Below are 42,122 nucleotides of genomic sequence, written 5' to 3' on the forward strand. Positions count from 1 at the left end.
GTGTCGGGGATGGGGGTCATGGGGGCGGTTCGGGTGTGGGGTGAGACGGATTTTAAGGCAGGTGGTGTGCAGGCGGCGCTACACTTCGGCACCCCCGCTGCGTGAGCCCACCATGCCCGCCACGTCCGACCTGCTGGCCTTCGCCCTTGTCTCGCTGGCCATGGTGCTGACGCCCGGGCCGAACATGATCTACGTGATCTCGCGCTCGATCTGCCAGGGCCGCGTGGCCGGGCTGATCTCGCTGGGCGGGGTGGCGCTGGGCTTCGTGTTCTACATGCTGTGCGCGGCGCTGGGCATCACCGCGCTGCTGATGACCGTGCCGTTCGCCTACGACGCGCTGCGCATCGGCGGCGCGCTGTACCTGCTGTACCTGGCGTGGCAGGCGCTGAAGCCCGGCGGCCGCTCGCCGTTCGCGGTGCGTGACCTGCCGGTGGACGGCCCACGCAAGCTGTTCGCGATGGGTTTCCTGACCAACGTGCTGAACCCCAAGGTCGCGGTGATGTACCTGTCCCTGCTGCCGCAGTTCCTGCACCCGGACAGCGAGGGCAGCGTGCTGATGCAATCGCTGGTGCTGGGCTCCACCCAGCTGCTGGTCAGCGTGAGCGTGAACGCGGTGATCGCGATAATGGCCGGAAGCATCGCCGGCTTCCTGTCTGCGCGCCCCACTTGGCAGGCGGTGCAACGGTGGTTCATGGGCACGGTGCTGGCCGGCCTGGCCGTGCGCATGGCGGTGGATGGGCGGCGCTAGCGCCGGGCCATGCCCTGCGGAATGCGCACGGCACCCTGAAGACCTTCCGCGCTGCGCGCTCGCCGGGCGTGGCCCGGCGCTACCGTAGAAACGAAAAACCCCGGCGTTGGCCGGGGTTTTCGCGACAGACCTGACCGGATCGATCAGAAGTTCATGTCGAAGGCGACTTCACCCTTCACGCCCACCTGGTAGGCCGAGGCGCGGCGTTCGAAGAAGTTGGTCAGTTCCTGCACGTCCTGTAGTTCCATGAAGCTCAGCGGGTTGCGCACGTTGTACTTGCGCTCCATGCCCAGGCGATGGAAATGGTTGTCGGCGCAGTGCTGCAGGTACTGGCGCATGTCACGGGTGGAAATGCCAGCCACGCCACCGGACAGCACGTCCTCGGCGAACTGCACTTCGCACTCGATGGCCTCGGCCAGCATGTCATAGACATCCTGCTTCATCTTGTCGTCGAACAGATCCGGCTCTTCCTCGCGGATCACGTCCACGCACTCGAAGGCGAACTCCATGTGCGCGCTTTCGTCGCGGAACACCCAGTTGGTGCCCGAAGCCAGGCCGTTGAGCAGGCCGCGCGAACGGAAGTAGTACACGTAGGCGAAGGCGGCGAAGAAGAACAGGCCTTCGATGCACGCCGCGAAGCAGATCTGGTTGAGCAGGAACTGACGACGCTCTTCGCGGGTCTCGATGCGCTTCAGGTCCTGGATCGAATCGATCCACTTGAAGCAGAAATCGGCCTTCTTCTTGATTGAGTCGATGTTCTCCACCGCGGCAAAGGCTTTGACGCGCTCGTCCGGATCCGGCAGGTAGTTGTCCAGCAGGGTCAGGTAGAACTGCACGTGCAGCGCTTCTTCATACAGCTGGCGCGACAGGTACATGCGCGCTTCGGGCGCGTTCAAGTGCTGGTACAGGTTCAGCACCAGGTTGTTGGACACGATCGAATCGCCGGTGGCGAAGAAGGCGACCAGGCGGTGGATCAGGTGGCGCTCGCCCGGCGACATCTTGCTGTGCAGGTCGCTGATGTCGATCTGGAAGTTGATCTCTTCCACCGTCCAGGTGTTCTTGATCGCGTTCCGGTACATGTCATAGAACTGCGGGTAGCGCATCGGGCGCAGGGTCAGTTCAAAACCGGGATCGAGCAGCATCTGCTTGGGATTGTCGGCCATGGGTGTTTCCTTGTCTTCTCGGGTCAAAACGCCGGGCATGGCCCGGCGCTACCTTGTTGTTTCCGTAGTCGAGCAGCAGTGACGACCAACGGTCGGCACCCGCCGCGCGTTAATCCACCGCGCGGTGTTACTGGCAGGCTTCGCAGGCTTCCGGGTTCTCCAGCGAGCAGGCGATGGCCTCTTCCGGGCTGAACACCTTTTCCGGCGCAGCGCTGGCCGTGTGGCTGACGGTGGTCTTGGCGATCTTGGTGGCCGGACGCGAACGCAGGTAGTAGGTGGTCTTGATGCCCTGCTTCCAGGCGTACATGTACATGGAGGACATCGCGCCGATGCTCGGGCTTTCCATGAACAGGTTGAGCGAGGCGGACTGGTCGATGAAGGCACCACGGTCGGCGGCCATGTCGATCAGCGAACGCATCGGCAGTTCCCATGCGGTGCGGTAGACGTGGCGCAGCGTTTCCGGAATCTGGGTGATGGCCTGGATCGAACCGTCGGCCAGCTTGATCGCATCGCGCATTTCCGGGGTCCAGTGGCCCAGCTTCTTCAGCTCGTTCACCAGGTAACGGTTCACCTGCAGGAAGTCACCGGACAGGGTCTCGCGCTTGAACAGGTTGGACACCTGCGGTTCCACGCACTCGTAGCAGCCGGCGATGGAGGCGATGGTGGCGGTCGGGGCGATCGCGATCATCAGCGAGTTGCGCAGGCCGTGTTCCTTGATGCGTTCACGCAGGGCATCCCAGCGCGCGGCATCTTCCGGCACCACGTTCCAGGCATCGAACTGCAGCTCGCCGCTGGCCGCACGGGTGTCGGCGAAGGACGGGTGCTTGCCGCGTTCCTGGGCCAGTTCCACCGAGGTTTCCAGCGCGTGGAAGTAGATGGTCTCGGCAATCTTCTTCGACAGCGCACGGGCTTCGGCGCTATCAAACGGCAGGCGCTTGCGGAAGAACACGTCCTGCAGGCCCATGCAGCCCAGGCCGACCGGACGCCAGCGCAGGTTGCCGCGGCGCGCCGATTCGATCGGGTAGAAGTTCAGGTCGATCACGCGGTCCAGCTGGCGCACGGCCAGGCGCACGGTGTCGGCCAGCTTGTCGAAATCGAATTCGCCGTTGCCGTCGAAGTGATTGCCCAGGTTGATCGAACCCAGGTTGCACACCGCGGTTTCTTCAGCCGAGGTGACTTCCAGGATCTCGGTGCACAGGTTGGACAGGTGGATCACGTTGCCGGCGCGCAGGGTCTGGTTGCTGGCGCGGTTGCACTTGTCCTTGAAGGTCATCCAGCCGTTGCCGGTCTCGGCCAGGGTGCGCATCATCCGCGAGTACAGCTTGCGTGCGGAGATGGTGCGGTTGGCCTTGCCCTGTGCTTCGGCCTGCAGGTAGGCGGCCTCGAAGGCTTCGCCGAACAGGTCGGTGAACTCGGGCACCACGCGCGGATCGAACAGCGACCATTCCTGGTCGGCCTCCACGCGCTTCATGAACAGGTCCGGGATCCAGTTGGCCAGGTTCAGGTTGTGCGCACGGCGCGATTCGTCGCCGGTATTGTCACGCAGCTCGAGGAAGTCCTCGATGTCGGCGTGCCAGGTTTCCAGGTACACACAGGCCGCGCCCTTGCGCTTGCCGCCTTGGTTCACCGCAGCCACCGACGAATCCATGGTCTTCAGCCACGGCACGATGCCGTTGGAATGGCCGTTGGTGGACTTGATGAGCGAGCCACGCGAACGCACGCGGGTGTAGCTGACGCCGATGCCGCCGGAGAACTTGGACAGCTGGGCGATGTCGCCGTACTTGGCGTAGATCGATTCCAGCGAATCCTGCGGCGAGTCCAGCAGGAAGCACGAGGACAGCTGCTCGTGGGTGGTGCCGGAGTTGAACAGGGTCGGGCTGGACGGCAGGTAGTCCAGGTTGCCCATGCGCTTGTACAGCGCCAGGGTTTCCGGCACGTCCTCGCTCAGCGCGCTGGCGATGCGCAGGAAGAACTGCTGCGGGGTCTCGATCACCTTGCGGGTGTGCGGGTGACGCAGCAGGTAGCGGTCGTACAGGGTACGCAGGCCGAAGTAATCGAAGTTCAGGTCCAGCGAGATGTCGATGGCATCGTTGAGCTTGCGTGCGTTGGTCTGCACGAAGTTCAGCAGGCGGTCGTTGATCAGGCCCACTTCGTGGCCACGACCCACCGACTGCGAGAACGCGTGGATTTCCTGGTTGGACACTTCCTTGGCGATGAAGTTGGCCAGCAGGCGCGCGGCCAGGCGGCCGTACTCGGGCTCTTCGCCGATCAGGAGCGCCGCGGTGCGGATGGACAGTTCGTCCAGCTCCTGGGTGGTGGCGCCGTTGTACAGGCCGGAAATGGTGCGGGTGGCCACACGCATCGGATCGACGGCGTGCAGGCCTTCGGAGGAACGCTGCACCGCGCGGACGATCTTGTTCAGATCCACCAGCTCGGTCGTGCCATTGCGCTTGGTCACACTCATCGCGTTGGACGTCGGCGGCGACGTCAACAGGAATTCGCTTTCCTTCTCGATGGTGGCGCTGGTCTCGGTGGTCACGGCGTGTGTCCTCTTGGCGTGATGGATGGTGGCTCGGAGCATCGGGTGACGCGGCCCGGGACATGACAGCCCAGGGTGGCAGACCGGTGTCGCAGGGATTGAGACCCTGCGCCTGTGGCTGCCGCTGGCAGTGCTGACCGGTGCCGCTGCGGGCATGGAGGGCGTATCACCGGAGGGTCCGGCGATCCATTCCATGGACCCGGCGGCTTGGGGTCCCCACAACCGACAGCCACAAGATAGTGGGGGTAGTGGGGCCCGTCAACGCCAAATGTAGTGAAATTCGGCAATCCCTTGCGCCGCAAGGATCGTGCCATCGACGCCCGGTTTGGACGCTTTGGACCTGCTGGAACGGGCTGCGCAGTCAAGCCCGAAACACGTCATCGCGGTGGCAATCAGCGCCCCACCAGCGGAACGATGACAGCTTCACATGACAGGACCACGCAGGCGAGGGACAAGTCTGTGGATAGGTGGTGGGCAGGCAGTGGGCAGCCGGTGGACGGGCGGCATCAGGCAGTGCCGGCCGCTGGCCGGCAGCCCAGACCTGCGCAAGCATCGGGTGGATGCCGGCCGGCATCCGCCCCGGTTGTCACGCCCGGTGCGGGGTACCCAGGTACTCGGCGCTCTGCATTTCGATCAGGCGCGAGGCCGTACGCTCGAACGCGCCCTGCAGCCGGGTACCGGTGTACAGCTCGACCGGCGAGGTGCTGGCGGTGCAGACCAGGTTGACGTGGCGGTCGTACAGCTCGTCGATCAGGTTGACGAAGCGGCGCGCGGCATCCTCGTTCAGGCGATCGAAGGCCGGAATGCCCCCCAGCAGCACGGTGTTGAACTCGTGCGCGATCTCGATGTAGTCCGACGGCCCGCGCGGGCCTTCGCACAGGGCGGCAAAGTCGAACCAGGCAATGCTCTTGCCGCGCGCGCGCACCGGAATCTTGCGGCTCTCGATTTCGATGTTGCCCGCCTTGGCCGGCTGGCCACCGCTCAACTCGCCCCAGCGCGTGGCCAGCCAGGTGTCACTGTCGGCGGCCAGCGGCGCGCGGTACACCGGCGAACGGGTCAGCGCGCGCATGCGGTAGTCCTCGGTGCCTTCGGCGTACAGCTCCACGCAGTAGCGCTGCAGCAGGCCGATGGCCGGCATGAAGCTCTCGCGCTGCAGGCCGTTGAGGTACAGGTTTTCCACCGCCGTGTTGGAAGTGGTGACCAGGGTCACGCCCTCGGCGAACATCCGCTCCAGCAGGCGCGCCAGCAGCATGGCATCGCCGATGTCGGTGACGAAGAATTCGTCCAGCACCAGCACGCGCAGGTTGCTGCGCCATTCCTGGGCGATCTTCGCCAGCGGGTCGCTCTGGCCCTGGTGCTCGCGCAGGCGCTCATGCACGCTGCGCATGAAGCGATGGAAGTGGGTGCGGTACTTCTGCTTGATCGGCAGGCCGTCGTAGAACAGGTCGACCAGGAAGGTCTTGCCGCGGCCGACGCCGCCCCAGAAGTACAGGCCCTTGACCGGCTCAGGTTTCTTCCAGAACGAGGACAGGCGGTCCAGCCAGCCGTCCTCGGCGCTGTCCACCAGGGCCAGATGGATCCGGTCCAGCTCGGCCAAGGCCGCATGCTGGGCCGGGTCGTTCTGCCAATCGCCGCGTTCCACCCCGGCCGCATAGCGCTGCGTCGGGGTCAGTTCCACCTCGCTCATGCCGCCGTGCCCAGCCAATGCTTGACGCCGTGGGTGAGCGCGCCGCGCAGGTCGATCAGCTTGCGGTGGAAGAAGTGGCTGGTTTCGGGCATGCGCACCAGTTCATGCGGGGCATCGAGGGTGTCCAGCCAGTGGTACACGGCCTGCGGGTCGACGATTTCATCCTGCTCGCCCTGGATCACCAGCCAGCGGGCCGGCGGCGCAATGCCGCCGAAGTCCCACCGGCCCGCCGGCGGCGCGATCGAGATCAGCGCTTCGGGCTGCAGCTCGGCGGCGGCCTTCAGTGAAACGAACGCACCGAAGCTGAAGCCGGCCAGCCACAGGCGGTCGTCCGGGCGCTGCTGGCGGACCCAGGCGGTGACGGCCTTGAGGTCCTCCTGCTCGCCCACGCCATGGTCGAATTCACCGGCAGAGCCGCCGACGCTGCGGAAGTTGAAGCGCACCGTGGCAATGCCCAGCTCGCGCAGGGTAGTGGCGGTCATGGTGACCACCTTGTTGTGCAGGGTGCCGCCTTCAGTGGACAGCGGATGGCAGATGATGGCCACGATCGGCTGCACCGGCACATCGGCCTTGGGCAGGTCGACGAGCACTTCCAGCGGGCCAACCGGGCCATCCAGCACCAGGCATGCGGTTTCGCCAGCGGCGACAGGGAACGAGGGCGTGTGCATGGCACCATGATAGCGTCCCCCGCCGCTGCCCTGTGCCCGCCCCATGCTCTACCTGTCCCTGGCCGTGATCTGCAGTGTGCTGGTTTCGGTGTTGTTGAAGCTGGCTGGCCGTCGCCAGCTGGACGTTGCGCAGATGGTGACCTGGAATTATCTGGTCGCCGCGACGATGACGGCGGTGGTGCTGCAGCCGCCGCTGGAAGCACTGCGCGGACCTCATGCGCCGTGGCTTTCATTGCTGGCGCTGGCGGTGGTGCTGCCCTCGATCTTCCTGGTGCTGGGCCGCGCGGTGGCGGTGGCCGGCATCGTCCGCAGTGATGTGGCGCAGCGGTTGTCGCTGCTGCTGTCGGTGGCGGCAGCGTTCCTGTTCTTTGGCCAGAGCGCCAGCACCTGGAAGCTGGTGGGGCTGGGCCTGGGCCTGCTGGCGATGGTGGCCATCAGCCTGCGTCCGCGCGGCCCGGCAGTGGTCGCTTCCGCCGGCGGCTGGGGCTGGCTGCTGGGTGTGTGGGCCGGCTTTGCGGTGGTGGATGTGCTGCTCAAGCAGGTGGCGCTGTCGGGCACGCCGTCGATGGCGGCGGTGCTGGCCAGTTTCAGCGTGGCCTTCGTACTGATGCTGGCGCTGCAGTTGTGGCGGCATTTCAGTGGGCGCAGCCGCCTGGCCTGGCGCAACCTGGGTGCGGGTGCACTGCTGGGCCTGCTCAACGGTGGCAACATTCTTTTCTATGTGCATGCGCACCAGTCGATGCCGGACAGCCCGGCCACCGTGTTCGCCGGCATGAACATCGGCGTGGTGGTGCTGGGTGCGCTGGTTGGCGTATTCGCCTTCGGCGAGCCTATGAGCCGGTGGAACCGCCTCGGACTGGCGCTGGCGGTAGTCGCGATCACCCTGATCGCACTGGGGTGATGCGCACAGTTCCGCCATTGCTGATAGCCGGTGCAGAAGATTCCGATCCTGCTGCGCATTTCGATTGATACGTTGACGCCGCTCACAGTGCAGTTCCGTCGTGATGGGCATCCCGCTGCCTAGACTCGAACGGACCTGCTTCTGGAGAGAATGTGATGAAACACGTGTGCGCTCTCATGCTGCTGGCCGCAAACCTGACCGGTTGCAGCAGCATCGGAGGCTATCCCGATTTCAGCGGTGGGATCGGCTATCCATCACATGAACCGGCCTATCCGGTCTATCCCGCCTATCCACCCCCCGTATCCAGCCACCGCGGCGACTCGAGCTCCGAAGTGGTGAGCTGCAGCAGCCGCGACCAGCGTCGCCAGTATTGCCAAGTACAGGTCTCGCAGAAGGACAGCGTGCACCTGATCAACCGCGAGTCACGTGCTTCCTGCCTGCAGGGGCGCGACTGGGGCGTGGACCGCGGCACGATCTGGGTCGACAACGGCTGCCGTGCAACCTTCCGCATCGAGCGCTACTACTGGCGATGAGCAGCACGCCGTCCGGCCGGGCCCCACAGGGGCCGGCCGGGCACCTGCTCAGCGATCGAAGCCCAGCAGCAGCGGGTCGTGATCGGAGCTGCGCCACGGGCCCTGCACGTTGCGGCCCTGGTAACCGCTGGCGTCCTGCTCGTCGGCATTGCTGTGCCACTCGGCGGCGCCGGCGAGGCGCTTGGCCATGGTCGGGCTGAGCAGCGCGTGATCGAGGCGGCCGGTGTAGCCGTTGTAGACGTAGCTGTAGGGCTGTTCGACCTTGGCCACCTTGAAGGCATCCTGCCAGCCGAGGTCGTGCAGGGTGCGGATCGGATCTTCCATGGCGTAGGCGTTGAAATCGCCCATCAGCACCACGTCCTTCACCTTCAGGCGCGCGGCTTCGGCCTGCACCCAGGTGTTGAGCTGCCTGGCCGATTCCACGCGGGTGGCGTTCCAGCAGCCCTGCCCGTCATTGCGGTCGGCGTCGGCGCCGCTGGCATCGCGGCAGCCCTTGGACTTGAAGTGGTTGGCAACCACCATGAACGGCCCGCCTTTGCCCTGGAAGGCCTGTGCCAGCGGCGCACGGCTGTGTTCGACGAAGGGGCCGTCGAGCTTGGTCAGCGGCCTGCCGAGCGGCTTGAATTCGCTCTTGCGGTAGATGATGCCGACGCGGATCGGATTGCTGCCCGGGCCTTGGCCGGCATCGACGAACGCCCACTGTTTGTCTGCGGCGAGGCCGGCATTGAGCGCATCCACCAGTTCGGCGATGGCCGACTGCGGGCCGTAACCGTCGTTCTCCAGTTCCATCAGCGCGGCGATGTCGGCGCCCAGCGCGTTGACGGTGGCGACCAGCTTGCCGACCTGCGCCTTGTGCTCGTCCAGCGTGCGCGCGCCGCGCAGGGTCGGGAACCCACCGCCCTTGCCGTCACCATTGAAGAAATTCTCCAGGTTGAACGCGGCGATGTGCAGGCGGCCGGGCACTGTCGGCACGGCCGGGCGCTGCAGCTCCGGCAGCTTCAGTACACCGTCCACCTGCAGGCTGGGCCGGCCCTGCGCGTCCACGCGCACGATGCCTTCCACGTTGCGCAGCTGCATGCCGGTACGCAGCACCGGGTTGCCCGGCAGGTAGGCGACGCTGGCCGGATCACGCACATCGCTGCCATCGTCCAGCAGCAGGCGGCGGCGCTGGTTGTCGGCCATCACCTGTTCGATCCCGGCACTGCCGGGCGCGGCCACTTCGGTCGGCTGCCACAGGCGGCCATCGAAGGCGACGGTGAGCTGGCCGAAGCGTTCCAGGCCATCGGTGCCGGCCAGGGTGAGCGGCGCGGCGATGCGCACGTGCTGCCCATCCAGTGCACGCCAGTCGGCCGGCGCGGCGGCCAGGGTGACGGTGGCTGGGCTGCGTGGCGCAGGCGCCGAGGTCGGCGCAACCTGTGGCTGGGCCTGGGCGAAAGCGGATGCCGGCATCAGCAGGGACAGGGCAAGGGCGAGGGAACGGCGACGCATCGACAGACGACTCCACGGAAGAGGCGCACAGACTAACCCTGAAATGCGAAACCCCGCCTGCGCAGCGGGGGCATAGGGGCGATCAGGCCTCGGTGGGCAAAGCCGGGGTATCGCTGGGCTTGCCGGCCAGCGGCCGGCACTACCAAAGATCATGAGGCTGCCGGCCAGCGGCCGGCACTACCAGCGGACGCGGCGGCGTCCGCTATTTCAGATTGCCCAGCATCCAGTCCACGGTGGCGTGGATCTGCTCCTCGGTGAGCGCCGGGTTGCCGCCCTTGGGCGGCATGATGCCGCCGTCGGGGCCGGTGTAGCCCTCGATGGCGTGCTTGTAGAGGGTGTCCTTGCCCTGCGCCAGGCGCTTGTCCCAGTGCGAGTGGTCCAGCGTCGGCGCCATGCCCACGCCGGTGGTATGGCAGGCGGTGCACAGGTTGTCGAAGATCACCTTGCCATCCTTGGTACCGCCGTAAGCCACCTGCGAGGCGGCCTTGGCCAGCGCTGCGGCCTTGGCCGCGGCCTGCGCGGCGGCGCCGGTGCTGCCGGCGTATACCGCGCCAGTGGGCGAGATGCGCTGTTCAGTACGTTTGGCGGCGGTGGGCGACACCTCGGGCGGAATCCGGGTGTGGATGAACGCGGCCAGCAGGATCAGACCGAGGGTGATGGCCATCAACAGCGCGATCACCATGGAGAAGCGTTTCAGGAACTCCAGATCGTAATTCCGCACTCTTCGTTACCCCTGGCTGATAGTCGTTGGACCACGGCTGAGCGACTGCGTGATGGGCCGAGTATAGAACGCACGCCACGCACGACAACAGGCATCACGGCTGGTGCGGCGCAGCATGCAGCCGTGGCCGCATGCGGGTAGCGCCGGACCGCGCCCGGCAAGCGCGAAGCGCGGCAGAAGCCGCCCGGCACCCGCAACGGCGGCATCACCCTGCGCCGACAGCCCGCAGGCAGAAACTGCAGATGGCCTCGACCAGCGCGTCCTCGTCGCGGTGCGCTTCGCGGCTGGGTGCGGTCGGGCCCACCATCGCTTCGGTGAAGGCACCCACCAAGCAGGCGGCGGCAGCGTGCGCGTCCTGTGCCGGCAGTTCACCGGCCGCCACGCCCTCTTCCACCAGGCGCAGGAACACGTCACCGAAGGCACGGCGGCCGCGCATGCGCTCGGCTTCCACGTCCGGGTCCACCGGTTCGACGATGAAGGCATGGGCCAGGCCCGGGCCGGCCAGGGCACGGCGGACGAAGGCGGTGATGGCCTGGCGCAGGCGCACGCTGGCCGGCTGCGGCGCACTGGCGATGCGTTCCATGATCGCCACCTCGTGGGCCACGGCAGCGTTGAGCACCTCCACGAACAGCTCGGCCTTGGACGGGAAGTGGCGGTAGATCAGCCCGGTGGAGACCCCGGCCTGGGTGGCCACGGCGGTTACCGGCGCGTTGCGCCAGCCGCCGGTGGCGACCAGTTCGCGGGTGGCCAGCAGGATCCGTTCACGGGCCCCGGCCAGGCGTTCTTCCATCAATGCTGAGCGTTTGTAGGCCATGTTCTGAGTCTGGTTTCAATTTTTGAATTTGTATTCACTTCTTACCCGAACCCCGCTACGCTGGGGTCCAATCGCCCGCGCGGGCTGCTGCTGTGAACAGCCGCCCGCTTCCCCTTCCGGGGTGCGTCCATTCCCCACCTTCCCTCGTGGAGCCATCGCAATGCACGTGCCATCCCTGAACTTCGACCTCGGCGAAGATATCGACCTGCTGCGCCAGAGCGTGGCCCATTTTGCCGCTGCCGAGATCGCGCCGCTCGCGGCCGAGGCCGATGCGACCAACCAGTTCCCGTTGGCACTATGGCCCAAGTTGGGCGAACAGGGCCTGCTGGGCCTGACCGTGGAAGAAGAATACGGCGGCACCGGCATGGGCTACCTGGCCCACGTGGTGGCGATGGAAGAAATCTCCCGCGCCTCCGGCGGCATCGCCCTGTCCTACGGCGCGCACTCGAACCTGTGCGTGAACCAGCTGCGCAAGAACGGCACCGAAGCGCAGAAGCAGCGCTTCCTGCCGGACCTGTGCAGCGGCGCCAAGGTCGGCGCGCTGGCGATGAGCGAACCGGGTGCGGGGTCGGACGTGGTGTCGATGAAGCTGCGCGCGGACAAGCGCGGCGACCGCTACGTGCTCAACGGCAACAAGATGTGGATCACCAACGGCCCCGACGCCGACGTGCTGGTGGTGTACGCCAAGACCGATGTCGAAGCCGGCGCCAAGGGCATCACCGCGTTCCTGGTCGAGAAGGGCATGAAGGGTTTCTCCACCGCGCAGAAGCTGGACAAGCTGGGCATGCGCTCCTCGCCCACCTGCGAACTGGTGTTCCAGGACTGCGAGATTCCCGAAGAGAACGTGCTGGGCGCGGTCGGCGGCGGCGTGCGCGTGCTGATGTCCGGCCTGGACTACGAGCGCGTGGTGCTGTCCGGCGGCCCCCTGGGCCTGATGGCTGCAGCCATGGACGTGGTGATGCCGTACGTGCACGAACGCCACCAGTTCGGTGAGCCGATCGGCAGCTTCCAGCTGATCCAGGCCAAGATCGCCGACATGTACGTGGGCCTGGGGGCCTGCCGCGCCTACGTGTATGCCGTGGCGCGCGCCTGCGACCAGGGCCGTACCACCCGCCAGGATGCAGCCGGCGCGATCCTGTACGCCGCCGAGAAGGCCACCTGGCTGACCGGCCAGGCGATCCAGATCCTCGGCGGCAACGGCTACATCAATGAATACCCGACCGGCCGCTTGTGGCGCGACGCCAAGCTGTATGAAATCGGCGCCGGCACCTCGGAGATCCGCCGCATGCTGATCGGCCGCGAACTGTTCCAGCGCACCCTGTAAGGCACCCCATGAGCATCCTAGGCAGCCAGCTGCAACCGGGCAGCGAAACGTTTGAAAGCAACCGCGCGGCGATGCAGGCCGTGGTCGACGACCTGCACGCCACCCTCGCCCGCACCGCCCTGGGTGGAAGCGAGGCGGCGCGGGCCAAGCACACCGCACGCGGCAAGCTGCTGGTGCGTGACCGCATCGATGCGCTGCTCGACCCGGGCAGCGCGTTCCTGGAGATCGCACCGCTGGCCGCGCACGGCATGTACGACGATGCCGTGCCCGCCGCCGGCGTGGTCGCCGGCATTGGCCGGGTGAGCGGCGTGGAGTGCGTGATCGTGGCCAACGATGCCACGGTCAAGGGCGGCACCTATTACCCGGTGACAGTGAAGAAACACCTGCGCGCGCAGGAGATCGCCGAGCAGAACCACCTGCCGTGCATCTACCTGGTCGATTCCGGTGGCGCCTTCCTGCCGCTGCAGGACGAGGTGTTCCCGGACCGCGACCATTTCGGCCGCATCTTCTACAACCAGGCCAATCTCTCCGCGCAGGGCATCCCGCAGATCGCCTGCGTGATGGGAAGCTGCACCGCCGGCGGTGCCTACGTGCCGGCGATGAGCGACGAGACGGTGATCGTGCGCGAGCAGGGCACCATCTTCCTCGGCGGCCCGCCGCTGGTGAAGGCGGCCACCGGTGAAGTGGTGACGGCCGAAGAACTGGGCGGTGCCGACGTGCACACGCGCATTTCCGGTGTGGCCGACCACATGGCCGACAACGACCTGCAGGCGTTGGCACGGGTGCGCGCGATCATCGCCCAGCTCAACTGGCGCAAGCCCGAAGCGGCGATGGCGCTGCAGCCGGTGGAAGAACCGCTGCTGCCGGCGCACGAACTGTACGGGGTGATCCCGGCCGATACGCGCAAGCCGTACGACGTGCGCGAAGTGATCGCACGACTGGTCGACGGCTCGCGCTTTGACGAGTTCAAGCCGCGCTATGGCGCAACGCTGGTCACCGGCTTCGCCCATCTGCACGGCTATCCGGTCGGCATCATCGCCAACAACGGCATCCTGTTCTCCGAGTCCGCGCTGAAGGGCGCGCACTTCATCGAGCTGTGCACCCAGCGCAACATCCCGCTGGTGTTCCTGCAGAACATCACCGGCTTCATGGTCGGCCGCAAATACGAACAGGGTGGCATCGCCAAGGACGGGGCCAAGCTGGTGATGGCGGTGGCCTGCGCCAAGGTACCCAAGTTCACCGTGGTGATCGGTGGTTCGTTCGGTGCCGGAAACTACGGCATGTGCGGCCGTGCGTACTCGCCCAATTTCCTGTGGATGTGGCCCAACGCACGCATCGGCGTGATGGGCGGCGAACAGGCCGCCAGCGTGCTGGCCACGGTCAAGCGTGATGGTATCGAAGCCAAGGGCGGGCAGTGGCCGGGCGAGGAAGAGGATGCGTTCAAGGCACCGATCCGCGACCAGTTCGAGCAGCAGGGCCACCCCTACTACGCCAGTGCCCGCCTGTGGGACGACGGCGTGATCGATCCGGTCGATACCCGCCGGGTACTGGCCCTGGCCCTGTCGGCCAGCCTCAACGCTCCCCCGCAGCAGACGCGCTTCGGCGTGTTCCGCATGTGACCTGTGCCATGACCGAGCAAGCTCCTATGAAGCACGTTGCCATGTTCAGCAAAGTCCTGATCGCCAACCGCGGCGAGATCGCCTGCCGCGTCATCGCCACCTGCCGCCGCCTCGGCATCGCCACCGTCGCGGTGTATTCCGATGCCGACCGCAATGCGCGCCACGTGCGGCTGGCCGACGAAGCCATCCACATCGGCCCGGCGGCCGCGCGCGAGAGCTACCTGCGCAGCGATGCCATCCTCGACGCCGCACGCCGCAGCGGCGCGCAGGCCATCCATCCCGGCTACGGCTTCCTGTCCGAGAACGCCGACTTCGCCGACGCCTGCGTGGCGGCCGGCATCGCCTTCATCGGTCCGCCGGCCAGTGCGATCCGCGCGATGGGCGACAAGAGTGCAGCCAAGGCCCTGATGGCCAAGGCCGGCGTGCCGTTGACGCCGGGCTACCACGGCGACCAGCAGGCGCCGGAGTTCCTGCGCGCCCAGGCCGACGGCATCGGCTATCCGGTGCTGATCAAGGCCAGCGCCGGCGGCGGCGGCAAGGGCATGCGCAAGGTCGAGCGCAGCGAGGACTTCGTCGATGCGCTGGCCAGCTGCCAGCGCGAGGCGGCCTCGGCGTTCGGCAACGACCACGTGCTGGTCGAGAAGTATGTCGAGCGTCCGCGCCATATCGAAATCCAGGTATTCGGCGGTGGCCATGGCGAGGCGGTGTATCTGTTCGAGCGCGACTGCTCGGTACAGCGACGCCACCAGAAGGTGCTGGAAGAAGCGCCGGCCCCGGGCATGAGCGCCGACCGCCGCGCCGCGATGGGCAAGGCCGCCGTTGATGCCGCGCGCGCAGTGGGCTACGTCGGTGCCGGCACGGTGGAGTTCATCGCCGGCCCGGACGGCGATTTCTACTTCATGGAAATGAACACCCGCCTGCAGGTCGAACACCCGGTCACCGAGTTCATCACCGGCACCGACCTGGTGGAGTGGCAGCTGCGCGTGGCTGCTGGCCAGCCGCTGCCCAAGCGCCAGGACGAACTGGCCATCCACGGCCATGCCCTCGAAGCGCGCTTGTACGCCGAAGATGCCGACCGCGGCTTCCTGCCCTCCACCGGCACCCTGCGCCGCCTGCGCCTGCCGACCCCGTCGGCCAACGTGCGGGTGGACACCGGTGTGGAAGAAGGCGACAGCATCACCCCGTACTACGACCCGATGATCGCCAAGCTGATCGTCTGGGACGTGGACCGCGACGCCGCGCTGCGGCGCATGCGCCAGGCCCTGGCCGACTGCCAGGTGGTGGGCGTGACCACCAATGCCGGTTTCCTGCGGCGCCTGGTGCAGACCGATTCGTTCGCCAACGCCAAGCTGGATACCGCGCTGATCGAGCGCGAGCAGGCCGCACTGGCGGTCACCGGTGACGGTGAGCAGGCGCTGTGGGAACTGGCAGCGATCGCCGCGGTGGCAAGCACACCTGCCGCTGCCGCCGATGCACGCGACCCGCATTCACCGTGGCAGGCACAGGATGGCTGGCGGCTGGGCGTGCCTGCCGCGCGCTCGGTGCCGCTGCAGCAGGGAGAGCGGGCACACACGCTGAAGGTGTGGACCACTGCCGATGGCTGGCGCGTGCAGTGCGGTGACGCAGCGCCGAAACAGGTCGTCGGCCATGCCGATGGCCAGACCCTGTCGGTGCAGATGGACGAGCGTCGCTGGCGGCTGCAGCTGCAGCGCGACGGCGATCAGCTGTACCTGTTCGCCAGCGATGGCCAGCACCGCTTCACCCTGCACGACCCGGTAGGCGAATCCGAGCAGGCCAGCGCCGATGCCGGCAGCCTGCTGGCACCGATGCCCGGCCGGATCGTCGCAACGCTGGTGGCGGCGGGCACGCAGGTCAAGCGCGGCACGCCGCTGGTGGTGCTGGAAGCGATGAAGATGGAGCACACCCTGCAGGCACCGGCCGATGGCACGGTGAAGGGCTATCGGGCCAAGGCCGGCGACCAGGTGGGCGACGGCGCGGTGCTGGTGGATTTCGAAGCAGCGTGATGGAGGGTGGGCCGGGCGTTGTCGATCAACGCGCGGCCGGCCACACCTGGCCAAGCGGATCAAGTTCGGCCGTCACCCGCTCGGCTGCACGCCAGCCAAAGCCACAGACCGCCAGTACGCCTTCGGCCATCGGCTGCAGGCCCAGTGCCCGCTCGGCCTCGGCCTCGTTGATCGCTGCGGTGACGAATGCGCCCAACCCCTGCGCGGTTGCCGCGCTGTAGATCGCTTGCGATACATGGCCGGCATCCAGGGTGATCGCGCGGTAGGCCTTGGCGTGGCCGCGATACTTCCAGAACATGCGCTCGAAGCGGCACGCCAGGATCAGCTGCACCGGTGCGTTGGCGAACCAATGCTGCCCGGCCAGCAGGCGCTGGCAGAAGCTGTCCAGGTCGCCGGGCTGCACTGGCATGGGGCCCAGTTCGTGTGCGGTGGCATGGTAGTGGTAGAGGCCCGACGGCAATCCCTCCACATTGCGCGCCACCACATACGCTTCCACTGGATGCAGACTGCCGGCCGACGGAATGTTCTTCTTCAGGAAGCGCACACCGGGTTCGGTTTCCACCTGCGCCTGTGCCATCAGCACCTGCTGCAGCAGCCGGGCCAGCATCGGCAACGGCACGGCGCGTGCAGCGTCGAAATTGCGGCAAGTTGCACGTGCCTGCAGCTGCGCCTGCATCGGGTCCTCGTCACAGCGTGGCAAGGACCGTGCGCCGGGCCGGCGGACCGGTGCTTCGGCGGGCGGCGGGCCGAAGCTGCGCACCAGGTCCTGCGCGGTCAACAACTGGCTGCGTTCCATGTCGCCGACACTGTCCACACCGTCCCAGCGCGAGTGCTGGTAGTGCAACGCCGACAGCGGCCACCACTGGCTGTCACGTACCTGCTGTTCGACTGCTGCTGCCTCGGCATGCACCGGATCGTCGCTTACCAGCAGCCCCTGCTCCAGCAGCGCCAGCACGCGTTGCCGTGCCTTCGGCTCTGCCGGTAGCGGCTGCCACTGCTCCGCGCTGCACTGGAGCAGCCACAGGCAGCTGACCGCATCAACCGTGCGCGGCGTCGGCAGATGCGCTGCCCGCACCTGCAGGGATCGTTCGAAGCCCACGCCACTGCCGCCGGCAAGCAGCGCATCCAGGTCGAAATGCGCCCGCTCCAGCGGTTCGACGATCATCGTCCTGCAGCGACGGAAGTTCATTCGATGCGCATCCGGGAGCATGGTAGGCCGGCGATCATAGCGTGGTGCCGGATACTCACCATCAATTCCCCCTGCGCGCAGCCGATACTGTTTTTTTCCCCTCCCTGCCGGTAGTGAACCATGTCCCGTTCTCCTCTCTCCCCCGAAGTGGTCCAGACCCTGCTCAAGCAGCTGTCCAGCGACGATGCCTTCCGCAGCGCCTTCGCTGCCGACCCGGCCAAGGCACTGATTGCGCTGGGCGCAGATGCTGACAGCGTGGGTGCGTGCAACACGCCGCTGGACTCGCTGGGCGGCAAGGAAGAGTTTGCCCGGGCGGCGACGCTGTTGAGCGAGCGCTTGGCCGTGACCGGACCGTTCAAGGTGCCCTTCATGTTCGAAAGCGGCCTGAAGGGGCTGCAGGACTGATCCGCCCTCAGGGTATTCCTGCCTGCTGCGCGCTGGCCGCATCGGCCAGCCGGCGCGCATCGGCCACATTCAATGGCAGCAGGACCAGAGCACCGGCGTCTTCGGCGAAGGCCAGGCCGGTGCGCTGGCGCAACCAGCGTTCCCGGCGCTGCACCGCCTGATCGCGGCCGAGGGCGCGATCGATATCCAGCTGCAGCACATGCGACTGGTACAGCGTGCCGTTGGCCAGTGGCTTCAGCAGTGCCGAAGCGGCCTCCGCATTCCCGGCATCCAGCTCGCCGCGCGCGCGAAGCAGCAACCACAATTCCTGCAGCCGCGGGTCGGTACTGCGTTCAACCAACGCCTGCAGTGCCGGTCGGCGCGAGCGCAGCTCGGCGTCCAGCCCGGCGCGCTGCAGGTGGTAGGCCACCGACAGCGCAATGAAAGCGCGATGACGCGGCGCAGCGCCGACACCCTCATCGACCGCCGCCAGGGTGCGGTCCAGCAACCGTGCGTACTGCAGCCGGGACCCGCTGCCGCCGGCCTGTGCAGTCCACGCCAGCGACTGCAGGGCCAGGATGTCGCACAGCTCCGGCACTTCGCCACACTGCGCTACGGCCTGGGTCATCTCAGCGGCCGCATCGTTGGCCCGACCCTGCAGGGCGAGCAGGCCGCTGTACTCCATCCGCGCGCCGAGCCCGCGCGAGGTGATGGCTTCACTGCGCTCGTGCGCCTTCCGTGCCTCACCATCCAGCAGCAGCGCGACCGCCTCCAGCATGTCGCCGTGCCAGTTCGGCAGCGCGCCTGCTTCCTTGAACGCAGCGACGGCGGCCTTGACCTCGCCACGCGCAAGCTGGGTGCGGCCAACAAAGGACAGCACCAGCGCACGGTGTGTCTGATGGCGTTCCAGCAGCGGCATCATGTCAGCAAGCGCGCCGTCATAGTCGCCATAGGCAAACAGGGCCATGGCGTGATTCATCCAGCCGGCCGGATCATCTGGATACAGCTGGGTCAGCATCCGCCACTTTTCCGCACTGCGCTGCGGGGGAGCGCCGCTGAAGTCTGCCCCCCAGGCGTCCAGATACAGCTGGTCGCGCGCACTCAACCGCGTGCGCCCCGACACCGCCTGGCGGTACAGTTCGCCGGCCGCCGACACGTTGCCCATGGCGTACTGCAGCCGCATCTGCCCGATGTAGGCAAAGGTGAACTGGGGATCCAGGCGGGTCGCCTGCTGGAAGAACAGCAGCGCTTCATCGAAACGCTCCTGCGCCAGCGCATCGCTGCCTTTGGCGTAGGCATGCAACGCATCGAGATTGGCAGTAGCCACCGTGGGCAGGGGTTTCTGCTCGCGGCTGACATCGTGCAGCGCCTCACCCAGGTCGCTGCGCAGCGCCTTCACCACGGTGTCGGTGGAGGCCAGGATCGAATCCAGGCCATTGCCATCGGCGAAATGCGTGTACACCGTCTGCCCAGTGCGTGGGTCCACGACCTCCACGCCCACCCGTACCTTGCCGTTGAGCTCAAGCACGGTGGGCATCAGCACCGCACGCGCGCCATCGCGCAGCGCAACCTCGATCGCCAGTGCGCGGTCCAGCCGTGCATTGGCCGGGCGCTGCATCAGCTGCAGGGTGTCACGCACCTTCAGTTCACTGAGGATGTTGACGAAGCGCGACTGGCCCAGGCTGATGTAGAGCGCCTGTTCCAGGCTGGAATCCAGCTGCGGGTAGGCCGTGCTGTTGCTGACCGCCGCCAGGATCACCCAGTCGCGCTCGGCGAACGCGATCGCCGGCGCCGGCCGCAGCAGCGTCCACATCACCACGGCCAGCACCACCGCCAGTGTCGCCTCGGTGAACAACGCGGCGGGGCGACGCCACAGCGGCAGATCACGCCAGGCCTTGTCCCCCGAACGCGGTCGGCGCAGCGGCGCGCGGCCACGGATGCCTACTTCGAACACCTGCTGGCGTTCGCCGATGCCCTTGAACCGCCAGAGCCCATGGTCCTTCCAACGCAGTTCGTCCGCAGTCCAGGGCAGCTCGCTGCCGGCCCGCCGCGCCATCTGTTCGGCCGCTGAGGACAGCAGCACCTGCCCAGGCCACGCCAGCTGCATCAAACGCGCGGCCATCGGCTTGGCCAGACCCTCGACCTCCACCGGCTTTGCGCCGTGGGCAACGGCCTCGGCACTGTTGTCCCACAACAGCACGTCGCCCACGTGCAGGCCGGCGCGCGCGCGCAGCACGATGCCGCGCTCGTGGCCCATCGCGTCGACCGCGTTCTGGTAGGAAATGGCGAAACCGATGCCATCGATGGGACGCTCGAACAGAACGAACAATCCATCGGACCGGTCGATCAGCTGGCCGTTCCAGTGCTGCTGCAGCCCCAGCACCAGGCGGTCATGCTGCTGGAAGAATTCGGCTGCGGCGACATCGCCGATACGCTCCACCAGTTGCAGCGAATCACACAGGTCGGTGAACAGCAGCGCCCGCAGCTGGGCGTTATGCGGGGCCGACGTTCCGTTGTCGCCATTCATCGCCAGGATCTCCGCTCAGTGTCCATCCGGACCATCGGTCCACCGCAGGCAGTTGCCGCCTGCGCGCTTGGCTTGGTACAGCGCACGATCGGCGCGAGCGTACCACTCGCTCCAGTCCGCGTCAGGGGCCAGCAGGCTTGCACCGATGCTGGCCAGGCTGACGTGCGGGGTGCCATGGCTGCGCTCGAGCAGGCCGTGCACCGCGCTGAGGATGAATTCAGCCGCGTGCTGCACGATCTCGACATTGGCCCGGCGCAGGATCAGGCAGAACTCGTCGCCGCCCAGGCGGCAGGCCAGGTCATGTTCGCCGGCCATCGAGCGCAGGATGTTGCCCATGCTCTGCAGCACCCGGTCGCCGGCCTGGTGGCCGTGACGGTCGTTGATCTGCTTGAAGCGGTCGCAATCGATCAGCAGCAGCGCCTGCGGCGGCCCCTCTTCCTGCGTGCGGCATTCCTGCAGATACAGGGTCAGGCCGCGGCGGTTGTGCAGGCCGGTCAGTTCGTCGGTGCGCACCAGCTCACGCGTGTGGGTCAGCTGGTGGGTGGTGATGTACAGGTTGTCCAGCGCGGCTTCCAGATCATGATTGCGCCGCCGCAGCTGGCTGATCAGGGCCTGCTCGTTGGTCAGCACACGCAGGATCGTGCGCCGCAGGAAGTAGGCCACCAGCCCCGGGTCGGACTCGACCAAGCGATGGAAATCAGCCGGTCCCAGCTCCAGCACGTGACAGTCGGCCATCACCCGCGCGCTGGCGCTGCGCGGATGGTCGCCCATCAACAGGCCGAGCTCACCGAAGAACTCATGCCGGCCGAGTGTCTTGAGCACCAGGTCCTCGCCGAAATCCAGCTCGATCAGGCCTTCCAGGATGATGTACATGCACTCGCCGCGATGGCCGCGGTGGAACAGCCACTGACCCGCCTGCAGCCGGCAGGGCTGGGCGAACCGGGCAAACAGGGCGACCTCTTCGTCGGAAAGCAGCGCATGCACGATCTCGGCCATCGCCACCTTGGCGATACCGGTTGTCGTGTCGATGTTCTCGGCCGCACCCCTGCCGGTCATTCCCTGCACCCGCCGCCAGCGTCCCCTGGTGAGCCGCGGAGCATATCAGTGAATCAAACTGTGCGCCGCTTCTCAGTTTTGTGAAGACGCGGTGCCCCGCGCTGCATGCCGCAGAGTTGCGTGTTCATACCCGCTGAGCGCGGGGAGAAAGCAAACCATATCAATAGCTTGCGGTGACCGCGACGCCGATTGTCGCAGCCGCCGCAGATACAACAACGCCGGCAGATCCCCCGATCTGCCGGCGTCGTCTGGCCCTTCCCTGGCCACCCTGATCAGCCCGAGCCCTGGTCGTGCCGGCCGCTGGCCGACAGCATCAAGGACTGCGGGAACACAAAGGGTCGCCGGCCAGCGGCCGGCACGACCGCATCACGCAGCCCGTTCGCTGCGCTCGCCATGGAACTGCTCTTCCTCGGTCGAACCGGTCAGCGCGGTGGTCGAGGACTGCCCCTGCTGGATCGCCTGGGTCACCGCATCGAAGTAGCCGGTGCCGACCTCGCGCTGGTGCTTGACCGCGGTGAAGCCGCGCTCGGCCGCTTCGAACTCGGCTTCCTGCAGCTCCACGAACGCGCTCATCTGCCGGCGCGCATAGCCGTGGGCCAGATTGAACATGCCGTAGTTCAGCGCGTGGAAACCGGCCAGGGTGATGAACTGGAACTTGTAGCCGTAGCTGCCCAGTTCCTTCTGGAACCTGGCAATGGTGGCGTCGTCCAGGTTCTTCTTCCAGTTGAAGCTGGGCGAGCAGTTGTAGGCCAGCAGCTTGCCGGGGAACTTCGCATGGATCGCCTCGGCAAACTTACGCGCGAATTCCAGGTCCGGCTTGCCGGTCTCGCACCACACCAGGTCGGCATACGGTGCGTAGGCCAGGCCGCGGCTGATGGCCTGTTCCAGGCCGTTGCGGGTCTTGTAGAAGCCCTCCACGGTGCGCTCGCCGGTGGCGAACGGCTTGTCGTTGCCATCGATGTCGCTGGTCAGCAGATCCGCCGCCTCGGCGTCGGTACGCGCCACCAGCAGGGTCGGCACGCCCAGCACGTCGGCGGCCAAGCGCGCGGCGTTGAGCTTCTCGATCGCCTCGCGGGTCGGCACCAGCACCTTGCCACCCATGTGCCCGCACTTCTTCACCGAGGCCAGCTGGTCTTCGAAATGCACGCCGGCAGCACCGGCTTCGATCATCGCCTTCATCAGCTCGAAAGCGTTGAGCACGCCGCCGAAACCGGCTTCGGCGTCGGCCACGATCGGCTGCAGGAAGTCGATGTCATCCTTGCCTTCGGCATGGTGCAGCTGGTCGGCACGCAGCAGCGTGTTGTTGATGCGCTTGACCACCGCCGGTACCGAATCGGCCGGGTACAACGACTGGTCCGGGTACATCTGCCCGGCCAGGTTGGCGTCGGCCGCCACCTGCCAGCCGGACAGGTAGATCGCCTTCAGCCCGGCCTTCACCTGCTGCATGGCCTGGTTGCCGGTCAGCGCGCCGAGCGCGTTGACGAAGTCGCGCTCATGCAGCGACTTCCACAGCTTTTCCGCACCCAGCCGGGCCAGCGAATGCTCGATATGGACGGTGCCACGCAGGCGCACCACGTCGGCGGCGCTGTAGTTGCGCTGGATGCCTTCCCAGCGCGGATTGGTGTCCCAGTCGTGCTGGATCTGTTCGGCAGTGGGCAGCGTGCTCATGTCTATCTCCAGTTCGGTTCGTGCGGATGCAGCGGGGAAGGAAGCGGCGGGAAAACCGGCATGCAGCGGTCAGTCGATGCGCGCGTACGCCGGCAGGGTCAGGAAGTCGGTCAGTTCGTTGCTGCGGCTCAACTCGACCAGCAGGGTGATGGCTTCTTCGATGCGGCCGCCACCGGGCAGCGCCGAGGTATCGCCGAGGCGCGCCGGCAGCTGCGCCAGGGTGGTATCGAGCAGCGCCAGATCGATGGCAGTGCCGTCGTCCAGCTGCTGGCCCGGGGTATGCAGCCACTGCCACAGCTGGCTGCGGCTGATCTCGGCGGTGGCCGCATCCTCCATCAGGTGGTGGATCGGCACGCAGCCGTTGCCATCCAGCCATGCGGCCAGGTAGCGCACGCAGACTTCGACATTGCCTTCGAAGCCAGCGCGGGTGATCGTGCCCGGCGGCCGCGCGATCAGTTCATCGCGACCCACGCGCACATCCTGGCGCAGCACGTGATGCTGGTTGGGCGTGGGCATGTGCTCGTCGAAGATCGCCATCGCCACCGGAATCAGCGCCGGATGGGCGACCCACGTGCCATCGTGGCCAGCACTCACTTCGCGCAGCTTGTCGGCACGCACCCGCGCCATCGCCTGCTCGTTGGCGGCGGCATCGTTGTTGATCGGAATCTGCGCGGCCATGCCGCCCATCGCATGTGCGCCGCGGCGATGGCAGGTCTGGATCAGCAGTTCCGAATACGCCTTCAGGAACGGCTGGGTCATGGTCACCTGGCCACGCTCGGGCAGCACGCGGTCAGCGTGGCGGCGGAAGGTCTTCAGGTACGAGAAGATGTAATCCCAGCGGCCGCAGTTGAGGCCGACGATGCGATCGCGCAGGGCGTGCAGGATCTCATCCATCTCGAACACTGCCGGCAGCGTTTCGATCAGCACGGTCACCTTGATCTGCCCGTGCGGCAGGCCGAGCATGCCTTCGATGTGCGACAGCGCGGTTTCCCACAGCGCCGCCTCTTCCATGCTCTGCAGCTTGGGCAGGTAGAAGTACGGACCACGGTCCCTCGCCTGCAGGGTGCGGGCATTGTGAAAGGCGAACACCGCCGCGTCGAACAGGCCGCCGGCGATGAACTGGCCATCGATGCGCACGTGCTTCTCGTCCAGGTGCCAGCCACGCGGGCGCACGATCAGCACCGCCTGTTCGTCGTACGGGCGCAGGGTGTAGTGCTTGCCGGCCTTCCCGTTGGATGCCGGCGCGGTGTACTCGAGGTCGCCGCGCACCGCCGCCGCCAGCGACTGCTGACCGGCCAGCAGGTTGCGCCAGGTCGGCGAGGTCGAATCCTCGAAGTCGGCCATGAACACCTTGGCGCCGGAGTTCAGCGCGTTGATGACCATCTTCGGGTCGGTCGGGCCGGTGATCTCGACGCGACGGTCCTGCAGCGCGGCCGGCAGCGGCGCCACCGTCCAGTCACCGCTGCGGATCGCGGTGGTGTCCTGGCGGAAGTCCGGCAGGCCGCCCTGGTCGAAGAACGCCTGGCGCTCGCGGCGGGCCTGCAGCCGCGCCTGCCGGCCGGGTTCCACTGCCCGGTGCAGGGACACCAGCAGGGCCAGCAACGGCGCCGGCAGCACGGTGGCCTGGCCCGCCACCTGGGTCGCCAGGGCGATGCCCGGCGTGGCCTTGGCGGCGGTGGAGGGAACAGCGGAAGCGACGGCGGACATGGCAGAACTCCAGCGTGGGGGAACGACTCCACCGTGCGGCCGCAGCCCTGTATTTGGCAAAACAGTTTTTGCAATGCTCTACATAAGTTGTGCTAATACTTGTAACGCCATGACCACGCGCATCCCGCCAAGTCCTCGTTTTTCCTACAAATCCGATCGGCTGAAGCCACTGCGCGCGTTCTGCCAGACGGTGCGCCTGGGCTCGGTCTCACGGGCGGCTGAGGCACTTTTCGTCAGTCAACCGGCCATCAGCCTGCAGTTGCAGGCGCTGGAGCGTGAGCTGGGGGTGCCGCTGTTCGAGCGCAGCGGCCGACGCCTGGTGCCCAGCCGCGAGGGCCAGCTGCTCTATGAGATGGCCCAGCCGCTGGTGGAGAGCCTGGACGGTCTGGAAGCGCGCTTCCGCGACAAGGTGCGCGGGCTGGACGCGGGCGAGCTGAACATCGCTGCCAACAGTTCCACCATCCTGTACCTGCTGCCGAAGATCGTCGAACGCTTCCGCCAGCATTACCCCGACGTACGCCTGACCCTGCACAACGCCATCAGCGCCGACGGCACCGACCTGCTGCGCGAGGATGCCGCCGACCTGGCGATCGGCTCGATGACCGATGTACCGGCCGACCTCAGCTATGCGCCGGCCTACCGTTTCGAACAGGTGCTGATCGCCCCGCATGACCATCCGCTGGCCAGCGGTGGCGAGCTGGAACTGGCCGACATCGCCCGATACCCGCTGGTGCTGCCGCCGAAACGGCAGATCACCTACCGGCTGGTGGACCAGGTGTTCCAGCGTCACCGCATCGCCTACACCGTTGCGCTGGAAGTGGGCGGCTGGGAGGTGATCAAGCAGTACGTGGCGATGGGCATGGGTATTTCCATCGTGCCGGCGCTGTGCCTGAACGATGCCGACCGCGAGCGGTTGGCCGCACGGTCGATGAAGCGCTGGTTCCCGGAGCGCAGTTACGGGGTGATCGTGCGGCGCGGCAAGGCGCTGTCGGCGCAGGCGCGGGCGTTCGTCGAGCTGATCCAGCCAGAGTTGTTCAGCCCGCGCGATTACGACCAGAGCGGGCATTCGGAGCGGTAAGGGGGTGTCGGCAGGGCTGCGCCCTGCACCTGCCGAAGCCGAAGCAACCGCAAAAGCCGGCTATCCGTGGGTTGGCGAGGTGGGTCCGGCTGCGGGGTACGCTGCAAGTACGTCCCTGTAAGCTCGGTCGCCGCATCCATGCGGCTCACGCCCCCGCAACCGGACCCACCCCGCCTTCGACACATTCGTGGCGCTGTTGGTAGGTGTCGACCTTGGTCGACACGGTTGACCCACGCCATGTGTGGATGACGATTCCGGGCGTCGGGCTGGATAGACTGCATCCATGTCCATCGAACTCCGCCATCTGCGTTACTTCCTCGCCGTTGCCGATACCCTGCACTTCGGCCAGGCGGCCGAGCGGTTGGGGATGTCGCAGCCGCCGCTCAGCCAGCAGATCCGGCAGCTGGAGGAACTGATCGGTGCGCGCCTGTTCGTGCGCAGCCATCGGCGCGTGCAGCTGACCGCTGCGGGGGAACTGCTGCAGGAACGTGCGCGCAGCGTCGTGCAGCAGGTGGAATCGGCGGTGGATGAAGTGCAGCGCGCGCAGCGTGGCGAGCAGGGTGAGCTGCGTATCGGCCTGACCCGGGCCACGCCGTTGTCACCGCAGATTCCGCGTTCGATCCTGCAGTACCGCCAGCAGTATCCGCAGGTGCGGCTGCAGTTGAGCGAGATGAACACCCTGCAGCAGATCGATGCGCTGCTCGATGGCAGCCTGGATGTGGGCATCATCCGCAAGCGCACGCTGCCGGCCGAGCTGGTGGCGCACAGTTTGTTCGTCGATCCACTGGCGTTGATCGTGCACGCCGACCACCCTGCCCTGCGTCGACTGTCGAGAGGCGGGACGCTGGCGTTGCGTGATCTGGCGCAGGAACCGTTCGTGGCGTTCCGCCGCAGCGCCGGGGCGGGCATCCATGACCACATGATCGCGCTGTGCGCGGCAGCGGGTTTCACCCCGCGCATCGTGCAGGAAGCCGGTGAGGCTTCAACGCTGATCAGCCTGGCCGCTGCGGGACTGGGTGCGGCGATCCTGCCTTCGTCGTGCGACCACATCCGGGTGGAAGGTGCGCGATTCGTGCCGCTGGCCGATGCCGGCGCGCATTCGGAAGTGCAGTTGGCGTGGCGCCACGAGGGGGTGACACCGTTGATCCGCAATTTCGCCGGGCTGCTGCGCGAGGCGTTTGCGGAGAGGTGATCGGCCGCGCTGCGCGCTCGCCGGGCACGGCCCGGCGCTACCGCTGGCCCACCCAGGTAGCGCCGGGCCATGCCCGGCGGGCGTCAGGCGGTCACCGGCTGCGGCGCGCGCTGCTGCAGCGCCCACACGATGCCACCTCCGATCAGGGTCAGCAGCGCGGCGAACGCGCACACGCCCAGCCAGTCCCATGCGGCATAGGCCAGCCCCCCCACGCCGCCCAGCACGCTCGAGCCCAGGTAGTAGGCAAACAGGTACAGCGCCGACGCTTCCGCACGCATCGAACCAGCACGACTGCCGACCCAGCTGCTGGCCACCGAATGGCCACCGAAGAAACCGAAGGTCACCAACGCGATGCCCACTGCCATCGCCGGTAGCCACGGCATCGCCAGCAGCACGATGCCGGCGGCGATCAGGCCGAAGGAGATCGACAGGATGCGACCGCGCCCATGGCGCGTGGCCTGCTGGCCCATCCACGCCGAACTGAAGGTACCGACGAGGTACACGCTGAAGATCAACCCGACCACGGTCTGGCTGAGGTGGTACGGCGGCGCCAACAGGTGGTAGCCGAGGTAGTTGTAGAGGGTGACGAACACACCCATCAGCACGAACGAGGTGGCGAACAGCCATGGCAGGCCGGGATCGGCGAACAGCGTGCGCCAGCGCGCGGGCAGCTGGCGCAGGCCGCTGCGACTGGCCTGGAAGTGGCGCGACTGCGGCAGCTGCAGCCACAGCAGCACGGTGCTGGCGATGGCGATGATCGAGACCACGCCAATGCCCCAGCGCCAGCCCCAGTGGTCGGCGATGATGCCGGCCAGCAGGCGCCCGCTCATGCCACCGATGGCGTTGCCGCCGATGTACAGGCCCATCGCCAGGCCCAGCGCGCGGCTATCCATTTCCTCCACCAGGTAGGTCATCGCCACCGCCGGCACGCCGCTCAACCCCAGCCCCAGCAGGGTGCGCAGCACCAGCATCGTGGCCCAGTCGTCGACCAGCGCGGTGCACAGCGACAGCGTGGCCGAGGCCAGCAACGCAACGATCATCAGCGGGCGCCGGCCAACTGCGTCAGACAGCAGGCCCGCCAGCAGCATGGCCACGGCCAGGGTGCCGGTGGTCAGCGACAGCGACATCGCGCTGCCGGCAGCGGACACGCCGAAGTGGCGACTGAATTCGGGCAGCAGTGGCTGCACTGTGTACAGCAGGCCAAAGGTCGAAAAGCCAGCCAGGAACAGCGCCAAAGCGGTGCGGCGGAAGGCCGGCGTTCCCTGCTGGATGCGGGTGTCGACGGCAGCGTGGTCAGTACGGGGACGGTCGGCGAGGGCCGCCGGGGTATCGCCAGTCATGGGAGCGGTGGGCCGTGGGGGCGGCCGGATTGGAGGGGACGGGTCCCAGACTAGGCCCGTCCATCCAGTCGATCCATAACCTGATAGATCATGATTGATACTTCTAGCATATCGATAAGCTTACAGCCGCTGCCACTCAAAGCCGTCGCCTCGGCGGTAGTACACCGCCACTGCGCGGCCATAGATCTTGTCTGCATCGACAAAGCCGAAGAAGCGACCGTCGAAGCTGTTGCCACGATGGTCGCCCAGCACCAGCACCTTGCCGGCGGGCACCTGCAGATCCGCGATGTCCGGGCCACCGCCGCTGTCCAGATCGAGGCTGGCGCGGCGCTCTCCGAAAGCTTCGGTGTCGGCCAGGTCGGCGATCTGCAGCGGCTGGCCGTTGATGCTCAGGTGGCCACCGCGCAGCTGCACGTGGTCGCCGGCCACGGCGGCGACGCGCTTGATCAGGCGGGTGCCATCGGCCGGCGAATCGAACACCGCCACCTCACCCCGCTGTGGCGTGCCGGTAGCCAGCAGCTCCTGGCTGGTGAACGGCAGGCGCAGGCCGTAGGCGCGCATGTCCACCACCACCCGGTCACCCGGTTGCAGCGTCGGCTGCATCGAACCGCTGGGCACGACGTAGTGGTTGGCGAGGGTGTCGCGGGCGGCAGCGAGCAGGCCCAGCATCACAAGCAGCGGCAGTGCCTCCTTCTTCAGCCAGGTGAGCGCGCGCTCTGGGAACGGCGGACGGGCTACAGCATCCATGTCAGGCTCCGGTGGGTGGTATCGGCATCAGACCACATCTAGCCCGAAGAGGTTCCCGGTAGCGCCGGGCCGTGCCCGGCGAGCGCACAGCGCGGCCGCTTCGACGTGTCGCCGGGCGTGGCCCGGCGCTACCAATGCAGGGTTACGCAGGTTTTACGCCCGGGCCGGGCACTGGGCATCGCACCTTTACGGCCCCCACGCGCATCGTGTGCCTACCGCGCCGCAGGGCGCTTTGCGCAAGGTGTTGTATGACCCTCCTGGTGATCCGGCATGCGTCGCCGTCGGTGCCGCGTCCGCTGCTGCCGGCCGAGTTGTCCGGCCATCCGGTGCTGTGCACCGATTGCGCCAGCCTGGCCGATGTGCGCCAGTGTCTGTGCCAGCCGCAGGCGCGCACCGCAGACTGGGTGCTGCTTGATGTCGGCGTCGCCGACGAGGCGCAATGGTGTGCCGAGGGCGGTGCGCTGCAGGCGGCGCTGGACGGTCTGCCGGCGGAGTACATCGAACTGCAGTCGCCGCACCAGCCCGGCCTGGAAGCGCGCCTGCGCCTGCAGCACGGCCCGGCCGCCGTGGTGGTCGACCAGCGCAGCCAGCAGGCGGGTTATCCGCTGTCATTGGCCATCGTCAGCCGTCGCCTGGCACGGGAGGGCTGAGCCATGTCGATCTTCATCATCCGTGGCCCGGAAGCGGCGGGCGCGTTGATCCGCACCGCCGCGCCGCTGCCGGCGCCGGTACTGAAATCACTGGTGCACCGTGCGATCGACGCGGGCACCAGCGTGGCGATCCGCGCCTGCGGTTCGGAGCAGGAACTGCTGGACGCGCTGCGCGTGGCCGACCACAGCCGTGGCGAGGTGACGCTGCTGGATCCGGGCGCATGTGCCGACAGCCTGCGCCTGCAGCGGCTGCTGCCCTACCTGCACAACGCGTACGTGGAAGTGCATGACGATGGCGCCGTGGCCGAGCCGTGCCTGCCGGCCGGTGTTGGCCAGCGCCTGGGCATCGCCGCCGGGTACGGCGCGCAGAGCTATGTACTGGCGCTGGATATCGCGCTGGATCATCTGGGGCTGGCCGAGCAGGCGAACCGGGTGCATGTAGGGACGTGATGGCCGGGCTGTGCCCGGCACCCGGTAGTGCCGGCCGCTGGCCGGCAACCTCAACAGCAACAGCGACAGCCAAAGCCGGTTTCCTGGGGGATGGCGGGGTGGGTCCGGTTGCGGGGGACGCTGCAAGTACGTCCATGTAAGGTTGCGGGGGACGCTGCAAGTACGTCCATGTAAGCTCGGTCGCCGCATCCATGCGGCTCACGCCCCCGCAACCGGACCCACCCCGCCTTCGACACGTTTCCGCGACCTATCGGAATGGCATGGCCTGCTCTGGACGGGTGTCGACCTTGGTCGACACATGGATCCACGCCATGCGCGGATGAGCGACACAACGAAAAACGGCGGGGTTGCCCCCGCCGTTTTTTCTTCCGTACTTCAGGCCGCGCTTACTTCAGGCCGCGGAACTTCAGCAGCGGCTCCACCGACGGGTCCTTGCCGCGGAAATCGCGGTACAGGGTCGACAGCTCCACGCTGTTGCCGCGCGAGAGGATCTTGTCGCGGAATTCCTGGCCGTTGGCGGCGGTCAGGCCACCATGTTCGGTGAACCACTGGTAGGCGTCATGGTCCAGCACTTCCGCCCAGAAGTAGGCGTAGTAGCCGGCCGAGTAACCGCCACCCCAGATGTGGTCGAAGTAGGTGGTGCGGTAACGCGGCGGCACCTGCGGCAGGTCGACCTTGAACTTCTTCAGCGCGCTGGCTTCGAAGGCGCCCACATCCTGCAGCGGGGCATCGGCCTTCTGCGTGTGCCAGGCCAGGTCGAGCAGTGCCGCCGACAGGTACTCGGTGGTCGCATAGCCCTGGTTGAAGCTGCGCGCCTTGAGGATCTTGTCGACCAGTTCCTGCGGCATCGCTTCGCCGGTCTTGTAGTGCTTGGCGTAGTTGGCGAACACCTTCGGGTCCAGCGCCCAGTGTTCGTTGAACTGCGACGGGAACTCGACGAAATCGCGCGAGGTGGCGGTACCGGCGATCGACGGGTACTTCACGTTCGAGAACATGCCATGCAGTGCATGGCCGAACTCATGGAACATCGTCGTGACGTCGTCGAAGCTGATCAGCGCAGGCTGGCCGGCGGCCGGCTTGGTGAAGTTGCAGACGTTGTAGACCACCGGCTTGGCACCAGTCAGGCCGTCCTGTTCGACGAACACGTCCATCCAGGCGCCACCGGACTTGCTGTCACGCTTGAAGTAGTCGGTGTAGAACAGGGCCAGCGAGGTGCCGTCCTTGTCGAACACTTCGTACACCTTCATGTCCGGGTTGTAGGTCGGAATGTCGGTGCGCGGCTTGAAGGTGATGCCGTACAGCTGGGTGGCGGCGTAGAAGACGCCGTTCTGCAGCACGTTGTCCAGCTCGAAGTACGGCTTGATCTGCGACTCGTCCAGATCGTACTTGGCCTTGCGCACCTGCTCGGCGTAGAAATCCCAATCCGAGGCGGCCACCTGGAAACCACCCTTCTGGGCGTCGATCACCTTCTGGATCTCACCGGCTTCGGCACGCGCCTTGGCGGTGGCGGCAGGCACGGTGTCGGTCAGCAGCTTCAGTGCGGCCGCCGGGGTCTTGGCCATCTGGTCGCCCAGCTGGTAGTCGGCGAAGGTGTCGAAGCCGAGCAGCTTGGCCTTCTGCGCACGCAGCTGGGCCAGGCGCTGCACGGTCTGCCGGGTGTCGTTGGCATCGCCACGCTCGGCACGGGTTTCCGAAGCCTTCAGCACGGCGGCGCGCTGGTCGCGGTCGGTCAGCGAACCGAGTACCGGCTGCTGGGTGGTGTTCTGCAGCGGCAGCAGGTACTTGCCCTCCAGCTTGCGGTCCTTGGCGGCGGCGGCGGCATTGTTGACCGCGCCCTCGTCCAGGCCGGCCAGCTTGGCCTTGTCGTCCACCACGACCGCAGCAGCGGCGGTTGCAGCCACCAGGCGGGTGTGGAACTGGGTGGACAGCGTGGTTTCTTCCACGTTGAGCTTGCGCAGGCTCGCCTTGTCGGCGTCGGACAGCTGCGCGCCGGCGCGCACCAGGCCGTCGTAGTAATGCTCGACCAGGCGCTTCTGCACCGGATCCAGGCCCAGCGTCTCGCGCTGGTCATACAGCGACTTCACGCGCGCGAACAGCTTCGGATCGAGGTTGATCTCGTCCTGGTGCGCGGCCAGCTTCGGCGCCACTTCTTCCTGGATCTTCTGGCGGGCATCGTTGGTGTCGGCCTGGACCAGGCCGAAGAAGATGCGCGACACGCGGGTCAGGGTCTCGCCGCTGCGCTCCATCGCCACGATGGTGTTGTCGAAGGTGGCCGGCTCGGCGCTGTCGGCGATCTTGCGCACGTCGGCCAGATGCTGGCGCATGCCTTCTTCGAAGGCCGGCAGGTAATCGCTGTCCTTGATCTTGTCGAACGGCGGTGCCTGGAACGGCAGGCTGCTGGCAGTCAGCAGGGGATTGGTGGAGGCTTCGGCCGGCTGCTGGGCCGGTGCATTCTGGGCTTCGGACACGGGGGTGGACTCCTTGCCGGAACAGGCCGCCAGCGCCAGGCTGATGGCGGCGGCCAGGACTACGGTACGCGACATGTAAAACGCTCCTTGGGCAGACGGTACGGGATGGCAGCCGTCCACCCTACTCCTGTCACGGGCGCCCGGCATGTGCCGGACGTGGCGTCTACGCTGCCGGCGGCGGCTGGCTCAGACCGTGCCGCGGGTCTTGCCGATCCAGGGCCGGTAGAACGCGCGGATGGTCGCCATGTCTGCGGCATCATCGCCGGTCGGCGTGAACAGCGGGCCGATGCCGATGGTCTTTTCCGGGTAGTGGAAATACGCGGCCAGGATCGGCACGTCGGCCATCCGCGCAATCTTCAGGAAGCCGGCCTTCCAGTCCTTCACGGCCTTGCGGGTGCCCTCGGGGGTGATGGCGAACCACATCTTCTCGTTGTTGCGCAGCAGGTCCACGGCCTGGCCGACAGTGCCCTGCGGCGAGCTGCGATCCAGCGGGATCACGCCCAGCCTGTGCAGCAGCGGGCCCAGCGGCCACCAGAACAGCGAGGCCTTGCCCAGCACCTTCACTTTCATGCCCAGTGCGATCTTGGCGGCCATGCCCCACAACCCGTCCCAGTTGGACGAATGCGGAGCGATGATGAAGACCAGCCTGGGAACGTTCGGCAGCGTACCGGTCACTTTCCAGCCGCCCATGCGCAGCGTGCAGCGCGCCAGCCAGCGCAGGAAACGGTTGGGCTTGACCTGCGGCATGTTCGGCGGAATGGCCGGCAGCAACGGCGTCGGGTTGTTCAAGCAATCACTCCCAGTCACGTGATGAGCGCCCGCGCTTGATCTGCGCGCGCCCGCGTTTGGCGTCCAGACGACGCAGTTTCGACCCGAAGGTCGGCTTGGTGGCCTTGCGTGGTTTGGGCACGCTCAGCCCGGCCTGGATGAAGGCCGCCAGCCGCTCGCGCGCATCCTCGCGATTGCGATCCTGGGTGCGGAAACGTTGCGCGTCGATGACCAGCACGCCTTCGCCGGTCATGCGCCGGTCGCGCCGCGCCAACAGGCGCTCGCGCAGCGGCTCGGGCAACGAGGGCGAGCCGGCCACGTCGAAACGCAGTTCCACCGCGGTGGAGACCTTGTTGACGTTCTGGCCGCCGGCACCACTGGCACGCACGAAACGCTCGACGATCTCGCCGTCGGGGATTTCAAGCTGCGCGCTGATGATGACCGGTCCACTGCCCATCCGCGCATTGTAGCGGCAGCCGCGTTGCCGTGGCTGTCATCGCGCCCCGTATGCCGCCGATCAGGCACCGAACACGCCGCCTTCGCCTGTGCCGGGGGTATGCTTGCCATCCCGTGTACTGCAGGACGCTCCGCATGATCCGCTTCGTTCCCTCCCTGTTGCGCCGCGCCACCCTGCTGCTGGTGCTGGCCGCAGCAAGCGCGCCGGTGCTGGCCGCAGCCCCCACCGATGGCGACATCAACCGCCTGCTGTCGGCCTCGCGTGCGCAGAGCATGATCGACACCATGCTGCCGCAGATCGAAGCGATGCAGCAGCAGCAGTTCCAGCAGGTCGCCGCACAGCGCAAGCTCAACGCCCAGCAGCAGGAACAGCTGCAGCGCATCCAGGCCCGTACCAGCCAGACCCTGCGCCAGGCACTGTCGTGGCAGCAGCTGCGGCCGATGTACGTGGACCTGTACAAGAAGACCTTCAGCAAGGAAGACGTGCTGGCCATGGCCGAGTTCTACGAGAGCCCGGCCGGCCAGAGCCTGCTCGACAAGACCCCGGCGCTGATGCAGAACGTGATGGTGGCGATCCAGACGCGCATGCAGCCGCTGTTCGCCGATCTGCAGAAGGATCTGGAAGCGATCGTCAACGAGCCGGAAAAGAAGTAGGACGGTAGCGCCGGGCCATGCCCGGCGAGCGCGAAGCGCAACCGTTTCATCGCCGAAACCGCCGGGCATGGCCCGGCGCTACGCTACGGAACCTGCCAACCGAACAGGTCCAGCGCCTTCTGGAATTCACCGTCGACCGGCGCGCGCACGTCCACCGTGCCGCCATCCGGATGCGGGAAGCGCAGGCGCTCGGCATGCAACAGCATGCGGTGCACACCCTGCATGCGGAAGTTGCGGTTGTGCCGGCCATCACCATGGCTGGTATCGCCGATCAGGTGATGTGACAGGTGCTTGAGATGCCGGCGGATCTGCCGGAAGCGCCCGGTCAGCGGCTGGCAGCGCAGCAGCGCATAGCGCGAGCTGGTGAACTCGCCCACCGGTACCGACAGTTCGCCGGTAGCCAGGCGCTGGAAGTCGGTGACCGCCGGCTTCTTCACCGGCTTGCCGGGACCGCCGTCCAGATCGTGGTCGACCTGCCAGGCCTCCTCGGCCGGCCAGCCACGGCAGATGGCCAGGTAATCCTTGCTCACCTCGCCGCCCATCAACGACTTGCCCAGCGCACTGGCCGTATCACGGTCGAAGGCCAGCAACAGGCAGCCGCTGGTGGCGCGATCCAGGCGGTGGACCAGGAAGATCGGCCGGCCCAGCTGCTCGCGCAGGCGATCGGCGAGGAAATCATCTTCGCCACGGGCCAGCTTGCTGTCATGGACCATCAGCCCGGCCGGCTTGTTGACCACGGCCAGTCGTTCATCCAGGTGCAGCAGCTGCAGGGGCGCGGTTTCAATCTCGACCGCGGCGAGGGTGTCGGGTTCGGTGCTCACCGCGGGATTATAAGGGCGCACGGCATGGGCTCCGCTGTCCGGGGTCAGATCCCTTTCCCTGCGGAAAAGGGATCTGACCCCATGTCGGGCCGGCAGGTTGTTCAGGTGTTGCGCAGCGCCAGCAGTTCGCCATTGCCCACCGGCACCAGGCTGGTGGTGAACGCCGCATCGGCGGCCAGCAGGGCGCGCAGCGGCGCCATCTCACCGGCATGCGAGGTGGCGTTGTCGACCACCAGCAGGCCGCCGGGGCGCAGTACCCGACGCAGCTGCGGCCACCAGCCCGCGTACTGCCCGCGATCCGAATCCAGGAACAGCAGGTCGATGCAGCCCTGCTCGGCCTGCGCCAGCCACTGACCGGCATCACCGTGGACCAGGTCGATGCGCTCGCCCAATCCACTGCGGGCGAAATTCGCGCGGGCCATCGCCACCTTGTCGGCAGCGAACTCCAGCGTGGTCACCTGGCCATCGATCGCGGCCGCCGCTTCGGCCAGCCACAGCGTGGAATAACCGTTGGACGTACCGATCTCCAGCACGCGGCGGGCGTTGCCGAAACGCACCAGCACCGACAGCAGTTGGCCGGTATCGGCGGTGATGTTGAGCATGCGCCGGCCGCGCTCGGTTTCGTTCGCATCGTTGTGGGCGCCGAAGCGGGCCAGTTCATCCTTCAGTGCATCCAGGTCCATCGGTTCGCTCTCCGCGCTGTGGGCAAACACCGGCTGGCGATGCACCAGCACCATTCTCGCTGCTTCCACGGTGCGTGTCCGCATCGACGTACTGACGTCATCGGCCTGTCCGGACGCCTTCGCCAACCAACGGCGGCCAATCCCGCTGCCCGCCACGTTGTTGCGCGCCAAGGCCTGCGCCGCGCGTCGGCCGGTTTTCGTAATGTTCCTAGGCCGTGTTTCACCTGGCCATTGCGATAGTCCGCGGCCGCAGCAGTGCGTTCAACACCTCTGCCGCGCTCCCCCTGGATTTCCCGCAAGGACATGGCCATGGCCCACGACATCCTGGCAATCGGCGCCCATCCTGATGACATCGAACTGGGCTGTGGCGGCAGCCTGGCCAAGCTCGCCTTCGCCGGCGCCCGCATCCATGCCCTGGTGCTGAGCCGGGGTGGCCGCGGCTGCCACGATGGTGCCGATCGCAGCGACGAATCGCATCGCGCGCTGCGGCAGCTCGGTGTGCGGCAGGTGCTGCAGCACGATTTCCCGGACACCTGTTTTCCCACCTGCCGCAACGCCATCATCAGTTCGCTGGAACAGGCCTGCGCGGCCATTCGGCCACAGCGCGTCTACACGATGTGCGGCGAAGACCATCATCAGGACCATCGCACCGTCCATGAAGCTTCGATCGTCGCCTGTCGCAGCGTCCCGCAGATCCTGTGCTACGAAAGCCCGAGCACGCTGCCGCAGTTCGCGCCCCAGGTGTTTGAGGACATCAGCGTACAGCTGGAACTGAAGATCCGTGCGCTGCGCGAACACGCCAGCCAGGGTGATCGCCATTACATGCAGGAAAGCCATCTGCGCTGCCATGCCCAGTTCCGCGGCCAACAGGTGGGCATCGGCCCCAGCGAGGGCTTCCTGCCCCATCGGCTGGTGCTGTGATGAAGACCCTGCTGTTCCTGGCGATGTGTGCCTTCGTCGTCGTGCGCCTGCTGGTCCACGCAACGCGCAGGCCCAGCGGGCAGCTGCGCAGCATCGATGCGATCGTGCCGGCCTACAACGAAGCACCGTGCCTGCAGCGTTCGCTCACCGATCTGCTGCATAACCCGTACATCGCACGGGTCATCTGCGTGAACGATGGTTCCACCGATTCCACCGCGCAGGTACTGGACACGCTGCAGCTGCAGTGGCCGGGCCGCCTGCTTGCCGTGCACCAGGCCAACACCGGCAAGGGCGGTGCGCTGATGCACGGGCTGCAGCATGTGACCACCGCCCAGGTATTCCTGACCGATGCTGACACCCGCGTCGATCCACGCAGTACCGGCCTGGGGCACCTGCTGGCGGAGATCGAACGAGGCGCCGATGCAGTGGGTGGCGTGCCATCGTCCTGTCTGCAGGGCGCCGGCTTTCTTCCACACGTGCGGGCCAGCCTGAAGCTGCCGATGATCGTCATCAAGCGCAGCTTCCAGCAGTGGCTGGGCGGAGCGCCGTTCATCGTCTCCGGTTCCTGTGGGCTGTTCCGCACCAGCGTGCTGCGCAAGGTGGGGTTTTCCGACCGCACCCGCGTCGAGGACCTGGACATGTCCTGGTCACTGGTCGCCCAGGGTTACCGGGTACGGCAGAGCATCCGCTGCGTGGTCTACCCGCAGGAATGCAGCACGTTGGTGGAGGAATGGCGCCGCTGGCGGCGCTGGATCGTCGGCTACGCGGTGTGCATGCGCCTGCATCGGCGATTGCTGCTGACCCGCTTCGGCCTCTTCAGCATCCTGCCGATGATACTGCTGGCGCTGCTGGGCATCGCCGCCGCGCTGCAGGTGGGATTTGGCGCCGCTGCGGTGCACGGCCCGGCTGGCCTGGTGGTGGCGGTGGTGCCGCTGGTGTGGATCGGCATCGTGATGGCGCTGGGGCTGGTCAGTGCCGTGCACCACCGGCGTCCTTGGCTGGTGCCGGCCGCAGCGTTCTCGGTGCTGTATGTGCTGCTGGCCTATGCGGTCTGGCTGGTCCATGGACTGAAGGGACTGTTCACCGGCCGCGAGCCCGCGCGCGACAAGCCGACGAGGTATCCGCATGTGGTGGAATGACCTGGAGGCAATGGCGTGCGCACTGGCACTGCTGCAAACCGACCTCGATCCGGGCGCGGACATCTCACCACGGGCCACGATGCGTGGCGCGGTGCATGTCGGCGCCGGCAGCCGCATCTGTGATGGCGCCCATATCCAGGGTCCGGTGTCGATCGGGCGCAACTGCCTGATCGGCAACCACGTGCTGCTGCGCGGCCCGCTGTGCATCGGTGACGACACCCGTATCGGCTTCTGCAGCGAGCTCAAGCATGCCGTGGTCGGCCGTCGGGTCAGCATCGGTCCACAGTGCTTCATCGGCGACAGCCGCATTGACGACGACGCTTATCTTGGAGCCCTCGTTCGCACCAGCAACCACCGCCTCGACGGTGCTTCGATCGACGTGCATGTCGAAGGCCAGGTCATCAACAGCCAGCGCGACAAGCTTGGCGCGTGGATCGGCGCAGGTGCGGCGCTGGGTGTCGGCGTGATCATCCTGCCCGGTCGCATCATCGCGCCGGGCAGCCAGTTCGGTCCGCGGATCACCGTGGAACGGAATCTGCCCGCAGGCCGCTATCGCCTGCTGCAACACCTGCATTCCCAACCCCTGGAGTAATCACCATGCGATTCATCACCCATGGCGCACTACCGTGCGTCGTGCTGCTGGCCGCCGCCAGCGCCCATGCCGGCGTCGACCGTGTTTCCCTGCAGCTGGACCACACCGATTACAACGAAGGCTTCGGCAAGCGCGACGTGCAGACAATGGATGTGGCAGGTCGCACCGGCGCCAGCCGCTGGCACCTGGGCCTGGCCCACGGCGAGCGCGATTACGGCACCGCCCGCTACAGCGGAAACCGTGCACAGGGTTCGCTGCACCATGACTGGACGGCCACCTTTGCCACGCGTACATCGCTGATGGCTTCCAACGACGATCCGGTCTTCGTCAACCGCCAGATCAAGCAGGACATTCTGTGGAAGGTGGCCAGCAGGACGGTGCTGAGCGTGGGCGGCAAGTACGCCGAATACCACGGCAGCAGTTACGTCAGCGGTTGGTCGATCGGTGCTTCCCACTACTTCCCGCGAGTGACGGCATCGGTCAAGCATGAACGCCATCGCCAATCCAATGGTCCTGATGGCCACGGCAGCACCATCTCACTTCGCCTGAAGGACAGCCATGGCCATGGCTCGACCCAGCTGTGGCTGGGCACCGGCACCTCGGGCTACACCGCCGAGGCCGACCCGCTGCTGCTGCGCGAGCACGATGCCAAGCGTGTGTTCCTGCGCCGCAGCCAGCCGCTGGGAGAGCACCTGGTGCTGGATGTCGGGCTGGGCAAGACCTGGCACAAGACGCGCCTGGATCGTTTCCAGAGCCTGCATTCGCAGGTGGGCCTGGGCTACCGCTGGTAAGCCCATCGGCGACGACGGTCCGCTGTCGTCGCTGCTAGCAGGCTGCGGTCATCGCCACCACGCACGCGCCAATGCGAACGCTCCAACCGCACCGGACAGCCAGCTCCACGCCGGCACGTCGCCCCAGTACCAGCCCGGCGGCTGCAGCACGTACATCAATGCGGCGATCGCCAGCAGGCCGACGCCGGTGATCGCACCAATCGCATGCTTCTGCAGGCGCTGCACGCTGGCGTCCAGCGCAACCAGATCGCGCGAGCGCATCGCCAGTTCATGGCGACCTTCCACCTGCTGGGTCAGCCAGGCGTGCACCAGGCGCGGCATGTCCGGCGCATGGGTCATGATTTCCGGCAGGCGCTTGCCGATCTCGCGCAGCACGCGGCGCGGGCTGTAGCGCTCGCGCAGGATCTTCGCCAGCACCGGCTTGGCCACGGCCCAGATGTCGATCTGCGGGTCCAGCTGGCGGCCGACGCCCTCGATGTTGAGCAGGGTCTTCTGCAGCAGGATCAACTGCGGCTGCAGGGTCAGCTGGTAGCGCTGGGCCACGCGGAACAGCTTCATCAGCACTTCGGCCAGCGAGATCTGCGACAGCGGACGGGTAAAGTACGGCTCGCACACCGAACGCACTGCCGCTTCCAGATCATCGATGCGCACGTTGTCGGGCATCCAGCGCGCCTGCACGTGCAGTTCGGCGATGCGGCGGTAGTCGCGGTTGAAGATGGCCATGAAGTTCTCGGCCAGGTAGTACTGATCTTCCTGCGAGAGCTGGCCCATGATGCCGAAGTCCAGCGCGATGAAGCGCGGGTTGTCGCGGCGCATCGGATCGATGTCGACCCAGATGTTGCCGGCGTGCGCGTCAGCATGGAAGAAGTTGTCGCGGAACACCTGGGTGTAGAACACCCGCACGCCCTTGGCGGCCAGCGCCTTGCGGTCGATGCCGGCCTTGTCCAGCGCGGCGATGTCATCGGAGGGGATGCCCCATACGCGCTCCAGGGTCAGCGCGCGCTCGGCGGTATGGCTCCAGATCACTTCCGGCACGTACAGGTCGTCGGAGTTCTCCCAGAAGCGGCGCAGCACGCTGGCATTGGCGCCTTCGCGCTGCAGGTCCAGCTCGGCGGCCAGGGTGTTCTCCACCTCGGCCACCACTTCGCGCGGGCGGATCTTGTCGGCGCGCGGATGGGTGCGCTCGACCAGCGTCGCCAGCGAGTTGAGCAGGGCGATGTCAGCGTCGATCTGCTTTTCGATGCCCGGGCGCAGCACCTTGACCACCACCTGGCGGCCGTCGGCCAGGGTGGCCGCGTGCACCTGCGCGATCGACGCCGAGGCCAGTGGCTCGGTATCGAAACTGGCGAAGGCTTCGCTGACCGGCAGGCCCAGCGCTTCCTCGACGATGCGGCGTGCGGTCTCGCCTTCGAAGGGCTTGACCCGGTCCTGCAGCAGGGTCAGCTCATTGGCCACGTCCGGCGGCACCAGGTCGCGGCGGGTGGACAGGATCTGCCCGAACTTGACGAAGATCGGCCCCAGGTCCTGCAGCGCCAGGCGCAGGCGTGCACCCCGCGACTGTGCGGCGATGGCGGCCGATGCGCGCGGCACGAACGGCTTGGCCAGGCGCAGCCAGCGCTCGGCCGGGGTGCCCTGCAGCAGGTCGTCGAGGCGGTAACGCAGGATCACCCGGCCGATGCGGCTGGCCCGCAGCAGCGCCTTCATGCGGCACCCCGCAGGCGCTGCACGCGTGCGCCGAGGCGCTCGACATCGTCGCGCAGCACGTCCACGTCATCGTGGAAGGCATCCAGCTCGGCACGTGGCACCACGTCGCGCGATTCCTCGGTGATGAATTCAGCGGCGCTATGGGCGAGGTCGATCGCCCCCTGGCGAGCATGCTGCAGGGCGCTGCGCAGGGTGTTGGCCACCTGTACGCCCAGCACGTCACCGAACACGCTGACGAACGGCTGCTGCCAGTCGGGATCGAAGCCCTTGGCAAGCTGCTGCAGGCGGCGCGCCAGCTCGGCATCGCCGGCCACGCGTACGCGCCCCTTGCCGTTGTCAGCGCCCTGGCGGGCACGCGCCAGCAGCGGCAGCTGTGCCAGCACGCCGGCCAGGCTGCTGCGTACGGCCAGGTCGGCTTCCTGCGCATCCACCGGGCCGACACGCAACTGGTCGCCGTCGACGCTGATGCGCATGGCCAGCGGCGGCGCGTCCAGGGTCAGGTCGATATGGCGACCGTCGAGGCCGGCCAGTGCGTGGCGGGTATCCGGATCCAGCGCCAGCGCGCGGTTCAGGGCGATCTGCAGGGCACGGCCAGCGACCGGCTTGAGGGACTTGAGCAGGGAAAGAGCCATGTGCGCATTCTACCTGCGTGGGTGGGGGGCTTGGGCCGGGCTGCCACCCGGCACCCGCAGAAGCCAGAGCCATTGCCAGAGCAACGGCAACGTCACACGCTGGCTTGCTGTGGGGAGGAGGGGTGGATCCGGTTGCGGGGGACGCTGCAAGTCCGACCCTGTAAGCTCGGTCGCCGCTTGCTCGTGTGCGCTGTCCTGCGCACACGGCAAGACCGGGGTTGGGCGTCCTGCCCAACCCGCACGAGGCATGCCTCGGGCCCATGCGGCTCACGCCCC

Annotated in this window: 37 protein-coding genes; 16 read left to right on the forward strand and 21 right to left on the reverse strand. The window is 67.0% G+C overall.

Translation table 11 applies throughout. The features are described from left to right. The first annotated feature begins 112 nt into the window (after window positions 1–112). Window positions 113–748 (forward strand): LysE family translocator, encoded by a 636-nt coding sequence (locus TEP_RS18440; RefSeq protein ID WP_132826251.1) that lies wholly within the window; start codon window positions 113–115, stop codon window positions 746–748. Window positions 749–891: 143 nt separating this feature from the next. Here TEP_RS18440 and TEP_RS18445 read toward each other — a convergent pair whose 3' ends face one another. The 4 genes from TEP_RS18445 to TEP_RS18460 form a co-directional block, all read right to left on the reverse strand. After that, the gene (locus TEP_RS18445; protein ID WP_132826252.1) at window positions 892–1,911 is read right to left on the reverse strand and encodes a ribonucleotide-diphosphate reductase subunit beta; all 1,020 of its coding nucleotides are present in this window, start codon (window positions 1,909–1,911) and stop codon (window positions 892–894) included. 127 nt (window positions 1,912–2,038) lie between these two features. Continuing rightward, window positions 2,039–4,450 (reverse strand): ribonucleoside-diphosphate reductase subunit alpha, encoded by a 2,412-nt coding sequence (locus TEP_RS18450; protein ID WP_132826253.1) that lies wholly within the window; start codon window positions 4,448–4,450, stop codon window positions 2,039–2,041. A gap of 586 nt (window positions 4,451–5,036) precedes the next feature. Further along, window positions 5,037–6,137: a cell division protein ZapE gene (gene zapE, locus TEP_RS18455; RefSeq protein WP_025875783.1), complete on the reverse strand. Its 1,101-nt coding sequence runs from the start codon at window positions 6,135–6,137 to the stop codon at window positions 5,037–5,039. Next, the gene (locus TEP_RS18460) at window positions 6,134–6,805 is read right to left on the reverse strand and encodes a CocE/NonD family hydrolase (RefSeq protein ID WP_132826254.1); all 672 of its coding nucleotides are present in this window, start codon (window positions 6,803–6,805) and stop codon (window positions 6,134–6,136) included. The genes zapE and TEP_RS18460 overlap by 4 nt, the downstream gene beginning before the upstream one ends. A 43-nt stretch (window positions 6,806–6,848) precedes the next feature. Between TEP_RS18460 and TEP_RS18465 the strand changes: the two genes are divergently transcribed. Together TEP_RS18465 and TEP_RS18470 are read left to right on the forward strand one after the other, a co-directional pair. Next, window positions 6,849–7,706 carry an EamA/RhaT family transporter gene (locus TEP_RS18465; protein ID WP_132826255.1) on the forward strand — a complete coding sequence of 286 codons (858 nt, stop codon included), beginning with the start codon at window positions 6,849–6,851 and terminating at the stop codon, window positions 7,704–7,706. Between the two features lie 176 nt (window positions 7,707–7,882). Then, the gene (locus tag TEP_RS18470; RefSeq protein ID WP_165933943.1) at window positions 7,883–8,239 is read left to right on the forward strand and encodes a DUF3011 domain-containing protein; all 357 of its coding nucleotides are present in this window, start codon (window positions 7,883–7,885) and stop codon (window positions 8,237–8,239) included. 48 nt (window positions 8,240–8,287) lie between these two features. Here the strand turns inward: TEP_RS18470 and TEP_RS18475 are convergent, their stop codons facing one another. The 3 genes from TEP_RS18475 to TEP_RS18485 all read right to left on the reverse strand — a co-directional run bounded on the left by TEP_RS18475 (window position 8,288) and on the right by TEP_RS18485 (window position 11,262). Next, the gene (locus TEP_RS18475) at window positions 8,288–9,727 is read right to left on the reverse strand and encodes an ExeM/NucH family extracellular endonuclease (RefSeq protein ID WP_132826257.1); all 1,440 of its coding nucleotides are present in this window, start codon (window positions 9,725–9,727) and stop codon (window positions 8,288–8,290) included. Window positions 9,728–9,929: 202 nt separating this feature from the next. Beyond that, window positions 9,930–10,448 carry a c-type cytochrome gene (locus TEP_RS18480; RefSeq protein WP_025875793.1) on the reverse strand — a complete coding sequence of 173 codons (519 nt, stop codon included), beginning with the start codon at window positions 10,446–10,448 and terminating at the stop codon, window positions 9,930–9,932. 205 nt (window positions 10,449–10,653) lie between these two features. Continuing rightward, the gene (locus TEP_RS18485; protein ID WP_025875794.1) at window positions 10,654–11,262 is read right to left on the reverse strand and encodes a TetR/AcrR family transcriptional regulator; all 609 of its coding nucleotides are present in this window, start codon (window positions 11,260–11,262) and stop codon (window positions 10,654–10,656) included. A 160-nt stretch (window positions 11,263–11,422) separates the two neighbouring features. On the opposite strand from TEP_RS18485, the gene TEP_RS18490 reads away from it, so the two are divergent. The 3 genes from TEP_RS18490 to TEP_RS18500 are packed head-to-tail and all read left to right on the forward strand — an operon-like array spanning window position 11,423 to window position 16,229. Then, window positions 11,423–12,586: an isovaleryl-CoA dehydrogenase gene (locus tag TEP_RS18490; RefSeq protein ID WP_025875795.1), complete on the forward strand. Its 1,164-nt coding sequence runs from the start codon at window positions 11,423–11,425 to the stop codon at window positions 12,584–12,586. An 8-nt stretch (window positions 12,587–12,594) separates the two neighbouring features. Then, the gene (locus TEP_RS18495; protein WP_025875797.1) at window positions 12,595–14,205 is read left to right on the forward strand and encodes a carboxyl transferase domain-containing protein; all 1,611 of its coding nucleotides are present in this window, start codon (window positions 12,595–12,597) and stop codon (window positions 14,203–14,205) included. Window positions 14,206–14,246: 41 nt separating this feature from the next. Beyond that, complete coding sequence (locus TEP_RS18500) at window positions 14,247–16,229, forward strand: acetyl/propionyl/methylcrotonyl-CoA carboxylase subunit alpha (RefSeq protein WP_132826258.1); 1,983 nt, start codon at window positions 14,247–14,249, stop codon at window positions 16,227–16,229. Window positions 16,230–16,254: 25 nt separating this feature from the next. On the opposite strand, the gene TEP_RS18505 is transcribed toward TEP_RS18500, so the two are convergent. Then, window positions 16,255–17,418 carry a putative peptide maturation dehydrogenase gene (locus TEP_RS18505; RefSeq protein WP_165933944.1) on the reverse strand — a complete coding sequence of 388 codons (1,164 nt, stop codon included), beginning with the start codon at window positions 17,416–17,418 and terminating at the stop codon, window positions 16,255–16,257. A 120-nt stretch (window positions 17,419–17,538) separates the two neighbouring features. Between TEP_RS18505 and TEP_RS18510 the strand changes: the two genes are divergently transcribed. After that, window positions 17,539–17,823, forward strand: a complete 285-nt coding sequence (locus TEP_RS18510) for an NHLP-related RiPP peptide (RefSeq protein WP_080150340.1) — start codon at window positions 17,539–17,541, stop codon at window positions 17,821–17,823. 7 nt (window positions 17,824–17,830) lie between these two features. On the opposite strand, the gene TEP_RS18515 is transcribed toward TEP_RS18510, so the two are convergent. From TEP_RS18515 to aceB, 4 genes are all read right to left on the reverse strand, one after another. Continuing rightward, window positions 17,831–20,329 carry a putative peptide modification system cyclase gene (locus TEP_RS18515; protein WP_132826260.1) on the reverse strand — a complete coding sequence of 833 codons (2,499 nt, stop codon included), beginning with the start codon at window positions 20,327–20,329 and terminating at the stop codon, window positions 17,831–17,833. A 15-nt stretch (window positions 20,330–20,344) separates the two neighbouring features. Beyond that, the gene (locus TEP_RS18520; RefSeq protein WP_132826261.1) at window positions 20,345–21,385 is read right to left on the reverse strand and encodes a GGDEF domain-containing protein; all 1,041 of its coding nucleotides are present in this window, start codon (window positions 21,383–21,385) and stop codon (window positions 20,345–20,347) included. Window positions 21,386–21,751: 366 nt separating this feature from the next. Then, window positions 21,752–23,053, reverse strand: a complete 1,302-nt coding sequence (gene aceA / locus TEP_RS18525) for an isocitrate lyase (protein WP_132826262.1) — start codon at window positions 23,051–23,053, stop codon at window positions 21,752–21,754. A gap of 69 nt (window positions 23,054–23,122) precedes the next feature. Further along, a complete protein-coding gene (aceB, locus tag TEP_RS18530) occupies window positions 23,123–24,760 on the reverse strand; it encodes a malate synthase A (RefSeq protein ID WP_132826263.1) in 1,638 nt (545 codons plus the stop codon). A gap of 121 nt (window positions 24,761–24,881) precedes the next feature. Between aceB and TEP_RS18535 the strand changes: the two genes are divergently transcribed. Further along, complete coding sequence (locus TEP_RS18535) at window positions 24,882–25,838, forward strand: LysR substrate-binding domain-containing protein (protein WP_132826574.1); 957 nt, start codon at window positions 24,882–24,884, stop codon at window positions 25,836–25,838. A gap of 283 nt (window positions 25,839–26,121) precedes the next feature. Further along, window positions 26,122–27,030, forward strand: coding sequence for a LysR family transcriptional regulator (locus TEP_RS18540; RefSeq protein WP_132826264.1), 909 nt, complete (start codon window positions 26,122–26,124; stop codon window positions 27,028–27,030). Window positions 27,031–27,113: 83 nt separating this feature from the next. Here TEP_RS18540 and TEP_RS18545 read toward each other — a convergent pair whose 3' ends face one another. Both TEP_RS18545 and lepB read right to left on the reverse strand, forming a co-directional pair. Continuing rightward, window positions 27,114–28,370 carry an MFS transporter gene (locus TEP_RS18545; RefSeq protein WP_132826265.1) on the reverse strand — a complete coding sequence of 419 codons (1,257 nt, stop codon included), beginning with the start codon at window positions 28,368–28,370 and terminating at the stop codon, window positions 27,114–27,116. A gap of 120 nt (window positions 28,371–28,490) precedes the next feature. Beyond that, window positions 28,491–29,117: a signal peptidase I gene (gene lepB, locus TEP_RS18550; protein WP_132826266.1), complete on the reverse strand. Its 627-nt coding sequence runs from the start codon at window positions 29,115–29,117 to the stop codon at window positions 28,491–28,493. 248 nt (window positions 29,118–29,365) lie between these two features. Here lepB and TEP_RS18555 point away from each other — a divergent pair, with 248 nt between their 5' ends. Beyond that, complete coding sequence (locus TEP_RS18555; RefSeq protein ID WP_032978120.1) at window positions 29,366–29,767, forward strand: hypothetical protein; 402 nt, start codon at window positions 29,366–29,368, stop codon at window positions 29,765–29,767. A 3-nt stretch (window positions 29,768–29,770) separates the two neighbouring features. After that, window positions 29,771–30,217, forward strand: a complete 447-nt coding sequence (locus TEP_RS18560; RefSeq protein ID WP_025875822.1) for a hypothetical protein — start codon at window positions 29,771–29,773, stop codon at window positions 30,215–30,217. A 386-nt stretch (window positions 30,218–30,603) separates the two neighbouring features. Here the strand turns inward: TEP_RS18560 and dcp are convergent, their stop codons facing one another. The 3 genes from dcp to arfB all read right to left on the reverse strand — a co-directional run bounded on the left by dcp (window position 30,604) and on the right by arfB (window position 33,910). Beyond that, window positions 30,604–32,760, reverse strand: a complete 2,157-nt coding sequence (gene dcp, locus TEP_RS18565) for a peptidyl-dipeptidase Dcp (protein ID WP_132826267.1) — start codon at window positions 32,758–32,760, stop codon at window positions 30,604–30,606. Window positions 32,761–32,871: 111 nt separating this feature from the next. Then, complete coding sequence (locus TEP_RS18570; protein WP_132826268.1) at window positions 32,872–33,474, reverse strand: lysophospholipid acyltransferase family protein; 603 nt, start codon at window positions 33,472–33,474, stop codon at window positions 32,872–32,874. Between the two features lie 4 nt (window positions 33,475–33,478). Continuing rightward, window positions 33,479–33,910 carry an alternative ribosome rescue aminoacyl-tRNA hydrolase ArfB gene (arfB, locus tag TEP_RS18575; RefSeq protein WP_025875829.1) on the reverse strand — a complete coding sequence of 144 codons (432 nt, stop codon included), beginning with the start codon at window positions 33,908–33,910 and terminating at the stop codon, window positions 33,479–33,481. A gap of 134 nt (window positions 33,911–34,044) precedes the next feature. On the opposite strand from arfB, the gene TEP_RS18580 reads away from it, so the two are divergent. Then, a complete protein-coding gene (locus TEP_RS18580; protein WP_032978115.1) occupies window positions 34,045–34,563 on the forward strand; it encodes a DUF2059 domain-containing protein in 519 nt (172 codons plus the stop codon). A gap of 83 nt (window positions 34,564–34,646) precedes the next feature. On the opposite strand, the gene TEP_RS18585 is transcribed toward TEP_RS18580, so the two are convergent. Then, window positions 34,647–35,384, reverse strand: coding sequence for a pseudouridine synthase (locus TEP_RS18585; RefSeq protein ID WP_132826269.1), 738 nt, complete (start codon window positions 35,382–35,384; stop codon window positions 34,647–34,649). A 101-nt stretch (window positions 35,385–35,485) separates the two neighbouring features. Then, entirely contained in the window at window positions 35,486–36,067 is a 582-nt protein-coding gene (locus TEP_RS18590; protein WP_132826575.1) for a class I SAM-dependent methyltransferase, read from the reverse strand. Between the two features lie 309 nt (window positions 36,068–36,376). Between TEP_RS18590 and TEP_RS18595 the strand changes: the two genes are divergently transcribed. The 4 genes from TEP_RS18595 to TEP_RS18610 are packed head-to-tail and all read left to right on the forward strand — an operon-like array spanning window position 36,377 to window position 39,510. Continuing rightward, window positions 36,377–36,988: a PIG-L deacetylase family protein gene (locus TEP_RS18595; protein WP_132826270.1), complete on the forward strand. Its 612-nt coding sequence runs from the start codon at window positions 36,377–36,379 to the stop codon at window positions 36,986–36,988. Further along, window positions 36,988–38,127: a glycosyltransferase family 2 protein gene (locus TEP_RS18600; protein ID WP_132826271.1), complete on the forward strand. Its 1,140-nt coding sequence runs from the start codon at window positions 36,988–36,990 to the stop codon at window positions 38,125–38,127. Before TEP_RS18595 ends, TEP_RS18600 begins: the two co-directional genes overlap by 1 nt. Beyond that, a complete protein-coding gene (locus TEP_RS18605; protein ID WP_132826272.1) occupies window positions 38,114–38,719 on the forward strand; it encodes an acetyltransferase in 606 nt (201 codons plus the stop codon). The genes TEP_RS18600 and TEP_RS18605 overlap by 14 nt, the downstream gene beginning before the upstream one ends. Before the next feature lie 5 nt (window positions 38,720–38,724). Beyond that, window positions 38,725–39,510, forward strand: coding sequence for a YaiO family outer membrane beta-barrel protein (locus TEP_RS18610; protein WP_132826273.1), 786 nt, complete (start codon window positions 38,725–38,727; stop codon window positions 39,508–39,510). Window positions 39,511–39,558: 48 nt separating this feature from the next. Here the strand turns inward: TEP_RS18610 and ubiB are convergent, their stop codons facing one another. Further along, window positions 39,559–41,214 (reverse strand): ubiquinone biosynthesis regulatory protein kinase UbiB, encoded by a 1,656-nt coding sequence (gene ubiB / locus TEP_RS18615; protein WP_132826274.1) that lies wholly within the window; start codon window positions 41,212–41,214, stop codon window positions 39,559–39,561. Beyond that, window positions 41,211–41,846 (reverse strand): SCP2 sterol-binding domain-containing protein, encoded by a 636-nt coding sequence (locus TEP_RS18620; protein WP_032978107.1) that lies wholly within the window; start codon window positions 41,844–41,846, stop codon window positions 41,211–41,213. Before TEP_RS18620 ends, ubiB begins: the two co-directional genes overlap by 4 nt. Window positions 41,847–42,122: the final 276 nt, after the last annotated feature.

This window comes from Stenotrophomonas sp. TEPEL, assembly GCF_004348785.1.
GTDB classification, from domain to species: Bacteria; Pseudomonadota; Gammaproteobacteria; order Xanthomonadales; family Xanthomonadaceae; genus Stenotrophomonas; species Stenotrophomonas indicatrix.

Excerpts from the sequence above, each read along its gene's own strand:
- TEP_RS18460 (WP_132826254.1), bottom strand. The coding sequence starts at position 6,805 with ATGCACACGCCCTCGTTCCCTGTCGCCGCTGGCGAAACCGCATGCCTG.
- zapE (WP_025875783.1), bottom strand. The coding sequence starts at position 6,137 with ATGAGCGAGGTGGAACTGACCCCGACGCAGCGCTATGCGGCCGGGGTG.
- TEP_RS18560 (WP_025875822.1), top strand. The coding sequence starts at position 29,771 with ATGTCGATCTTCATCATCCGTGGCCCGGAAGCGGCGGGCGCGTTGATC.
- dcp (WP_132826267.1), bottom strand. The coding sequence starts at position 32,760 with ATGTCGCGTACCGTAGTCCTGGCCGCCGCCATCAGCCTGGCGCTGGCG.
- TEP_RS18520 (WP_132826261.1), bottom strand. The coding sequence starts at position 21,385 with ATGACCGGCAGGGGTGCGGCCGAGAACATCGACACGACAACCGGTATC.
- TEP_RS18495 (WP_025875797.1), top strand. The coding sequence starts at position 12,595 with ATGAGCATCCTAGGCAGCCAGCTGCAACCGGGCAGCGAAACGTTTGAA.
- TEP_RS18490 (WP_025875795.1), top strand. The coding sequence starts at position 11,423 with ATGCACGTGCCATCCCTGAACTTCGACCTCGGCGAAGATATCGACCTG.
- TEP_RS18620 (WP_032978107.1), bottom strand. The coding sequence starts at position 41,846 with ATGGCTCTTTCCCTGCTCAAGTCCCTCAAGCCGGTCGCTGGCCGTGCC.
- TEP_RS18600 (WP_132826271.1), top strand. The coding sequence starts at position 36,988 with ATGAAGACCCTGCTGTTCCTGGCGATGTGTGCCTTCGTCGTCGTGCGC.
- lepB (WP_132826266.1), bottom strand. The coding sequence starts at position 29,117 with ATGGATGCTGTAGCCCGTCCGCCGTTCCCAGAGCGCGCGCTCACCTGG.
- aceB (WP_132826263.1), bottom strand. The coding sequence starts at position 24,760 with ATGTCCGCCGTCGCTTCCGCTGTTCCCTCCACCGCCGCCAAGGCCACG.
- TEP_RS18445 (WP_132826252.1), bottom strand. The coding sequence starts at position 1,911 with ATGGCCGACAATCCCAAGCAGATGCTGCTCGATCCCGGTTTTGAACTG.
- TEP_RS18605 (WP_132826272.1), top strand. The coding sequence starts at position 38,114 with ATGTGGTGGAATGACCTGGAGGCAATGGCGTGCGCACTGGCACTGCTG.
- ubiB (WP_132826274.1), bottom strand. The coding sequence starts at position 41,214 with ATGAAGGCGCTGCTGCGGGCCAGCCGCATCGGCCGGGTGATCCTGCGT.
- TEP_RS18595 (WP_132826270.1), top strand. The coding sequence starts at position 36,377 with ATGGCCCACGACATCCTGGCAATCGGCGCCCATCCTGATGACATCGAA.
- TEP_RS18475 (WP_132826257.1), bottom strand. The coding sequence starts at position 9,727 with ATGCGTCGCCGTTCCCTCGCCCTTGCCCTGTCCCTGCTGATGCCGGCA.
- TEP_RS18590 (WP_132826575.1), bottom strand. The coding sequence starts at position 36,067 with ATGGACCTGGATGCACTGAAGGATGAACTGGCCCGCTTCGGCGCCCAC.
- TEP_RS18500 (WP_132826258.1), top strand. The coding sequence starts at position 14,247 with ATGTTCAGCAAAGTCCTGATCGCCAACCGCGGCGAGATCGCCTGCCGC.
- TEP_RS18610 (WP_132826273.1), top strand. The coding sequence starts at position 38,725 with ATGCGATTCATCACCCATGGCGCACTACCGTGCGTCGTGCTGCTGGCC.
- TEP_RS18580 (WP_032978115.1), top strand. The coding sequence starts at position 34,045 with ATGATCCGCTTCGTTCCCTCCCTGTTGCGCCGCGCCACCCTGCTGCTG.
- TEP_RS18485 (WP_025875794.1), bottom strand. The coding sequence starts at position 11,262 with ATGGCCTACAAACGCTCAGCATTGATGGAAGAACGCCTGGCCGGGGCC.
- TEP_RS18510 (WP_080150340.1), top strand. The coding sequence starts at position 17,539 with ATGTCCCGTTCTCCTCTCTCCCCCGAAGTGGTCCAGACCCTGCTCAAG.
- aceA (WP_132826262.1), bottom strand. The coding sequence starts at position 23,053 with ATGAGCACGCTGCCCACTGCCGAACAGATCCAGCACGACTGGGACACC.
- TEP_RS18440 (WP_132826251.1), top strand. The coding sequence starts at position 113 with ATGCCCGCCACGTCCGACCTGCTGGCCTTCGCCCTTGTCTCGCTGGCC.
- arfB (WP_025875829.1), bottom strand. The coding sequence starts at position 33,910 with ATGGGCAGTGGACCGGTCATCATCAGCGCGCAGCTTGAAATCCCCGAC.
- TEP_RS18540 (WP_132826264.1), top strand. The coding sequence starts at position 26,122 with ATGTCCATCGAACTCCGCCATCTGCGTTACTTCCTCGCCGTTGCCGAT.
- TEP_RS18555 (WP_032978120.1), top strand. The coding sequence starts at position 29,366 with ATGACCCTCCTGGTGATCCGGCATGCGTCGCCGTCGGTGCCGCGTCCG.
- TEP_RS18470 (WP_165933943.1), top strand. The coding sequence starts at position 7,883 with ATGCTGCTGGCCGCAAACCTGACCGGTTGCAGCAGCATCGGAGGCTAT.
- TEP_RS18505 (WP_165933944.1), bottom strand. The coding sequence starts at position 17,418 with ATGAACTTCCGTCGCTGCAGGACGATGATCGTCGAACCGCTGGAGCGG.
- TEP_RS18515 (WP_132826260.1), bottom strand. The coding sequence starts at position 20,329 with ATGAATGGCGACAACGGAACGTCGGCCCCGCATAACGCCCAGCTGCGG.
- TEP_RS18465 (WP_132826255.1), top strand. The coding sequence starts at position 6,849 with ATGCTCTACCTGTCCCTGGCCGTGATCTGCAGTGTGCTGGTTTCGGTG.
- TEP_RS18545 (WP_132826265.1), bottom strand. The coding sequence starts at position 28,370 with ATGACTGGCGATACCCCGGCGGCCCTCGCCGACCGTCCCCGTACTGAC.